The organism is Bradyrhizobium sp. HKCCYLR20261 (genome assembly GCF_051168435.1).
Taxonomy (GTDB): Bacteria; Pseudomonadota; Alphaproteobacteria; order Rhizobiales; family Xanthobacteraceae; genus Bradyrhizobium.
Map to the genome: position 1 here is coordinate 449,891 of NZ_JBNPUZ010000005.1, position 57,417 is coordinate 507,307.

48 protein-coding genes and 1 tRNA gene are annotated in these 57,417 nt (G+C 65.1%); 35 read left to right on the forward strand and 14 right to left on the reverse strand.

Going from position 1 to position 57,417, the window contains the following annotated elements:
- Positions 1-369 precede the first annotated feature (369 nt).
- From ACQR1L_RS14755 to ACQR1L_RS14765, 3 genes are all read left to right on the forward strand, one after another.
- Positions 370-741 (forward strand): tRNA-binding protein, encoded by a 372-nt coding sequence (locus tag ACQR1L_RS14755; RefSeq protein WP_434858668.1) that lies wholly within the window; start codon positions 370-372, stop codon positions 739-741.
- Positions 742-756: 15 nt separating this feature from the next.
- Positions 757-2,718 (forward strand): alpha amylase C-terminal domain-containing protein, encoded by a 1,962-nt coding sequence (locus ACQR1L_RS14760; RefSeq protein WP_434858669.1) that lies wholly within the window; start codon positions 757-759, stop codon positions 2,716-2,718.
- A gap of 91 nt (positions 2,719-2,809) precedes the next feature.
- A complete protein-coding gene (locus ACQR1L_RS14765; RefSeq protein WP_434858670.1) occupies positions 2,810-3,067 on the forward strand; it encodes a hypothetical protein in 258 nt (85 codons plus the stop codon).
- A gap of 41 nt (positions 3,068-3,108) precedes the next feature.
- On the opposite strand, the gene ACQR1L_RS14770 is transcribed toward ACQR1L_RS14765, so the two are convergent.
- Positions 3,109-4,038, reverse strand: a complete 930-nt coding sequence (locus ACQR1L_RS14770; RefSeq protein ID WP_434858671.1) for a sugar kinase — start codon at positions 4,036-4,038, stop codon at positions 3,109-3,111.
- Positions 4,025-5,062, reverse strand: a complete 1,038-nt coding sequence (locus ACQR1L_RS14775) for an SPFH domain-containing protein (protein ID WP_434858672.1) — start codon at positions 5,060-5,062, stop codon at positions 4,025-4,027. Before ACQR1L_RS14775 ends, ACQR1L_RS14770 begins: the two co-directional genes overlap by 14 nt.
- Positions 5,063-5,171: 109 nt before the next feature.
- On the opposite strand from ACQR1L_RS14775, the gene ACQR1L_RS14780 reads away from it, so the two are divergent.
- A complete protein-coding gene (locus ACQR1L_RS14780) occupies positions 5,172-5,924 on the forward strand; it encodes an NUDIX hydrolase (RefSeq protein ID WP_434858673.1) in 753 nt (250 codons plus the stop codon).
- A gap of 159 nt (positions 5,925-6,083) precedes the next feature.
- Here the strand turns inward: ACQR1L_RS14780 and ACQR1L_RS14785 are convergent, their stop codons facing one another.
- Positions 6,084-6,647: a hypothetical protein gene (locus ACQR1L_RS14785; RefSeq protein WP_434858674.1), complete on the reverse strand. Its 564-nt coding sequence runs from the start codon at positions 6,645-6,647 to the stop codon at positions 6,084-6,086.
- Between the two features lie 243 nt (positions 6,648-6,890).
- Here ACQR1L_RS14785 and ACQR1L_RS14790 point away from each other — a divergent pair, with 243 nt between their 5' ends.
- Both ACQR1L_RS14790 and ACQR1L_RS14795 read left to right on the forward strand, forming a co-directional pair.
- Positions 6,891-8,990: a methyl-accepting chemotaxis protein gene (locus ACQR1L_RS14790; protein ID WP_434858675.1), complete on the forward strand. Its 2,100-nt coding sequence runs from the start codon at positions 6,891-6,893 to the stop codon at positions 8,988-8,990.
- 319 nt (positions 8,991-9,309) lie between these two features.
- Positions 9,310-10,536, forward strand: a complete 1,227-nt coding sequence (locus tag ACQR1L_RS14795; protein WP_434858676.1) for a CaiB/BaiF CoA transferase family protein — start codon at positions 9,310-9,312, stop codon at positions 10,534-10,536.
- A 236-nt stretch (positions 10,537-10,772) separates the two neighbouring features.
- Here ACQR1L_RS14795 and ACQR1L_RS14800 read toward each other — a convergent pair whose 3' ends face one another.
- On the reverse strand, positions 10,773-11,012 hold the full coding sequence (locus ACQR1L_RS14800) for a hypothetical protein (protein WP_434858677.1): 240 nt from the start codon (positions 11,010-11,012) through the stop codon (positions 10,773-10,775).
- Between the two features lie 19 nt (positions 11,013-11,031).
- Positions 11,032-11,703, reverse strand: a complete 672-nt coding sequence (locus tag ACQR1L_RS14805) for a TetR/AcrR family transcriptional regulator (RefSeq protein WP_434858678.1) — start codon at positions 11,701-11,703, stop codon at positions 11,032-11,034.
- A 210-nt stretch (positions 11,704-11,913) separates the two neighbouring features.
- Here ACQR1L_RS14805 and ACQR1L_RS14810 point away from each other — a divergent pair, with 210 nt between their 5' ends.
- Together ACQR1L_RS14810 and ACQR1L_RS14815 are read left to right on the forward strand one after the other, a co-directional pair.
- Positions 11,914-13,149 (forward strand): acyl-CoA dehydrogenase family protein, encoded by a 1,236-nt coding sequence (locus tag ACQR1L_RS14810; protein WP_250174032.1) that lies wholly within the window; start codon positions 11,914-11,916, stop codon positions 13,147-13,149.
- 321 nt (positions 13,150-13,470) lie between these two features.
- Positions 13,471-14,529 (forward strand): phosphotransferase family protein, encoded by a 1,059-nt coding sequence (locus ACQR1L_RS14815; RefSeq protein ID WP_434858679.1) that lies wholly within the window; start codon positions 13,471-13,473, stop codon positions 14,527-14,529.
- Between the two features lie 250 nt (positions 14,530-14,779).
- Here the strand turns inward: ACQR1L_RS14815 and ACQR1L_RS14820 are convergent, their stop codons facing one another.
- A complete protein-coding gene (locus tag ACQR1L_RS14820; protein WP_434858680.1) occupies positions 14,780-15,070 on the reverse strand; it encodes a hypothetical protein in 291 nt (96 codons plus the stop codon).
- Between the two features lie 300 nt (positions 15,071-15,370).
- Here ACQR1L_RS14820 and ACQR1L_RS14825 point away from each other — a divergent pair, with 300 nt between their 5' ends.
- On the forward strand, positions 15,371-16,327 hold the full coding sequence (locus tag ACQR1L_RS14825) for a phosphotransferase family protein (protein ID WP_434858681.1): 957 nt from the start codon (positions 15,371-15,373) through the stop codon (positions 16,325-16,327).
- Here the strand turns inward: ACQR1L_RS14825 and ACQR1L_RS14830 are convergent.
- Positions 16,324-16,572 (reverse strand): hypothetical protein, encoded by a 249-nt coding sequence (locus tag ACQR1L_RS14830; RefSeq protein WP_434858682.1) that lies wholly within the window; start codon positions 16,570-16,572, stop codon positions 16,324-16,326. The genes ACQR1L_RS14825 and ACQR1L_RS14830 overlap by 4 nt on opposite strands.
- Positions 16,573-17,446: 874 nt before the next feature.
- Entirely contained in the window at positions 17,447-18,232 is a 786-nt protein-coding gene (locus ACQR1L_RS14835) for an SDR family NAD(P)-dependent oxidoreductase (RefSeq protein WP_172108031.1), read from the reverse strand.
- Between the two features lie 144 nt (positions 18,233-18,376).
- On the opposite strand from ACQR1L_RS14835, the gene ACQR1L_RS14840 reads away from it, so the two are divergent.
- On the forward strand, positions 18,377-19,084 hold the full coding sequence (locus tag ACQR1L_RS14840) for a histidine phosphatase family protein (RefSeq protein ID WP_434858683.1): 708 nt from the start codon (positions 18,377-18,379) through the stop codon (positions 19,082-19,084).
- Between the two features lie 248 nt (positions 19,085-19,332).
- Positions 19,333-20,100, forward strand: a complete 768-nt coding sequence (locus ACQR1L_RS14845; RefSeq protein WP_006611819.1) for an SDR family NAD(P)-dependent oxidoreductase — start codon at positions 19,333-19,335, stop codon at positions 20,098-20,100.
- A 201-nt stretch (positions 20,101-20,301) separates the two neighbouring features.
- Here ACQR1L_RS14845 and ACQR1L_RS14850 read toward each other — a convergent pair whose 3' ends face one another.
- On the reverse strand, positions 20,302-21,534 hold the full coding sequence (locus ACQR1L_RS14850; RefSeq protein WP_434858684.1) for a serine hydrolase domain-containing protein: 1,233 nt from the start codon (positions 21,532-21,534) through the stop codon (positions 20,302-20,304).
- Between the two features lie 165 nt (positions 21,535-21,699).
- Here ACQR1L_RS14850 and ACQR1L_RS14855 point away from each other — a divergent pair.
- Positions 21,700-21,775, forward strand: a tRNA-Trp gene (locus tag ACQR1L_RS14855).
- Between the two features lie 104 nt (positions 21,776-21,879).
- Here ACQR1L_RS14855 and ACQR1L_RS14860 read toward each other — a convergent pair.
- Complete coding sequence (locus tag ACQR1L_RS14860) at positions 21,880-23,112, reverse strand: ABC transporter substrate-binding protein (protein ID WP_434858685.1); 1,233 nt, start codon at positions 23,110-23,112, stop codon at positions 21,880-21,882.
- Here ACQR1L_RS14860 and ACQR1L_RS14865 point away from each other — a divergent pair.
- The 12 genes from ACQR1L_RS14865 (at position 23,111) to ACQR1L_RS14920 (ending at position 42,089) form a co-directional block, all read left to right on the forward strand.
- The gene (locus tag ACQR1L_RS14865; RefSeq protein ID WP_434858686.1) at positions 23,111-23,269 is read left to right on the forward strand and encodes a hypothetical protein; all 159 of its coding nucleotides are present in this window, start codon (positions 23,111-23,113) and stop codon (positions 23,267-23,269) included. The genes ACQR1L_RS14860 and ACQR1L_RS14865 overlap by 2 nt on opposite strands.
- 265 nt (positions 23,270-23,534) lie before the next feature.
- Positions 23,535-23,726, forward strand: coding sequence for a preprotein translocase subunit SecE (gene secE / locus ACQR1L_RS14870; RefSeq protein WP_006611822.1), 192 nt, complete (start codon positions 23,535-23,537; stop codon positions 23,724-23,726).
- Positions 23,726-24,283 carry a transcription termination/antitermination protein NusG gene (gene nusG, locus ACQR1L_RS14875; RefSeq protein WP_434858687.1) on the forward strand — a complete coding sequence of 186 codons (558 nt, stop codon included), beginning with the start codon at positions 23,726-23,728 and terminating at the stop codon, positions 24,281-24,283. The genes secE and nusG overlap by 1 nt, the downstream gene beginning before the upstream one ends.
- A gap of 404 nt (positions 24,284-24,687) precedes the next feature.
- Positions 24,688-25,116 (forward strand): 50S ribosomal protein L11, encoded by a 429-nt coding sequence (gene rplK / locus ACQR1L_RS14880; RefSeq protein ID WP_006611824.1) that lies wholly within the window; start codon positions 24,688-24,690, stop codon positions 25,114-25,116.
- A gap of 6 nt (positions 25,117-25,122) precedes the next feature.
- Entirely contained in the window at positions 25,123-25,815 is a 693-nt protein-coding gene (rplA, locus tag ACQR1L_RS14885) for a 50S ribosomal protein L1 (protein WP_434858688.1), read from the forward strand.
- 79 nt (positions 25,816-25,894) lie between these two features.
- A complete protein-coding gene (locus ACQR1L_RS14890) occupies positions 25,895-26,863 on the forward strand; it encodes a 2-hydroxyacid dehydrogenase (protein ID WP_434858689.1) in 969 nt (322 codons plus the stop codon).
- Between the two features lie 577 nt (positions 26,864-27,440).
- Complete coding sequence (gene rplJ, locus ACQR1L_RS14895) at positions 27,441-27,959, forward strand: 50S ribosomal protein L10 (RefSeq protein WP_434858690.1); 519 nt, start codon at positions 27,441-27,443, stop codon at positions 27,957-27,959.
- Positions 27,960-28,019: 60 nt separating this feature from the next.
- Positions 28,020-28,397, forward strand: a complete 378-nt coding sequence (gene rplL / locus ACQR1L_RS14900; RefSeq protein WP_008963453.1) for a 50S ribosomal protein L7/L12 — start codon at positions 28,020-28,022, stop codon at positions 28,395-28,397.
- 545 nt (positions 28,398-28,942) lie between these two features.
- Positions 28,943-33,061 carry a DNA-directed RNA polymerase subunit beta gene (gene rpoB, locus ACQR1L_RS14905; RefSeq protein WP_434858691.1) on the forward strand — a complete coding sequence of 1,373 codons (4,119 nt, stop codon included), beginning with the start codon at positions 28,943-28,945 and terminating at the stop codon, positions 33,059-33,061.
- A gap of 134 nt (positions 33,062-33,195) precedes the next feature.
- The gene (gene rpoC / locus ACQR1L_RS14910) at positions 33,196-37,395 is read left to right on the forward strand and encodes a DNA-directed RNA polymerase subunit beta' (protein WP_434858692.1); all 4,200 of its coding nucleotides are present in this window, start codon (positions 33,196-33,198) and stop codon (positions 37,393-37,395) included.
- Between the two features lie 339 nt (positions 37,396-37,734).
- Positions 37,735-39,798 (forward strand): FAD-dependent oxidoreductase, encoded by a 2,064-nt coding sequence (locus ACQR1L_RS14915; RefSeq protein WP_434858693.1) that lies wholly within the window; start codon positions 37,735-37,737, stop codon positions 39,796-39,798.
- 203 nt (positions 39,799-40,001) lie between these two features.
- Positions 40,002-42,089 (forward strand): ABC transporter ATP-binding protein, encoded by a 2,088-nt coding sequence (locus ACQR1L_RS14920; protein WP_434858694.1) that lies wholly within the window; start codon positions 40,002-40,004, stop codon positions 42,087-42,089.
- A 160-nt stretch (positions 42,090-42,249) separates the two neighbouring features.
- Here ACQR1L_RS14920 and ACQR1L_RS14925 read toward each other — a convergent pair whose 3' ends face one another.
- The 4 genes from ACQR1L_RS14925 to ACQR1L_RS14940 all read right to left on the reverse strand — a co-directional run bounded on the left by ACQR1L_RS14925 (position 42,250) and on the right by ACQR1L_RS14940 (position 48,728).
- Positions 42,250-45,600: a DUF4132 domain-containing protein gene (locus ACQR1L_RS14925; protein WP_434858695.1), complete on the reverse strand. Its 3,351-nt coding sequence runs from the start codon at positions 45,598-45,600 to the stop codon at positions 42,250-42,252.
- A gap of 213 nt (positions 45,601-45,813) precedes the next feature.
- Positions 45,814-46,938, reverse strand: coding sequence for a hypothetical protein (locus tag ACQR1L_RS14930; protein ID WP_434858696.1), 1,125 nt, complete (start codon positions 46,936-46,938; stop codon positions 45,814-45,816).
- Positions 46,928-47,392, reverse strand: a complete 465-nt coding sequence (locus ACQR1L_RS14935) for a hypothetical protein (RefSeq protein ID WP_434858697.1) — start codon at positions 47,390-47,392, stop codon at positions 46,928-46,930. The genes ACQR1L_RS14930 and ACQR1L_RS14935 overlap by 11 nt, the downstream gene beginning before the upstream one ends.
- Positions 47,393-47,534: 142 nt before the next feature.
- Positions 47,535-48,728, reverse strand: a complete 1,194-nt coding sequence (locus ACQR1L_RS14940) for an FAD-dependent monooxygenase (protein WP_434858790.1) — start codon at positions 48,726-48,728, stop codon at positions 47,535-47,537.
- 833 nt (positions 48,729-49,561) lie between these two features.
- Between ACQR1L_RS14940 and rpsL the strand changes: the two genes are divergently transcribed.
- The 11 genes from rpsL to rplV all read left to right on the forward strand — a co-directional run bounded on the left by rpsL (position 49,562) and on the right by rplV (position 57,400).
- Positions 49,562-49,933 carry a 30S ribosomal protein S12 gene (gene rpsL, locus ACQR1L_RS14945; RefSeq protein WP_006611834.1) on the forward strand — a complete coding sequence of 124 codons (372 nt, stop codon included), beginning with the start codon at positions 49,562-49,564 and terminating at the stop codon, positions 49,931-49,933.
- Positions 49,934-49,975: 42 nt separating this feature from the next.
- A complete protein-coding gene (gene rpsG, locus ACQR1L_RS14950) occupies positions 49,976-50,446 on the forward strand; it encodes a 30S ribosomal protein S7 (protein WP_006611835.1) in 471 nt (156 codons plus the stop codon).
- A 33-nt stretch (positions 50,447-50,479) separates the two neighbouring features.
- Positions 50,480-52,552: an elongation factor G gene (gene fusA / locus ACQR1L_RS14955; protein WP_434858698.1), complete on the forward strand. Its 2,073-nt coding sequence runs from the start codon at positions 50,480-50,482 to the stop codon at positions 52,550-52,552.
- Positions 52,553-52,591: 39 nt separating this feature from the next.
- Positions 52,592-53,782, forward strand: coding sequence for an elongation factor Tu (tuf, locus tag ACQR1L_RS14960; protein WP_434858699.1), 1,191 nt, complete (start codon positions 52,592-52,594; stop codon positions 53,780-53,782).
- Positions 53,783-53,869: 87 nt separating this feature from the next.
- On the forward strand, positions 53,870-54,178 hold the full coding sequence (gene rpsJ / locus ACQR1L_RS14965; RefSeq protein WP_002712302.1) for a 30S ribosomal protein S10: 309 nt from the start codon (positions 53,870-53,872) through the stop codon (positions 54,176-54,178).
- Positions 54,179-54,235: 57 nt separating this feature from the next.
- Positions 54,236-54,955, forward strand: coding sequence for a 50S ribosomal protein L3 (rplC, locus tag ACQR1L_RS14970; RefSeq protein ID WP_006611838.1), 720 nt, complete (start codon positions 54,236-54,238; stop codon positions 54,953-54,955).
- Complete coding sequence (gene rplD / locus ACQR1L_RS14975) at positions 54,956-55,576, forward strand: 50S ribosomal protein L4 (protein WP_006611839.1); 621 nt, start codon at positions 54,956-54,958, stop codon at positions 55,574-55,576.
- Positions 55,573-55,872, forward strand: coding sequence for a 50S ribosomal protein L23 (locus ACQR1L_RS14980; RefSeq protein ID WP_008963463.1), 300 nt, complete (start codon positions 55,573-55,575; stop codon positions 55,870-55,872). Before rplD ends, ACQR1L_RS14980 begins: the two co-directional genes overlap by 4 nt.
- A gap of 12 nt (positions 55,873-55,884) precedes the next feature.
- Positions 55,885-56,718 carry a 50S ribosomal protein L2 gene (rplB, locus tag ACQR1L_RS14985; RefSeq protein ID WP_434858700.1) on the forward strand — a complete coding sequence of 278 codons (834 nt, stop codon included), beginning with the start codon at positions 55,885-55,887 and terminating at the stop codon, positions 56,716-56,718.
- A 12-nt stretch (positions 56,719-56,730) separates the two neighbouring features.
- Positions 56,731-57,009: a 30S ribosomal protein S19 gene (gene rpsS / locus ACQR1L_RS14990; protein WP_008963465.1), complete on the forward strand. Its 279-nt coding sequence runs from the start codon at positions 56,731-56,733 to the stop codon at positions 57,007-57,009.
- A 10-nt stretch (positions 57,010-57,019) separates the two neighbouring features.
- Positions 57,020-57,400: a 50S ribosomal protein L22 gene (rplV, locus tag ACQR1L_RS14995; RefSeq protein ID WP_015667616.1), complete on the forward strand. Its 381-nt coding sequence runs from the start codon at positions 57,020-57,022 to the stop codon at positions 57,398-57,400.
- Positions 57,401-57,417: the final 17 nt, after the last annotated feature.

Consider the following 57,417-nt stretch of genomic DNA (forward strand, 5'->3'; position numbering starts at 1 on the left):
AAGCCGCGGCGGGCGCTGACCCGGGACCCATACTCCGTGACGGTCGTTGCCTTGCGCAAGTGGGGCCATCTCGTGTCGCGACATCATCCTGTGGTTATGGATCCCGGCGTGCGCCGGGATGACGGCGGAGGCTGTGGAGGCAGCGCGGCTTTGCCGAGGGCAGGGTCCGGGGTGCATGCCGTGCGTCCTGCGACCCATCCGCCACACCGAACCGGCCAACCGTCCCTGCCAGCGCGCCATCCCCAGGCCCATGCATTGTCACCGCCCGACCCGGCGACTAGAAATTGATCCGGTTCAGGAATCTCCAATTCGCGCCGCGCCGGGAACCACGATGCCCGCCGGCCTGTCCCGCGTTCGAAGAGGCCGCCCATGCATCTCGCCCATGATCCGACAGCACCCGCGGCGGCTCAGATCAGCTTCGACGAGTTCCTCGCCGTCGACATCCGCGTAGGCACCATCGTCGCCGCCGAGCCGTATCCGGAGGCGCGCAAGCCGTCGCTGAAGCTGACGATCGATTTCGGCCCCGCCATCGGCACCAGGCGCTCGAGCGCGCAGATCGCCTCGCTCTATGATCCGGCCACGCTGGTCGGCCGCCAGGTCGCGGGCGTCGTCAACTTCCCGCCGCGGCAGATCGGCAAGTTCATGTCGGAGGTGCTGACGCTCGGCTTCCCGGACGAGGCCGGCAACGTCGTGCTGTTCCAGCCGGACAAGACCGTTCCGAACGGCGCGCGGCTGTTCTGATCGGGAGCGGCTGACATGGATATGCTGCTGGAACCTGTTACGCTGCCGCCATTTCCCGAAGGCTTGAGGATTTCGCTGCGGCAGATGCATCTTCTCCAGGCTCCCATGGGTGGCACCCTGGTGACCGGCGGCGCCACTTTTCGCGTGTTCGCGCCGCATGCCAAGGCGGTCTACGTCTCCGGCCCGTTCAACGACTGGGCGCAGGATGCGAGCTGCCGTCTGGCGCCGATCGGCAATGGCCATTGGGCGATCTTCATCCCCGGCCTGACGGACGGCGACGCCTACATGTACTTCGTCGAGGGCGAGGGCAATTCCGGCTACAAGCGCGATCCGCATGCGCGGCTGCTCACCGTCGATCCGCCGTTCCCGCAGGCGCATTCGGTGCTGCGCAACCCGCAAGCCTTTCCCTGGCATGACACCGATTTCACGCCGCCCCCCAGCAACGAGCTCGTGATCTATCAGCTCCATGTCGGCACCTTCGACATGAAGGCCGGCAATCCCGACGGCTGCTTCTTCGACGTGATCGAGCGCGTGCCGCATCTGAAGAAGCTCGGCATCAATGCCATCGAGCTGCTGCCGGTGCAGGAATTCCCGTCGATGTTCAGCATGGGCTACAACGGCACCGACCTGTTCAGCCCGGAGACCGATTATGGCGAGCACGAGGAGGCGCATCTCGCGGCTTATTTCGCGCGCACCAACTCGATCCTCACGGCCGCCGGGGCCGCGCCTTACGCCGATATCGGCGTCCTCAGGCATTGCGACGACCAGCTGCGCGCGCTGATCGACGTCTGCCATGTCCATGGCATCGCCGTGTTGTTCGACGTCGTCTATAACCATGCCGGCGGCGGTTTTGACGAGGCCAGCATCTGGTTCTTCGACCGCCAGCCTTACGGCGATTCCAACCGCAGCCTGTACTTCACCGACCAGGGCTGGGCCGGCGGCCAGGTGTTTGCCTATTGGAACGCCGACGTGCGGCAGTACCTCGTCGACAATGCCATCATGTTCTATCGCGAGTATCACGCCGACGGCCTGCGCTTCGACGAGGTCAGCGTGATGGACCGGTTCGGCGGCTGGGCCACCTGCCAGCAGCTCACCGAGGCGCTGCGCGCCGAGAAGCCGGACGCGATCCAGATCGCGGAGTTCTGGCCGGTCAATCCGTGGGTGGTGAAGGACATCGCGCAAGGCGGCGCCGGCTTCGATGCGACCTGGAGCGATGGCCTGCGGCTCGCCGTGCGTGGCGCGATTGCCAGCGCGGCCGGCGGAGCAGGGGCTCAGGTCGCGATGCAGCCGATTGCCACTGCGATCGCCGATCTCGGCCTGGGCAACCGCTGGCGCGCGGTCAACTCGATCGAGAACCACGACATCGTCTATGCCGGCCGCGAGCCGCGCATCTCGCGCCTCGCCGATCCCGTCGACAGCCGCTGCTGGTACGCGCGCAGCCGCTGCCGCGTCGCCACCGGGCTGCTGCTGACCGCGCCGGGCATCCCCATGCTGTTCATGGGCCAGGAGCTGTTCGAGGACCGGCCCTGGAGCGATACGCCGAGCCCGGACACCACCATCCAATGGGCGCTGCTCGACGGCGAGGACAAGATCACCGCGGATGCGATGCGCTTCACATCCGAGCTGATCGCCATCCGCCGCACCCATCCGGCGCTGACGAGCGAAGGCTGCGCCATTGTCCACGTCCACGACGCCAACCGCGTCCTCGCCTTCCACCGCTGGGACGGAAAGGGCGACGACGTGATGGTGATCGTGAGCCTCAGCGAAACGCCGTGGCGCGACTATGCCATTGGCTTCCCTGCCGGCGGCACCTGGCACGAGGTGTTCAACAGCGACGTCTACGACTTCTGGGTCAATCCCGGCGTCGTCGGCAACAACGGCGCGGTGAATGCGAATGGCCCCGCGCTGCACGGCCAGCCGAATTCGGCTGACGTGACGATTCCCGCCAATGGCGTGCTGGTGTTTGCGCGGAGCTGATGCGCCGCCCGCGCTATCTCCGTCATTCCGGGACGCGTCGCGCAGCGGCGCGAGCCGGAATCCATAACCACAGGCTGGCGTGTGACGCGAGATGATCGTCGCGCCAATCTTCGACAAACAAGCGGTCGTGGTTATGGATTCCGGGCTCATCCGCGCTGCCTCAAAATGGCTTCGCCATTTTGCGCGCGAATGCCCCGGAATGACGTCGAGAGAGCGTGCAACCCTTGCGCAGAGCGATATGCGCGAGGAGACCCGGGCTATTGCCGCCGTCATTGCGAGCGCAGCGAAGCAATCCAGGGTGGTGGGCGGAACCCTGGATTGCTTCGCTGCGCTCGCAATGACGCGGTGAGAGCGGGGCGGGCCATCGGCGGAGCGACCTGCAGAGGCAGACTACACAATCAGCCGCCCCTGGCGTTCCGCAATCCCGATCACCGCCTCGGTGCCCGCATTGAAATCGAGATGATCCGCCTCGATGCCGTCGGAAAAAATCACGCCGTTCTCCGGCATCAGCGAGCGCAGCCGCAAGGTCTCCGCGCCATCGAGGCCGCCGCACACCAGCGTCGTCTGCGACGTCTTGCTCGGGAACGGCTCGCGCACGGCAAAGCGAAGCGCGCGGGCGTCCCAGGGGAGGGCGGTGTAGTCGCCGTCGCCATGGCTGCCATAGCTGCCGGCGATCGCCAGCGCGCCGGTGACGATGCTCTTGAACCAGGCGGTCGAGCCGAGCCCGGTCGCCACGATCAGTCCGCTCGACGATTGCCGCTCCTGGGCCTCGCGCGTCGCGATTTCGTAGCGCGCCGACACATGCGTACGGGCGCCGATGAAGAGGTCATTCACCGCGTAGAGCACCTGGCCGTCGGCAAGGCTCGCGCGCGCCATGGTGACGGCCTTGGCCGCGCGCTTGTCGGCGGCCACCTCCGGCAAGAGGCTCGCGAGGTTCTCCGGCGCGAACGGCAGCAGCACGCCGTCATGGCGGGCGGCATCCGGGTTGAGGCCGAGCAGCGGCTGGCCGTCGAGATATTTCATGGTGTTGGCGACCAGCCCGTCGGGGCCGAGCGCCGCGACGATGTCAGCCGGGCCGAAGATGAAGTTCGGCAGGAAGCCGCGGTCGACGATCTGGTAGCGCCCCCAGCGCTCCAGGGTCTGCGTCGCCGTGGCGCGCGCGGCCTGGTAGGCCGCGTGCTCGCGCTCGTAGTCGGAGAAGTCGGCGCCGAGATGCTCGACATAGAAGCGGGCCTGGTCCGCGGTGAGGAATCTTGCGACCAACTCCTCGAGCCGCGTTCTCCTGGTGACCAGCACCACCTTGCGGTCACTGCCGGACACGGGGAGCCTCCGCGGGCTTCTGCATCAGGCTGTTCAGCAGCTCCGGCGAGACGTTGAGCTGCCCGATCTTCTCGGCCTTCTCGGCCAACCCAGAGAACGCCTGCGCGATCAGCTGGCCCGGCTGCATGCCGGTCGCTGCCAGCGCCTGGATCACGCGGGTGTCGACGCCCTCGAAGATCTTCATCAGCGCCCCAACGCGGTAGGCTTCGGCGTCCGCCAGCGTGCGGGTGTTGGCCGCGTTCAGCGAGACAAAGTCGTTGCGCTTGGCCTCCAGGGCGATGTCGGCGACCATGCCGGCCTCGCGCAGCTCGTTCTTCTTCGCGGACACGCTGGCCTCCGCATCCATCTGCGTCTCGCGGATCGAGCGCTTCTTCTGTTCGACCGCGATCTCGGTGTCGAGCTCGCTCTCGCGGATGGCGCGCTCGCGTTCGACGGCAAAATTGCGCCGCGCGAAGATGGCCTCGTCCGCGGTCTTCAGGATCGCCTCGCGTGCCTCGGCCTCCAGCGCCTTGGCGGTTTCCGGCGTCGGCTTCACCGCGCGCACGGCGACGCCGAGGATTTCAAGACCCAGCGCATCGATGTCGGCCCGTTGCTTCAATCCGGCTGCGATCGCCTCGGCAATACGATCGGAGGCGCGCAGCGCTTCCCGGAGGGTCATGTCCTTGACCGCCTGCTGCGCCAGCACCTCGACCGCGCCGAGCACGCGCTGCGGCAGCTCTTCGGGGTCGTCGGACTCGTATGTCTTGCCGTCGCGCTTGAGGGTGAAGTTCAGCATCGCCGCCGCCTTCTTCGGCTCGCCGATGCGGTAGGTGACCTGGCCCTGGATCGTCAGCGTCTGAAAGTCGCGGGCGATCTGCTGGAAGATGAAGGCGGCGTCGCGGCTGCCGATCGGGATCGCGACCAGCGAGGTCGCGGGCCCGTAGTAGAAGGTGGAAAGCCCGGCGCCTTCCTCGACCACAGTGCCGGCGCGGTACTTGAGCAAATAGGTGGTGGGCTGGGCCTTGATGAAACGTAAGCCGAACATGGCGGTCTCCTGACGTTTGGCGGCATAAGTGTGTCACGCCAACTAAGTAAGTTGGACAGTACAACTAAGCGTGCTAGTGTCAAGGGGCAAAATCGGCGGGGGCAGCGGTATGGCGGGACGGCAGGGGCAGGGCGGGGGAGCAGGCGATCAGGCGGGGGCCAGAAGGGCCGGCCTGGATTTTCCGCGGCCGCTGACCACGGTCGACGTCGTCATCTTCACGATCCGACAGGAGGCGCTGCATGTGCTGCTGGTGCGCCGCGGCCATGCCGAGGGCGAGCCGTTTCCGGACACGTTTGCGCTGCCCGGCGGCTTTGTCGACGTGACCAAGGATGCCGATCTCGCCGCCTGCGCCCGGCGCAAGCTCGCCGAGAAGACCGGCGTGGTCAGTCCGTATCTGGAGCAGCTCGGCAGCTGGGGCAGCGCCACGCGCGATCCGCGCGGCTGGTCGGCGACGCATGCGTATTTCGCACTGATCCCGTCGTCAGCGGCGGAGGCCGCATTGGCGGCCGATGCGCAATGGTTTCCGCTTCACGGCACAGGCGTGAAGCCGAAGCTCGCCTTCGACCATGCCGAGATCCTGCAGGCCGCCGTGCAGCGGCTGCGCAACAAGGTCGAATACACCTCGCTGCCGGCCTATCTGATGCCGGAGGAGTTCACGCTCCCCGAGCTGCAGCGGACCTACGAGATCGTGCTCGATCGCGCGCTGGAGAAGAGCGCCTTCCGCACCCGCATGCTCTCAGCCGACCTGATCGAGCCGATCGACAAGATGCGCAAGGGCCCGAACCGGCCGGCGCAGCTCTACCGTCTGAGGAAGGCGGCCGCGCCGGTATACTTTGCGCGCACGTTCAACGCGCCGGAGTGACGGTGGTGTAGCCCGTCTGCCTCGCCACCGTCATTGCGAGCGTAGCGAAGCAATCCAGGGCCGAGCAAGGACTCTGGATTGCTTCGCTACGCTCGCAATGACTGGGATGAGAGGACAATGCGCCAAGCGACCGCACTGGCTGCGCGGCGCAAGGCTGGATCAGGCCGAAAAATCCACCACCAGCGATTTGCTGGTCGAGCTCGAGGAGCTGCTGCCGCTGGCGCTGTAGGACGACGTCGTGCTGCTGTTCGAGCTCTGCAGCGCCTCGAGCAGCTTCTTCAGCAGCTCCTCGATCTGGGACGAGGAATCCGACGACGTCGATGACGAGGTGCTCGACGTGGTGTCGGTGCTTGAGTCGTCGCTCGGCGGCGGGCCGGGCGGCGGGCCGCCGGCGCCGCCCGGACCGCCGGAGAAGGCGTTGGCGAACACGTTCTTCAGCTCGGTTGCCTGGTCCGAGGTGAGCTTGCCGCTGTCGACCTCGCTCTGGATCAGATCGTCGATCTTCGACTGCATCTCCTTGGGTGAGGGCGGCGTGGAGCTCGTCGACGCGGACGAGCTGCTGCTGCCGCTCGTCAGCGCCGAATCGATGTCGTCGAGCGCTGACGACAACGCGGTCTGGTCGGTCGAACTGACCTTGCCGGCCGAGACTTCCTTGGTGAGCTCCTGCTTGAGCAAATCGAGTGGCGAGAAGCCACTCATGGAGGAGGCAGAGATCGACGTCATGGCGTGCTCCGAAGGTTGCGACATCAAACCTGCCTCAAGCTGTCGACCGGGGCGCTTAACAGGGTCTTGTTCCGTATGTCCCGATGTGTCGGGCCGCGGGTTGCACACAAAACGAAGCAAGAAAGTCGACGATGTCCGTAATTTTGCGGAGCATTCGCAAGTGCGGCGGCGGACGGCGACCGACGAATTATTAACGACAACAGATGAAAGTAGTCCCGCAATACTTCGGGGTGGATTGATCAGATGCGATTGCTCGACGGCCTGACCATACGAACCGTTCTCGGCTTGATCATCGGCGCGCTGGCGCTGCTGTTGATCGGCAGCCTCGCCACCGGCCTGGTCGACGCGCTCGGCCGCTATCAGTCGGCGCAGCGGATCGCGCGGCTCGCCAGCGCCGACCAGCAGCTGTTCAACACCCTGATCGGCTTCCGGCTCGAGCGCGGCACCTTCCTGGCCACCCTGGCCGCGGAGGGGACGGCCGACCAGGCGGCGGAGACGCGCATCACGACCAACCGCCAGATATCCGAGACGGCCTACAAGCAGGTGCAGGAGGCGCTGTCCGGCGTGGCCGACGCCAAGATCGCGAGCCGTCTCAGCACGCTCGTCGCGACGCATGACCGGCTGGCCTCGCTGCGGCCCGACGCCGAGCGGGCCATCAGGCAGCCCAAGACGTCGCGCGACGGGCAAACCGCCGATGCCTTCCGCAAGGCCGCCCAGGACTATCTCGATGCGCTGCTCGTCATCGCCGCCGATCTCGAGGAGACGATGAAGCTTGCCGATCCCGCCGTGGACCAGATGGTCAACGTCAAGCAGTCGGCCTGGGCGGCGCGCAATTTCGGCGGCCAGTTCGCGATCAAGATCGAGAACGCGGCGGCTTCGGGTAAGCCGTGGAGCGTCGCCGAGATCGTTGCCGGCGCTGATGATTCCGGCCGGCAGGCGCAGGCCTGGAGCCAGGTGCAGACGGCCGCCGCGCGGCCCGACGCGCCTGCTGCGCTCGTCGATGCCGTCAACCGCTCCAAGCAGGCGGAGGCCACGGCCATGGCCGAGCAGCAGGCCGGGCTCGTCAAGGCGCTGCGCAACAACCAGAGCATCGACTTCAAGTTCGCCGAGCTGTCCAAGCTCAACACCGCGCTATTGTCCTACAGCGTCGACGCCGCCAATGCGGCGCTGGCGGAGATGGTCGCGGTCGCCGGCCGGCGCATCGGGGAGGCGCGCGAGAGTCTGATCATCAACCTCGTGATGATGGGCATCGCGCTCGCCGTGGCGCTCGTCGGCATGGTCGTGGTGCAGAGCCGCATCTCGGCGGCGATCCGCTCGCTGGCCGCGGCGATGCAGCGCCTGGCCGATCGCGACTACACGATCGAGCTCGCCGGGCTCGCCCGTCGCGACGAGATCGGCGAGATGTCGCGTACCGTCGCCGTATTCAAGGACAGCATGATCGCCGGCGACCAGCTTGCAAGCGAGAAGGAAGCGGCGCAGGCCCGGCGCGAGCAGCGTCAGGCCACCGTCGATGCGCTGATCCGGCAATTCGAGGCGACCGTGACCTCTTCGCTGAAGACGCTGACCTCGGCCTCGAGCGAGCTGAACGCAACCGCGCAGTCGATGTCGGCGACCGCCGACCAGGGCCGCCAGAAGGCGTCCTCCGTCGCCGACGTGTCGCAGCGCGCTTCGGGCAACGTCCAGATGGTGGCGGCGGCCACCGAGGAACTGTCGGCCTCGATCAGCGAGATCAGCCGCCAGGTCACCGAGTCCACCTCGATCGCCAGCGCTGCGGCGACGCAGGCGGAGAAGACCAATGACGAGGTGCGGGCACTGTCGGATGCAGCGCAGCGGATCGGCGACGTCGTCGCCCTGATCAGCGGTATCGCCGAGCAGACCAATCTGCTGGCGCTGAACGCGACCATCGAGGCCGCGCGCGCCGGCGAGGCCGGCAAGGGCTTTGCGGTGGTCGCGGCCGAGGTGAAGACACTCGCCAACCAGACCGCCAAGGCGACCGAGGAGATCACCTCGCAGGTCGCCGGCATTCAGAGCGCCACCAAGGCTTCGGTGGATGCCATCCAGGCGATCTCCTCCACCATCCATCGCGTCAACCAGATCGCCTCGGCGATCGCGGCAGCCGTCGAGCAGCAGGGTGCCGCGACGCGCGAGATCGCGCGCAACGTGCAGCAGGCATCCGAGGGAACCAACGCAGTGTCGCAGAACATCTCGACCGTGTCGGAGGCCACCGCCGCCACCGGCCAGGCTGCCGGCGGCGTGCTCGACTCCGTGCGCACGCTGTCGAAGCTGTCCGCCGATCTGCGCCACGACGTCGACCAGTTCGTGACCCAGCTGCGCGCGGCGTAGCGCCGTGATCGGCGGGAATCATCTGGGCGGAACGTGATCCCACCGCCCGTCGCCTCAGCACCGGTGTCATTCCGGGGCGCGCGCAGCGCGAGCCCGGAATCCATCGGGCGGCAGGCGATGCAGAGGGATGGATTCTGGGCTCGTGTTGCGCACGCCCCGGAATGACGGCTCCATGGTGGCAGACGGGCATGCGTCCCCAACGACATTGCGGCATGCCGAGAGCGCAGTGCTCGGGGCCGCGAAATGGTGTATCCGCGGGTGACTGGCGGCGCCTCACGGGGCATGTCCGCCACAAGGAATAAACTCCCGGAGGAACTCCATGTCGGCGCTGCCGCTATCTGGCATCAAGATTCTCGACCTCACCCGCGTGCTGGCCGGGCCGCTGTCCGCCCAGATGCTGGCGGATCTCGGCGCCGAGGTGATCAAGATCGAGCGGCCGGGCACCGGCGACGACGCGCGCGCCTTCGGGCCGCCTTACCTGAAAGACCCCGAGGGCAAGGCCAACAACAACAACTCGTTCTACATCTGCGCCAACCGCAACAAGAAGTCGGTCACGGTCAACATCGCCTGTCGGGAAGGGCAGGAGATCATCCGCGCGCTCGCCAAGGACTGCGACGTGTTCATGGAGAACTACAAGGTCGGCGATCTCAAGCGCTACGGTCTCGATTACGAGGCCATCAAGGCGGTCAATCCCGATGTGATCTACTGCTCGGTCACCGGCTTCGGCCAGACCGGGCCGTATTCGCCGCGCGCCGGCTATGACGCGATCTTCCAGGCGATGGGCGGGCTGATGAGCGTCACCGGCCACATGGACGGCGAGCCGGGGGCGGGGCCGATGAAGGTCGGACCGTCGATCGTCGACTACATGACCGGCATGAACACCTCGATCGGCATCCTCTCGGCGCTGTACCACCGCGACGTCAATGGCGGCGGCGGCCAGCACGTCGATGTCTGCCTGTTCGACACCGTGATCGCGTCGCTGTCGCATTACGCGCAGATCTTCCTGATCAACGGCAAGTCGCCGCCGCGGCGCGGCACCTGGGGCAATGGCGGCATGCCGGCCGGCGTGTTCCGCTGCACCGACGGCGAATTGATGCTCGTGGTCGGCAACGACGCGCAGTTCGCGCGCACCTGCGCGGTGCTCGGCGCGCCGGAGCTCGCGACCGATCCCAAATTCCTCAAGAACAACGACCGCGTCGTCAACGGCAAGGAGATCATGGCGATCTTCGCCGGCCTGTTCCTGAAGAACTCGGTCGCGCATTGGCTGGAGGAGCTGGAAAAGGCCGGTGTGCCCTGCGGCCCCGTCAACGACTTCGCCCATGTGTTCGCCGATCCGCATGTCCGCTCGCGCGGCATGGAGGTCAAGGTCGAACACAAGTTCGAGCCGCAGCTGTCGGTCATCCGCAACGCGCTGACCTTTTCGGGCACGCCGATCACCGACTATCGCGCCCCGCCACTGCTCGGCGAGCATACGCAGGACGTGCTGGCCGGGCTCGGCTACGACGCGGCGAAGATCGCGGCGCTGAAGCAGCAGGGTGTGGTGTAGCTCCTCCGAATCCCGGCTCTCTCCGTTCGTCATTCCGGGGCGCGCGTAAGCGCGAGCCCGGAATCCATAGCCACAAGCGGTCAAGGTAGAGCGAGCTGGACGTGGCCGCTGTCTCCGAACGACTGCTGTTCGTGGTGATGGATTCCGGGCTCATTCGCGCTGTTTCAAGATGGCTTCGCCATCTTGCGCGCGAATGCCCCGGAATGACAGCGGGCGTGGGTGGGGACTGCTCCCCGCTAACGTGTACGGTGATGCCTGTGCCGCTTCAGTTTCGGCCGGTGATAGCCCGGCTCTGCCACGTAGGGCGCAGGCGGCGGTGCGCCGAGTTGCTGCCGCGACTCCTGCAAGCGCCTTTGATAACCGGGGGAGTTCATGATGTTGGCGGCGGCACCACGCGCGAGCACCGGCTCGCAGGCCGAGACCATCACGAGCGCCGCGGCGGCGATGGCCATGATCAATCGCAGGCGCTGCGTCATCAGGCTTGCTCCATTCTCGTCAGCGCGCCTCGCGCGCCGCAACCTTCGGCGCTGACTTTGCCGCCGGCACGCGCGCGGTCAAGCCGAGCACGGCACCGCGCACCACGCGCGCGATCACATCCTCGACATCGTCGAGGTCGCATTGGCCGTCGGACAGTTTTGTCAGCCGCTCGCTCTCGCGGATGGTGTGATGCGCCATGGCGAGCGCGAAATGCAGGCCCCAGAACAGGTCGACCTCGGAACTGTCCGGCAGCGCGCGCGCCATCGCTGCGGCGAATTTTCGTAAGTGGTCGATTTCCTTGGTCTTGATGCGGCGGATCGGTGGCACCGATTCGATCGAGGCGCGGATCATGAACTGCGCCACCGGCGAGCGCTGGTTCTGTGGCCCCAGGCAGCCGCGCAGGATCGGGCCGACCAGGGCGCGCAGGATGGCGCCGATCTCGGCGCGGCCGCCGCCGGCATCCTCGGCTTCGCGCAGCTCGCGCAGGCGCTCGCGGTTCAGCGCGATCGAGCGCGTCACGAACAGCTCGGCGATCAGCTCGTCCTTGGAGCCGAAATGATAGTTCACCGCGGCGAGATTGACGTTCGCCGCCGCGACGATGTCGCGCAGGGTGACGTCGGAGAAGCCGCGCTCGGCATAGAGCCGCTCGGCGGCAACGAGGATCGCAGTCCGGGTCTGGTCGGTCGCCATAGGGTCCCCGTTGCGTTTCAAACAATTGTATGAAACTATTGTTTGAGACAGCCGGAATGTCAATCGCGGTGCTTCCGCGGGGCGAGATTTCGGCACCGCAGCGACGGTGTCCGCGAAACAGTGCCGCGCAAGATCACTCTTGCGCTGACGCGGCCGACGGATTGAAACTGCGCCCAAACAAGGTTCGAGGAAACACCCAAGGAGAGTCCCATGGACTTCACGATGTCGGCGAAGCAGCAGGAATGGCTGGAGCGCGTGCGCAGCTTCATGACCAAGCATGTCCGCCCGGCGGTGCCGATCTACAAGCAGCAGGACGCCGAGGGCGACCGCTGGAAGGTGATCCCGATCCTGGAGGACCTCAAGGCCAAGGCGAAAGCCGAGGGCCTGTGGAACATGTTCATGCCGCCGTCGCCGCACGAGGATGACGAGTTCCGCGGTGCCGGCCTGACCAATCTCGAATACGCGCTGCTGTCGGAGGAGATGGGCCGCATCTCCTGGGCCTCCGAGGTGTTCAACTGCTCCGCTCCGGACACCGGCAACATGGAGGTGTTCATCCGCTACGGCACCAAGGAGCAGAAGCGCAAATGGCTGCGCCCGCTGATGGACGGCGAGATCCGCTCGGCGTTCCTGATGACCGAGCCTGCGGTGGCGTCGTCGGACGCGACCAACATCGAGACCCGCATCGTACGCGACGGCGATCACTACGTCATCAACGGCCGCAAATGGTGGTCGTCGGGCGTCGGCGATCCCCGCTGCAAGATCGCGATCCTGATGGGCAAGACCGATCCGTCCGCCGCCAAGCATCAGCAGCAGAGCCAGATCCTGGTGCCGCTCGACACCCCCGGCATCAAGGTCGAGAAGATGCTGCCGGTGTTCGGCTTCGATGACGCCCCGCACGGCCACGCCCAGGTGCTGCTCGAGAACGTGCGCGTGCCCGCCGAGAACATCCTGCTCGGCGAGGGCCGCGGCTTCGAGATCGCGCAAGGGCGTCTCGGTCCGGGCCGCATCCATCACTGCATGCGCACCATCGGCAAGGCCGAGGAGTCGCTGGAGAAGATGGTGCGCCGGCTGATGACGCGCACCGCGTTCGGCAAGAAGATCATCGAACATTCGGTGTGGGAGCAGCGCATCGGCGAGGCGCGCACCAATATCGAGATGTGCCGGCTGCTCTGCCTCAAGGCTGCCGACATGATGGACAAGGTCGGCAACAAGACCGCGCAGGGCGAGATCGCGATGATCAAGGTCGCCGCTCCCAACATGGCGCTGAAGATCATCGACGACGCCATCCAGGCGTTCGGCGGCGCCGGCGTGTCCGATGATGCGGGTCTCGCCAAGGACTACGCCAACATCCGCACGCTGCGCCTGGCCGACGGCCCGGACGAGGTCCACAACCGCGCCATCGCCCGGCTCGAAATGAAGAAATACGCCAACGAGCCGCGCCACTGAGCGCGAACTTGTAGGGTGGGCAAAGCATCCGGCTGTGCGCGCAGCGCGCAGGCGGATGCGTGCCCACCATTCGCGTTTGAAGCAAGACGGTGGGCACGCTTCGCTTTGCCCATCCTACGTTTCTCGGCACGCTCGCAACCACGATCTCCGTCATTGCGAGCGTAGCGAAGCAATCCAGGGTTCCGCCGGGACGCTGGATTGCTTCGCTCGGCGGACGCGCTCCGCGCGCCCGCCGGCTCGCAATGACGGAGGGATCGAATGGCGCAGATGGCCGCCGCTCGATGGATGAGAGATCACACCAAGCGACCAAGGGAGTTCGTCGTGGCCGACGGCGTCAAGAAGGACGAAGAATTCTCCGGCACCAAGCCGGTCGAGGAGCGGCATCGTTTCGACGAGGCCAGGCTCGCGGCCTGGATGGCCGAGCATGTCGAGGGCTATGCCGGCCCGCTGACCGTGCTGCAATTCAAGGGCGGCCAGTCGAATCCGACCTACCGGCTCAACACGCCGTCGCGCTCCTACGTGCTCAGGCGAAAGCCGTTCGGCAAGCTGCTGCCGTCGGCGCATGCCGTCGATCGCGAATTCCGCGTCATCGCGGCCCTCGGCAAGCAGGGCTTCCCGGTCGCGCGCGCCTATGCGCTATGCAACGACGACAGCGTGATCGGCTCGGCCTTCTACATCATGTCGATGGAGGAGGGCCGGGTGTTCTGGGATCCGACCCTGCCGCATGTCGCGGCTCCCGAGCGCCGCGCGATCTTCACCAGCAAGATCGAGACCCTGGCGAAGCTGCACACCTACGATCCCTCCGCAATCGGGCTTGCCGATTTCGGCAAGCCCGGCAACTATTTTGCCCGCCAGGTCGACCGCTGGACCAAGCAATATCGCGCCTCGGAAACCGAGCATCTGCCGGAGATGGAGAAGCTGATCGAATGGCTGCCGCGCACCCTGCCGGTGCAGCAGCGTGTCTCGATCGTGCATGGCGACTACCGGCTCGACAACATGATCTTCCATGCCTCCGAGCCGCGCGTCATCGCGGTGCTCGACTGGGAGCTGTCGACGCTTGGCGATCCCATGGCCGATTTCACCTATCTGTTGATGCAGTGGATCATGCCCGGCCTCGCCGGCGTCGATCTCAAGGCGCTGAACATCCCGACGATGGAGGAGGCGGCTGCGATCTATCGCGGCGTCACCGGCACCGAGCTGCCCGACCTCAACTGGTACTTCGCCTATAACCTGTTCCGCCTCGCCGGCATTCTCCAGGGCATCATCGGCCGCATCCGCGACGGTACCGCCGCCAACGACAAGGCCATCGAGTCGGTCAAGCGCATGGTGCCGATGACCAAGCAGGCCTGGGAATACGCGCAGAAGGCCGGCGCGGTGTAGCTACGCAGATCCAAGCACCGTCGACGACATCGTTGAGTCAGGCACCGTCGACGGCGCGGACGCATGGCGGGTAGGGTGGTCAAAGCGGCCGCCAAAGGCGGCGGCGTGCCCACCGTCCATCCGCGAACTCATCAGCAAACTCATTGGCAAGGATGGTGGGCACGGCGCCACGACGATCTCGTATGTGGAGATTGCACGGCTGCGCCTTTGCCCACCCTACGAGCCGATCCGGCCGCCGCCTCGGTGTATGTTAGCGCCCGCCGCCACCGCCACCGCCACCGCCACCGCCGCCACCGCCACCGCCACCGGCCGCGGTCATCGCGCTGCTGTAGCGCGGGTCGGTCTGCTTCATGTAGATCGGCGACGTATCTCGATTGGGACGCCGCCCGGCCTGCTGCACCGGAACCTCAGTGCCGCACGCGGTCCAGGAGACGAGTTCACAGCCCGGCCACTGGGTCTCGCGCGCGTTCGCGCTCGTCATGGCCGCGCCTGCGGTGAGAGCGCCCAAAGTGATCAAGGCTAGCTTCGATAATCTCGACATGGTGTCCATCCTTCGTTTCGGCGAAGCCGGAATGGTCCGCTTGCGAGGTTCGACGGCGGCTTGCAGAGCTCGGTTCGAGGACTTCCGCGGAAAAAAACGCCATTCAGTGGGGTAGACATGCGTGAACCCGATCGGGGCTCGCGGCGACGTGATGGTCTCGCCGCAGCCTCCCTCGACACGGGAGGTCCGCCGACGCATGGACCTGCCTGCCGGGAGCTTGACCGCGACGGGCGCGCGCAGTTAGGCAAACGACGTCGCATGCCATCTCGCAGAATGTCCCGCGAGCGGAGCCTTGTCGCCATGTCGCCGCTTTCGATCGGGCCCAATCTCGTGGTCGATGACGCAACCGCCGATGCAATGCTGGCGCGCGCTGACATCGACGCGCGGGTTGCCTCGGTGTCGCTGCTGTATGGTGGCGAGATCAGTGCCGTATATGCGCTGGCTCTACGAGGCGACCAGCCGTCGCTGGTGCTGAAGATCTATCCCGACAGCATGAGCTGGAAGATGCGCAAGGAGGCGCGGCTGCTCGATCTGGTCCGGGATCGTCTGCCGGTGCCGGCGCCGCTGCTGCGCGCGGCGGACGCCTCGCGCGAGCTGATCGGTCTGGACTACGTCCTCATGAGCCGGCTCGACGGTGAACCGCTCGGTCCGCTCGAGGAGGCGTTGCCGGCCTCGGAGCGGCGTGCAGCGTTCGAGCAGGTTGGCCGGTTGTCGCGTGCGTTTCACGACATTGCGATGGATGCGTTCGGCTATATCGGCGCCGACGGCATCATGGCGGGCCGCGCCGACAATCGCAGCTATCTCAGCTCTCAGTTCGAACGGAAGCTGGCAGAGTTTCGCAATCGCGGCGGAGCGACTGATCTCGCCGCGCGCATCGCGAGCCGTGTGGCCGACGCGAGCGATCTGTTCGCGGCCTGCGGTGCGCCGGTGCTGTGCCACAACGATCTCCATCCTGGGAACGTGCTCGCGCGTGTCAACAGCGGCCGGGTCGAGCTCACCGGTGTCGTCGATTTCGAGGGCGCGCTGGCCGGCGATCCGCTCAAGGATGTCGCCAAAGCGATCTACTATCTCTCGCCCGCGCAGCGCGAGGCGTTTCTGGATGGCTATGGTCCGATGAGCCGAAGGGCGGCCGAGCCGACGCTCGCGATCTATCGTCTGCTGTTCTCGCTGGAGCTGTGGTGCTGGTATCGGCAGTTCGGGGCGGACGAGAAGCTTCCGCCGGTCATGGAGGATCTCGAACGCCTTGCGAGCGGCTAGGTCCGTTCGGTCGACGCGTGCTCGTCGGGCAAATCGGCATGTGTGAAACCGGCGCTGAAGGCCGTCGCGAAGGCCCTGGCCGTCACTGAAATCATCGCCGCCGATGAAGAAAGATCGCGAGCGCGGTCAATATGATCGTCTCGTTCAGCCCCGATGGCTGAAAAATTCAGCTTTCGTTTTTCCGAATAACATGATTTGATACGCGCATCCCGTCCCACCGAAGGGGCGTTGCGCGCGATCGTCACGACACGCGGGGCGGGGAGCGGTGGCCGCGATCCTGTCGCATCGTAGCCTGGCTACGCGGACGAACGGCAGGGCGCGGACGTGAAGTCGCAGCGTGCTGGCACCCCGATGCTGGTGCTACGTTCGTGACGGCGCATGCGCGCCGCGCGAGCCATGGTGGCCAACAAGCCCGGCGCACCAGGCAGACTGCGTATAAGCGTGAAGACCATCGCGCAGGGAAGGCCGGGTGTTGTCCGGCTGCACCTGTGGTACCTGCCGCCTGCATTTTTTCTCGCAGGCGGGCCGCAGGCGTCAGCCGACGCCTGGCCTTCCCTGCGCCCTTCGATTGCGAGGGGCGGTGACTATCAGGATCACTCGGGCGTGGATGCGCCGCGGGAACAAATCTGCATGATTTCACTCCGTCATTGCGAGCGCAGCGACTTGTCCGCCGTAGCTCGAAGAGCGAAGGCGGAAGCAATCCAGGGCTCAGGCGAAAACTCTGGATCGCGTCGCTGCGCTCGCGATGACGTTCACAACACACACCGTCATCCCGGCCAAGCACCGGCAGCGCGAACGCGCTGGCGGTGCGCAGAGCCGGGATCCATACGCCGCAGCAGAACTGTTGGGCAAAAAGCCAATGACCAGCCTGCCTCAAACCGCTCCCTGGGGGTATGGGTCCCGGCGTTCGCCGGGACGACAACCTTTGTTGCCGCGCGAGTGCTGCCCCCTGACCACCGCTGCGCGCCACAGCCTCCGCTGTCGTCCCCGCGGACGCGGGGACCCATACCGCGTGATCTATCGAGGGATGTCACTGTAGGTTGCCTGCCTCATTCCGGCCGGTGGCTATGGGTCCCGGCGTTCGCCGGGACGACGCTGGTGGACGGAGCGGTGGCTCAACTAGATCGGCTTCCCCGCATATGGCATCGAGGCCGTCAGGCCGCCGTCGACCGGGAACGCCTGGCCGTTGACGTAGGAGGCTTCGTCGCTGGCGAGGAACAGGGCCATGGCGGCGATCTCGTGCGGCTGGCCGGCGCGCTTCAAGGGATTGAGCTGGCCGATCTTGCCCTCGGTGCCGCGCTCCTTGGCGCCATCGAAGATCGGCTTGGTCATGCCGGTCTCGATCAGGCCGGGGCAGACCGCATTGATGCGCACGCCGGTGCCGGACAGCGAATAGGCCGTGGTCTGCACCAGGCTGATGACGCCGGCCTTGCTCGCCGCGTAGGGATGGCCCGAGGCGCCGGACTTCAGGCCGGCAACCGAGGCCGTGCAGACGATCGCGCCGCGCTGCTGCCGCACCATGTGCGGCATGGCGTATTTGACCGCCAGGAACGGGCCGATCAGATTGATGCGCAGGATTTCCTGCCAATGCTCGACGGTCTGCTCGGCGATCGGCTTCAGCCCGCCGGAGATGCCGGCATTGGCCCAGATCACGTCGAGCTTGCCGTAGGTCGCGACCGCGCGATCGATGAAGCCGGAGACATCGGCCTCGGAGCCGGCGTCGGCGAGCACGGCCTCGGCGATGCCGCCCTGCTGCTTGACCATCTCGACCGTCTCCTTGACGGCCTCGCTGCGATCGACCGCGATCAGCCGCGCGCCTTCCTTCGTGAACATCAGGGATGCCGCGCGGCCGATGCCGCTGCCGGCGCCGGTGATGATGACGGATTTGCCTTCGAGGCGGCCCATGTTTCCTCCTGTTGTCGTTGTGATCAGTTGCGTGCCGCGCAACGGAATTCAAACGCCGTTTCAAACGTGCCGGGATCGGCAAGCGGCTTGAGACGACTGATGCCTTCACGTACAGCGAGAGACCGGCAGAGGGAAGGGTGAGCGATGACGAGTGATGGAAGCAAGCCTTCTGTGGTCACCACGCGCTGGTGGTGGGTGCGCCACGCGCCGGTGCGCAGCGACGGCGGCAACATCTATGGCCAGTCGGACATCGCCTGCGACACGGGGGATCGCGAGGTGTTCGAGGCGGTCGCAAAAATCCTGCCGCGTAGCGCGGTGTGGTATGCGAGCAATCTGATGCGCACGCATCAGACCGCGGAGGCGATCTGGGCCGCCGGGTTTCCACAGCCCGATACGATGATCAAGGAAGCCGCCTTTGCCGAGCAGCATCTCGGCCAATGGCAGGGCATGAACCGCGCCGCGTTCCTGGCGAGCCGCCCGGCAGGCAGCCATTGGTTCGCCGCGATCGACGAGCCCGCGCCGGGCGGCGAGAGCTACATGGATCTGTACACGCGCGTCACGGCGGCGATCGGGCGGATCACGGTGGCCGAAGCCGGCCGCGACGTCATCGCGGTCGGCCATGGCGGCACGATCAAGGCCGCGGTCGGCCTGGCGCTTGGCGGCCTCGTCGAGAAGGGGCTGGCGTTCGACATCGACAATTGCTCGGTGACGAGGCTTGACCACATCGTCGCCGGCGACGTCAGCACGTGGCGCCTGCCGATGGTCAACCAGCAGCCCTGGATCGCCGATGCCGCACACAAGGCGATGCATCAGCCGGCCGGGCCGGAGGTCACGACGAGCAAGCTGGCGTGAGGAGACGCGTGGGTGTTCGACAGGTTGAATATGGGTGGTGAGCCTCTCAGTGCACCCGCACATTCAACTGTCATCGTCCGCGGAGGCGGACGATCCAGTACACGCCGGCCTCCCGGGTCTCATGACCGCCGCAGCGTACTGGATGCTCCGCCTGCGCGGAGCATGACGGCGGTGGGTGGAACGGCTTCCATCCGCCTCACGACAAATGTCGCCCCGATAACTACCTAACAACAACCAGGAGGACTCCCATGACCCTGTTCGACATGACCGGCAAGGTGGCCGTCATCACCGGATCGACCCGCGGCATCGGGCTCGCCATCGCCGAGCGTATGGCGGAGCACGGTGCCAAGGTGGTGATCTCGTCGCGCAAGGCCGACGTCTGCGATGCCGTCGCCAAGGAGATCAACGAGCGCTTCGGTGCAGGCACGGCGGCGGCGGTCGCCGCCAACATCTCCAGCAAGGAAAATTTGCAGAACCTCGTCGACGAGGCCAACCGCATCTACGGCCAGATCGACGTGCTGGTCTGTAACGCCGCATCAAATCCATACTACGGCCCGCTGGCCGGCATCTCCGACGATCAGTTCCGCAAGATCCTCGACAACAACATCGTCGCCAACAACTGGCTGATCAGCATGGTCGTGCCGCAGATGATCGCGCGCAAGGATGGCTCGATCATCATCGTCTCGTCGATCGGCGGCCTGAAGGGCTCAACCATCCTCGGCGCCTATGCGATCTCCAAGGCCGCTGACATGCAGCTCGCGCGAAATCTCGCCTGCGAATACGGCCCGCACAATGTGCGCGTAAACTGCATCGCGCCCGGCCTGATCAAGACCGACTTCGCCAAGGCGTTGTGGGACAATCCGGACAACCTGAAGGCCTCCACCGCCCGCTCGCCGCTCTTGCGCATCGGCATTCCCGACGAGATCGCGGGCGCCGCGGTGTTCCTGGGCTCGGCGGCGGGCAACTTCATGACCGGCCAGACCATGGTGATCGACGGCGGCGCGACGATCAGTTGAGGTCGGACGACGCGTTTGACCGGCGGTGCCGCCACACCCACCACTGTCGTCCCGGCGAACGCCGGGACCCATAACCCCCGGCTGTGGTGAGGCAGGTGATTGGCAGTGACATCCCTCGACAGATCACGCGGTATGGATCCCGGCGTTCGCCGGGATGACGATGGTGGGTGTCGCCAGATCCGGGCATACGACGTAGCCGCCTCACTCCACCGCCGCGTACACGACGTCGCGCACCAGCGTGCGCAGATAGTCGCGCTGCCCCGGGGCCTGGGCCATGAACACGCAGAACAGCTCCTCCTTCGGGTCGATCCAGAAGAACGTGCCGGCGATGCCGCTCCAGAAGAAGGTGCCGGGCGAACCGGGGAAGGGGGCGATGCCGGCGTTGCGACGGACGGCGAAGCCGAGGCCGAAGCCGTGACCAGGCGACAGCAGGGTGCCGACCGTCTTCACCTCGGGGCCGAGATGATCGGAAGCCATCAGCTCCAGCGTCTTGCGGCCGACCAGCCTGGTGCCGTCGAGGCTGCCCTTGTTGAGCAGCATCGCGCAGAACCGCGCGTAGTCCATGGTGGTCGCGACCAGGCCGCCGCCGCCGGATTCCATCACCGGCTGCTCGGTCATCTTGAACAGATTGACGGCCTCGCCGGTCCACGGGTCCTTGGCAAACGGCTCGGCCAGCCGGCCGGCATTGGCCTCGCTGGTGAAGAAGCCGGTCTCGTTCATGCCGAGCGGAGACAGAATGCGCCCGGAGAGGAATGCGCCGAGCGATTGGCCCGAAACGACCTCGATGATCCGGCCGAGAATGTCGGTCGAGCGGCTGTAATTGAACTCCGCGCCGGGCTGGCAGATCAGCGGCAGGCCGGCGACGATCGCGGCGTGCTCGGCGTTGCTGATCTTGCGGCTGCGCACCCGCGACTGCTGGTAGAGCTGGTGCACCGGCCCGGTGCCGGTGTGCTCATAGGCGAGACCCGAGGTGTGGCGCAGCAGGTCCTGCACCGTCATCGGCTGGGCGACAGGCACGAGCTCAAGCTTGCCGCCATTATCGATCCCGACCTTCTGGTCGCCGAACTCCGGGATGAATTTTGCAACGGGGTCGGACAGCAAGAGATCGCCGTCCTCGGCCAGCATCATGATCCCGAGCGAGACGATCGGCTTGGTCATCGAGAAGATGCGGAACAGCGAATCGGGCCGCATAGGCGTGTCCGCATCGGGCGCCTGCCGGCCGATGGCGTCGAACCAGCCGATCCGGCCGCGCCGGCCGACCAGCAGGGTGGCCCCGGGGATGGTTCCCTTGTCCGCCTCGCGCTTGAACGCATCCGACGCCCGCTGCAACCGCGCCGCGGAGAGGCCGAGCGCCTCCGGCCGGTCATCCGGCAGCGGCGGGCTCAGGGAGCGGAGCGCAGACAGCGGCATGCTGGGGGCGGGGGACGGGGTCATGGGCTCTCCCTTGGGCAGTGTTGTCTTGGGCAATGTTGTCGGTTTGCATCAAGTCTGGCGTGGAAGTTGTGGTCTGACCAGTCGATTTGCCCCAATGCACCCTTGCATTGGGGGGGAGGTCTATGCTTGAAAGCGCCCGAACCGGCGACACTGTCCCGGCTCGCTAGGAGTGTAGCTCAATTGGTAGAGCACCGGTCTCCAAAACCGGGGGTTGGGAGTTCGAGCCTCTCCACTCCTGCCAGCGAGGCAGCTGCCAGCGAGATCAAGCACTTAACACCAAAATCGACGAAGACAATTTGCCCGGGGCCCGCGATGCGCGAGCCCCGAATGCGTTTTGGCGGGTCCTTATTGTTTTACGTAAGGACAATTGCCGTCCTTCAGCGGCCGGAACGCCTGGTCGCCGGGCACCTCCGCCAGCACCTTGTAATAGTCCCACGGGCCCTTCGATTCCTCCGGCTTCTTGACCTCGAACAGGAACATCGAGTGCACCATGCGGCCGTCCTCGCGGACGATGCCGTTGTCGGTGAAGGCGTCGCGCACGGGGGTCTCGCGCATCTTGGCGAGCACCGGCTTGGTGTCGCGGGTACCGGCGGCCTTGACCGCGTTGAGGTAATGCAGCGTGGCGCTGTAGGTCGCCGCCTGGTTCATGGTCGGCATCCGCTTCATCTTGTCGAAGAACCTCTTGCCGAAGGCGCGGGTGCGGTCGTTGAGGTCCCAGTAGTAGGCCTCGGTGATGATCAGGCCCTGCGCCAGCTTCAGGCCGAGGCTGTGGATGTCCGAGATGAACATCACGATGCCCGCGAGGTTCTGGCCGCCGGCGACGATGCCGAACTCGGCCGCCTGCTTGATGGTGTTGATGGTGTCGCCGCCGCCATTGGCCATGCCGATGATCTTGGCCTTGCTGGCCTGCGCCTGCAGCAGGAAGGACGAGAAGTCCTGGTTGTTGAGGGGATGCCGGGCGCTGCCGACCACCCTGCCGCCGGCCGCGCGGACGACGTCGCCGGTGTCGCGCTCGATCGAGTGGCCGAACAGATAGTCCGCGGTGATGAAGAACCAGCTGTCGCCGCCATTCTTGACGATGGCCTGACCGACGGTGTGGGCGTTGCCGTAGGTGTCGTAGGTCCAGTGCAGGGTATAGGGCGAGCAGGATTTGCCGGTGATGTCGGAGCTCGCCGCGTCCGTCACGATCATGATCTTCTCGAACTGCTTCGACATCTCCATGCCGGCGAGCGCGGTCGCCGAGGTCGGCATGTCGATGATCATGTCGACGGCTTCGTTCTCGTACCATTTGCGCGAGATCGAGGCGGCGATGTCGGCCTTGTTCTGCGGATCGGCGCTGATCACCTCGATCGGCTTGCCGAACATGGTGCCGCCGAACTCCTCGACCGCAAGCTTGGTCGCCTCGAGATTGCCCTGGCCGCCGATGTCCGAATAGACCGACGAGAAGTCGCCGAGCACGCCGATCTTGAGCGGCGCCTGGGCGCGGGCAGGGACGGCGGTCAGGGTGAGGGCGGCAAGGCCGGCAACGAGACCGACGGCGGCAAGGCGCGTCCGTCCCTTGCCCGTGGCAAAGGTCATGGGTTTCCTCCTGATTGTTCTTGTGCCCGCGAGCATGAGCGGGCGTCGCAGGCGCGGCAAGGGCTGGAAACCTTCCATCCCGGGCATTTCGTCGCGGCACCTGCTCAACCTGCCGTGGTGCGGAAATGGCCTGCCGTGGCGCGAAAAACCGGCGTAAAGCGGAGCCGTCGAGGCTGTGCCGCTGATATGACCGGGGACACCCGGCCTGCCCATATCTTGACCTCGGGCCGGTCCGACAGTAGATATCGGAGACCTGCAGCCGGCCCGCGGACAGCGGATATCCGGCGCGGCTTTTCACTCCCCGAACAAGCGAGCCCGTGGTTTCCGGCTCATCTCTCCGACAAGAGGGTGGGCAGCGGTCGGCTGTTCGGTTTTCCCAGTCAACTCTTCAATCGTCCGATGACGGACGAGGACCCCTGACGATGGCTACAAGCCCGTTCAAATTCCTGCAGGAAGTGCGCTCGGAGACCGCCAAGGTCTCGTGGCCGAGCCGTCGCGAGGTCACCATCACCACGATCATGGTGTTCGTGATGGTGGCGCTGGCCTCGGTGTTCTTCTTTGCCGCCGATCAGATCATCCGTTATCTCATCACCCTCGTGCTGGGCATCCACTGATGGCAACCGCAACTCATTCGTCCGACAAGCGCTGGTACATCGTCCACGCCTATTCGAACTTCGAGAAGAAGGTCGCGGAGTCGATCCGCGAGCAGGCCAAGCAGCGCAATCTCGAAGAGCTGTTCGAGCAGGTGCTGGTGCCGATCGAGAACGTCACCGAGGTGCGCCGCGGCCGCAAGATCAACGCCGAGCGCAAGTTCTTCCCCGGCTACGTGCTGGTGAAGATGAAGCTGACCGACGAGGCGTTTCATCTGATCAAGAACACGCCCAAGGTGACCGGCTTCCTCGGCGCCGAGAACAAGCCGATGCCGATCTCCGAAGGCGAGGCGATGCGCATCCTGAACCAGATGCAGGAAGGCGTGGAGCGGCCGAAATCGTCGGTGTCGTTCGAGATCGGCGAGAACGTCCGCGTCGCCGACGGCCCGTTCGCCTCGTTCTCCGGCGTGGTCGAGGAAATCGACGAGGCCCGTTCGCGCGTGAAGGTCGCGGTGTCGATCTTCGGCCGCGCCACCCCGGTCGAACTGGAATTCAACCAGGTCGAGAAGGTGGTCGGCTAGGGCCGGCGATCCTCGGTCTCTCCGCCGTCATTCCGGGGCAGCCCGAAAGGGCTGAGCCCGGAATCCATAACCCCAGGCGGGTGTGGGACGGCGATCTGCCACTTCCTGGGTGCCTCAAATGGCATCCTGTGACTATGGATTCCGGGCTCGCCCTCGCGGGCGCCCCGGAATGACGGGAGGAGAGAGCTTCGGCTCGACCCTTTCCTTTTCGTCCGATCTCGTGTATCGGGCGCGCGTCGCTCCCCGAATGGGGGGCGATTTCGTTCGTGGGAGGCGCGGCCGGCTTTGCCAGCCGGAATAAAGCGCGCCGGACCACGGTCCCAAACCTCGCCCAAAGGGTTTTGTCGCCCGGAGGGCGGTGCGTTCGCATCAGGCAAAAAGCGCGAACGCGTTGGAGAATCACAATGGCAAAGAAAGTAACCGGTTACCTGAAGCTTCAGGTCCCGGCCGGCGCGGCGAACCCGTCGCCCCCGATCGGCCCCGCGCTCGGTCAGCGCGGTCTCAACATCATGGAGTTCTGCAAGGCGTTCAACGCGCAGACCCAGAAGGAAGAGAAGAACACCCCGATCCCGGTGGTCATCACCATTTACGCGGACCGGTCCTTCACCTTCGAGATGAAGACCCCGCCGATGTCCTTCTTCCTCAAGCAGGCCGCCAAGATCCAGTCGGGCTCCAAGGCCCCGGGTCGCGACAAGGCCGGCAAGGTGACCAAGGCGCAGGTGCGCGAGATCGCCGAGAAGAAGATGAAGGACCTGAATTGCGACTCGATCGAGTCGGCCATGAAGATGGTCGAGGGCTCTGCCCGCTCGATGGGTCTGGAAGTTGCGGGGTAAGCGGCCATGGCACTCGGAAAGCGTTTGAAGAAGGCCCGCGAGGGCGTCGACCGCACCAAGCTCTACCCGCTTGCTGATGCGATCAAGATGATCAAGGAGCGCGCCACCTCGAAGTTCGACGAGACCATCGAGGTCGCGATCAACCTCGGCGTCGATCCGCGTCACGCCGACCAGATGGTCCGTGGCGTCGTGATGCTGCCGAACGGCACCGGCCGTACCTTGCGCGTCGGCGTGTTCGCCCGCGGCGCCAAGGCCGAGGAGGCCAAGGCCGCCGGTGCGGACGTGGTCGGCGCGGAGGACCTGGTCGAGAAGGTGCAGAACGGCAACATCGACTTCGACCGTTGTATCGCCACCCCCGACATGATGCCGCTGGTCGGCCGTCTCGGTAAGGTGCTCGGTCCGCGCGGCATGATGCCGAACCCGAAGATCGGGACCGTGACCATGGACGTCGCCGGCGCCGTCAAGGGTGCCAAGGGCGGCTCGGTCGAGTTCCGCGTCGAGAAGGCCGGCATCATCCAGGCCGGCGTCGGCAAGGCCTCGTTCGCCGAGGACAAGCTGGTCGAGAACATCAAGGCGCTGGCGGACGCGGTCGTGAAGGCCAAGCCGGCGGGCGCCAAGGGCACCTACGTCCAGCGCGTTGCGGTGTCCTCGACGATGGGCCCGGGCGTCAAGGTCGAGCCGGGCACCGTGCTCGCGTAAGCGGCCTCGCATAGGTTAGACAGCAAGGGCGGGATCGTTGATCGATCCCGCCCTTCGCATTTTGGAGTCCGCAGCCGCGATGCCCGACAAGGTCCTGATCTATTCCCGCTTCCCCAAATCCCTCACCCAGCGCTTCGCCGACCGCTTCGACCTGCTCGACACCGGTGGCAGGCCGGCGGACGAGGTGTTTGCGGTGGAGGAGGTGGCGCAGGTCCGCGCGCTGCTCACGGCGGGCGCCACGCGGTTGGGGGCTGCCGAGATGGACCGGCTGCCGGCGCTGGGGGCGATCGTCTGCTACGGCACCGGCTATGACGGCGTCGACCTGGAGGCGGCGGCGGCGCGCAACATCGCGGTAGGGCACAGTCCCGGCGCCAATGCTGCGGCGGTCGCCGATGTCGCGGTCATGCTGATGCTCGCGAGCACGCGGCGGCTGATGGTCGCCGACGCTTACGTCCGCGACGGTGGCTGGGCCGGCGCCAAGCCGTCGCCGCTGATGAAGCCGCCGCCGAGCTTGGCCGGCTGCAAGGTCGGCATCTACGGCATGGGCGAGATCGGCCGCAAGATCGCCGCGCGTGTCGCGGCGTTCGAAAGCGACGTCGGCTACTTCAGCCGCACCCGCTACGACGGGCTGCCGTACACATACTTCCCGAGCCTCGGGGCGCTCGCCGAATGGTGCACCGTGCTGATGGTCGCGGTTCGCGCGAGTGCCGAGACGACCCACGTGGTCAATGCGGATCTGCTGAAGAAACTCGGCACGGATGGCCATGTCGTCAACATCTCGCGGGGCTCGGTCATCGACGAGCAGGCGCTGGTGGCCGCACTGAAGGACGGCACCATCGCCGGCGCCGGGCTCGACGTGTTCGAGACGGAACCTCATGCTCCGGATGAACTGACGGCGCTTCCGAACGTCGTAGTGACGCCCCATATCGGCGGTAACACCCGCGAGTCGCATGTGGCGATGCAGGCGTGCGTGGTGGCCAATCTCACGGCCTTCTTCGCCGGCGAGAAGCTGCCTTACGCGGTATCCGCGTCCTCGGCGGGCTCATAAACGACTTTAAGAGCTGCGCGCAGAGGTGCGTCCGCGCCCACAACTGGTGCGAATTTTGCCCTGGGGGTCTTGGCAAGTCGCCATCGACCCGTTAAAGAACCGTCTTCCAGGCGGGCCGGCTGTTGCTGGCGCGCCTGTGCGCGCATTCCGAAAGACCTGGAGAGAGCCAGCATTCCTTTTGAGGATATCCATTCGGATGACTCGAAAGGAAGAAGGAACTTTCTGCTTTCGAAGGCCGCAGGGGAGGTCGGTCCGCCGATCCCCTCGAATCCTGTCCGAGACTGCAGGCGCCGGCGCGGAAATCCAATTTCCTCAAGGGCTTAATCATTCAGCCTGCATAGACGGGTGAAGACCGGATTTCGGCATGTCCTCTGCGCTTTGTCGTGGTGGCATGCAGGTTTGGTTCGAACCTCGACACTCCCCGTGCCGCAAGGCGCGCGGAAGGGCAGGCTATTCATCGCCGTTTTGCCTTGCGTGTCCTCGGGGTCATCGGTCCAGAGGTCAGGTTTGGCGGGCGGCGGGTTTAACCCGGCGGTCCCGCTTTCGGGCGAAGGCCGCCAACCGGAGAGAGCTTGCTGTGGAACGAGCGGCAAAGAAAGAGGCGGTCGAAGAACTGCACGAGGTCTTCAAGACCACGGGCGTCGCGGTCGTCGCTCACTATTCCGGCCTCACCGTGGCCCAGATGCAGAAGCTGCGTTCGCAGATGAAGCAGGCTGGCGCGTCGGTGAAGGTCTCGAAGAACCGTCTCGCCAAAATTGCTCTTGAAGGCACGGACGTCGTCGGCATCGGTCCCCTGTTGAAGGGGCCGACCGTGATCGCAACTTCGAACGATCCAGTCGCGGCGCCCAAGGTTGCCATCGAATTCGCCAAGGCGAACGAAAAGTTCGTCATCCTCGGCGGCTCGATGGGCTCAACCGTCCTGAATGTCGACAGCGTGAAGGCTCTCGCCTCGCTGCCGTCGCTGGACGAACTGCGCGGCAAGCTCGTCGGCCTGATCCAGGCTCCGGCGACCAAGCTGGCCCAGCTCGCCAACGCTCCCGCGGCCAAGGTCGCGCGCGTCATTCAGGCTCATGCCTCAAAGGGCGAAGCGGCCTGACGCCCTTCGCAAACACTCACAACCTGGTTTCGAACCGAACCACACTAAGGGACTACATCAATGGCTGACCTGCAGAAGATCGTCGACGACCTCTCGGCCCTCACCGTTCTCGAGGCTGCTGAGCTCGCGAAGCTCCTGGAAGAGAAGTGGGGCGTGTCCGCCGCGGCCGCCGTGGCCGTCGCCGCTCCGGGCGCTGGTGGCGCCGCTGCCGCTCCGGCGGAAGAGAAGACCGAGTTCACCGTTGTCCTGGCTTCGGCCGGCGACAAGAAGATCGAGGTCATCAAGGAAGTCCGCGCCATCACCGGCCTGGGCCTGAAGGAAGCCAAGGACCTCGTCGAGGGTGCTCCGAAGCCGCTCAAGGAAGGCGTCAACAAGGAAGAGGCCGACAAGATCAAGGCTCAGCTCGAGAAGGCTGGCGCCAAGGTCGAGCTCAAGTAATCGGCAGCTCCTGATGGAGCGCCTCGCCGCCTGATGGCCGGGCGAGGCGCTTCCGAACGATTTCGGTGACCGGGTGGTAACATCGCCCGGTCATCATAAAGACAAAGACGTTTGCGGGGGTATCCGGAGCGGCCGGAATCGTTGCAAAAGGCGTGCAACGGAAACCTTCGCTGCGGGCCGAACACGGAAAAGTGTGGAGATTTGGGGACGTCGCTCTCGAATCTCGACTAATGTCAACCCATATTGGGTCGGCAGCACGAAAAGCCGGTTTTGACGATGGAGTGGCGTTTCCGTCGTAAGCCGTTGGGAGATAGGCAATTTCGGGCTTTTGCAGTCCGTGACGAGATGGTTCTGACGAGCGGGTGCGTCCTCGCGCCTCGCGCGTCGTTTTGCGTTTTGGCGGTGTGAAGAACAGATCTGGGACGTTTCCGTTCCGCGCTCTGTCCCTCAGACCTTCGAAATGGATCGAAATTCAACCCGGAAGGGCGGTGGCAGCCGCTGTTTCGGAAGGATCGCCCCTCCGGGCGACGACATGAGAGGCCACGATGGCGCAGCAGACATTCACCGGTCGCAAACGCGTTCGCAAGTTCTTTGGACACATCAAGGAAGTCGCGGAGATGCCGAACCTCATCGAGGTTCAGAAGGCGTCCTACGACCAGTTCCTGATGGTGGACGAGCCCACGGGCGGGCGGCCGGATGAGGGGCTGCAGGCGGTGTTCCGCTCGGTGTTCCCGATCTCCGACTTCTCGGGCACCTCGATGCTCGAGTTCGTCCGCTACGAGTTCGAGCCGCCGAAGTACGACGTCGACGAGTGCCGCCAGCGCGGCATGACCTTCGCTGCCCCGCTCAAGGTGACCTTGCGCCTCATCGTGTTCGATATCGATGAGGAAACCGGCGCCAAGTCGGTCAAGGACATCAAGGAGCAGGACGTGTACATGGGCGACATCCCGCTCATGACCATGAACGGCACCTTCATCGTCAACGGCACCGAGCGCGTCATCGTCTCGCAGATGCACCGCTCGCCGGGCGTGTTCTTCGACCACGACAAGGGCAAGACCCATTCGTCGGGCAAGCTCCTGTTCGCCGCCCGCGTCATCCCGTATCGCGGCTCCTGGCTCGACATCGAATTCGACGCCAAGGACATCGTGTTCGCGCGCATCGACCGTCGCCGCAAGCTGCCGGTGACGTCGCTGATGTTCGCGCTCGGCCTCGACGGCGAGCAGATCCTGGCGACCTTCTACAAGAAGCTGATCTACAAGCGCATCAAGGAAGGCTGGCGCGTTCCGTTCGACGCCAACCGTTTCCGCGGCTACTCGACCGTCAACGACCTGATCGACGCCGACACCGGCAAGGTCGTGCTCGAGGCCGGCAAGAAGCTCACCGTCCGTGCCGCCCGCCAGCTCCAGGAGAAGGGGCTGAAGGCGCTGCGCATGTCGGATGAGGAGCTGCTCGGCAACTACATCGCCGAGGATCTCGTCAACCCGAAGACCGGCGAGATCTACGCCGAGGCCGGCGAGGAGATCACCGACAAGCTGTTCAAGGTGCTGAACGAGCAGGGCTACAAGGACCTGCCGCTGCTCGACATCGACCACGTCAATGTCGGCCCCTACATCCGCAACACGCTGTCCGCCGACAAGAACATGACGCGTGAGGACGCGCTGTTCGACATCTACCGCGTGATGCGTCCGGGTGAGCCGCCGACGCTCGATTCCGCGCAGGCGATGTTCCAGTCGCTGTTCTTCGATGCCGAGCGCTACGACCTCTCCGCGGTCGGCCGCGTCAAGATGAACATGCGCCTCGAGCTCGATGCGCCGGACACCCAGCGCACGCTGCGCAAGGAAGACATCCTGGCGGTCATCAAGACCCTGGTCGACCTGCGCGACGGCAAGGGCGAGATCGACGACATCGACCATCTCGGCAACCGCCGTGTCCGCTCGGTCGGCGAGCTGATGGAGAACCAGTACCGCATCGGTCTGCTCCGCATGGAGCGCGCCATCAAGGAGCGCATGTCGAGCGTCGACATCGACACCGTGATGCCGCAGGACCTGATCAACGCGAAGCCCGCCGCGGCCGCGGTGCGCGAGTTCTTCGGCTCGTCGCAGCTGTCGCAGTTCATGGACCAGACCAACCCGCTGTCGGAGATCACCCACAAGCGCCGTCTGTCGGCGCTTGGACCGGGCGGTCTGACCCGCGAGCGCGCCGGCTTCGAGGTGCGCGACGTGCATCCGACGCATTACGGCCGCATCTGCCCGATCGAGACGCCGGAAGGTCCGAACATCGGCCTGATCAACTCGCTGGCGACCTTCGCCCGCGTCAACAAGTATGGCTTCGTCGAGACGCCGTACCGCAAGGTCAAGGACGGCCGCGTCACCGACGAGGTGGTTTATCTGTCCGCCATGGAGGAGGGGCGTTACCGCGTCGCGCAGGCCAACGTGCCGCTCGATGCCAAGGGCCGCTTCACCGAGGACCTCGTGGTCTGCCGTCATGCCGGCGAAGTCGTGCCGATGACGCCCGACAAGGTCGACTACATGGACGTGTCGCCGAAGCAGCTGGTTTCGGTCGCCGCGGCGCTGATCCCGTTCCTCGAGAACGACGACGCCAACCGCGCGCTGATGGGCTCGAACATGCAGCGCCAGGCGGTGCCGCTGGTTCGCGCCGAGGCGCCGTTCGTCGGCACCGGCATGGAAGGCGTGGTCGCCCGTGACTCCGGCGCTGCGATCGCGGCGCGCCGCTCGGGCGTGATCGACCAGATCGACGCGACCCGCGTCGTCATCCGCGCCACGGAAGATCTCGATCCGACCAAGTCGGGCGTCGACATCTACCGGCTGATGAAGTTCCAGCGCTCGAACCAGTCGACCTGCATCAACCAGCGTCCGCTGGTGAAGGTCGGCGACATCGTCAAGAAGGGCGACATCATCGCTGACGGTCCGTCGACCGATCTCGGCGAGCTCGCGCTCGGCCGCAACGTGCTGGTCGCGTTCATGCCGTGGAACGGCTACAACTTCGAAGACTCGATCCTGCTCTCCGAGCGGATCGTGAAGGAAGACGTCTTCACCTCGATCCACATCGAGGAGTTCGAGGTGATGGCCCGCGATACCAAACTGGGCCCTGAGGAAATCACGCGCGACATTCCGAACGTGTCGGAAGAGGCGCTGAAGAACCTCGACGAAGCCGGCATCGTCTACATCGGCGCGGAAGTGCGCGCCGGCGACATCCTGGTCGGCAAGATCACGCCGAAGGGCGAAAGCCCGATGACGCCGGAAGAGAAGCTGCTCCGCGCCATCTTCGGCGAGAAGGCCTCGGACGTTCGCGATACTTCCCTTCGTGTTCCTCCCGGTGTGCAGGGCACGATCGTCGAGGTCCGCGTGTTCAACCGCCACGGCGTCGACAAGGACGAGCGTGCGCTGGCGATCGAGCGGGAAGAGATCGAGCGTCTCGCCAAGGACCGTGACGACGAGCAGGCGATCCTGGACCGCAACGTCTACAGCCGTCTCGCCGACATGCTGGATGGCCGCCAGGGCATCTCCGGCCCGAAGGGCTTCAAGAAGGATACCAAGATCACCCGCGCGGTGCTCGACGAGTATCCGAAGTCGCAGTGGTGGCTGTTTGCCTCGGCCAACGACAAGCTGATGGCCGAGATCGAGGCCATGCGGAAGCAGTACGACGAGTCGAAGAAGGGGCTTGAACAGCGCTTCCTCGACAAGGTCGAGAAGCTGCAGCGTGGCGACGAACTGCCGCCGGGCGTGATGAAGATGGTCAAGGTCTTCGTCGCCGTGAAGCGCAAGATCCAGCCGGGCGACAAGATGGCCGGCCGTCACGGCAACAAGGGCGTCGTCTCCAAGATCGTGCCGATCGAGGATATGCCGTTCCTGGAGGACGGCACCCATGCGGACATCGTGCTGAACCCGCTGGGCGTGCCCTCGCGCATGAACGTCGGTCAGATCCTCGAGACGCATCTCGGCTGGGCCTGCGCCGGCCTCGGCAAGCGCATCGCCCAGACGGTCGATGCCTATCTGTCGAAGCAGGACGTCAAGCCGCTGAAGGAGACCTTGAAGCGCATCTACGGCGAGGACGAGACCATCAAGACGCTCAACGACAATGAGCTGCTTGAACTCGGTCACAATCTGAGCCGCGGCGTGCCGATCGCCACCCCGGTGTTCGACGGCGCCAAGGAGAGCGACATCGAGGAGATGCTGAAGCTTGCAGGCATGGACGCGTCCGGCCAGTCGACCGTCTATGACGGCCGCACCGGCGACCCGTTCGATCGCAAGGTCACCGTCGGCTACATCTACATGCTGAAGCTGCACCATCTGGTCGACGACAAGATCCACGCGCGTTCGATCGGCCCGTACTCGCTGGTCACCCAGCAGCCGCTGGGCGGCAAGGCCCAGTTCGGCGGCCAGCGCTTCGGCGAAATGGAGGTGTGGGCGCTCGAAGCCTATGGCGCGGCCTACACGCTGCAGGAGATGCTGACGGTGAAGTCGGACGACGTCGCCGGCCGCACCAAGGTCTACGAGGCGATCGTGCGCGGCGACGACACGTTCGAGGCCGGTATTCCGGAATCGTTCAACGTGCTGGTCAAGGAAATGCGCTCGCTCGGCCTCAACGTCGACCTGCACAACTCCAAGCTCGGACCGGCGCCGACGTCGGAAGCCGCCGAGTAGTTCAAGAGATATGGCTCGGCCGCCACGCGCGGCCGGGTGCCGGCGCCTTCCTCCCGCGGGTCGGGCAGGGCGCCGTCTCAAGAGAGATTTTCGAATTTGCGGCTGACCCCCGATCGGTCCGCGAGGAGAATACGATGAACCAAGAAATTATGAATCTCTTCAACCCGACGACGCCGGCTCAGGTCTTCGACCAGATCCGCATCTCGATCGCGTCGCCGGAAAAGATTCTGTCCTGGTCCTACGGCGAGATCAAGAAGCCGGAAACGATCAACTACCGCACCTTCAAGCCGGAGCGCGACGGCCTGTTCTGCGCCCGCATCTTCGGGCCGATCAAGGACTACGAGTGCTTGTGCGGCAAGTACAAGCGGATGAAGTACAAGGGCATCATCTGCGAGAAGTGCTCGGTCGAGGTGACCCTGTCGCGCGTCCGGCGCGAGCGCATGGGCCACATCGAGCTCGCCGCTCCCGTCGCGCACATCTGGTTCCTGAAGTCGCTGCCGTCGCGCATCGGCCTCTTGCTGGACATGACGCTGAAGGATCTCGAGCGGATCCTGTACTTCGAATATTACGTCGTCCTGGAGCCGGGTCTCACCGCGCTCAAGGACCGTCAGCTGCTGTCCGAGGACGAGTACCTCAAGGCGCAGGACGAATACGGCCAGGACAGCTTCACCGCCATGATCGGCGCCGAGGCCATCCGTGAGCTGCTGCGCGGCCTCGAGCTGGAGAAGCTCGAGCAGACGCTGCGTGCCGAGATGCAGGAGACCGACTCCGACATCAAGCACAAGAAGCTCGCCAAGCGCCTGAAGATCGTCGAGGCCTTCCGCCACTCCGGCAACAAGCCGGAATGGATGATCATGACCGTCGTGCCGGTGATCCCGCCGGACCTGCGTCCGCTGGTGCCGCTCGATGGCGGCCGCTTCGCGACCTCCGACCTCAACGACCTCTACCGCCGCGTCATCAACCGCAACAACCGCCTGAAGCGGCTGATGGAGCTGCGCGCGCCGGACATCATCATCCGCAACGAGAAGCGCATGCTTCAGGAGGCGGTGGATGCGCTGTTCGACAACGGCCGTCGCGGCCGCGTCATCACCGGCGCCAACAAGCGTCCGCTGAAGTCGCTCGCCGACATGCTGAAGGGCAAGCAGGGGCGCTTCCGCCAGAACCTGCTCGGCAAGCGCGTCGACTACTCCGGCCGTTCGGTCATCGTGGTCGGTCCCGAGCTGCGCCTGCATCAGTGCGGCCTGCCGAAGAAGATGGCGCTCGAGCTGTTCAAGCCGTTCATCTACTCGCGACTGGACGCCAAGGGCCTGTCGACCACCGTCAAGCAGGCCAAGAAGCTGGTCGAGAAGGAGCGCCCGGAGGTCTGGGACATCCTGGACGAGGTCATCCGCGAGCATCCGGTGCTCTTGAACCGCGCGCCGACGCTGCATCGCCTCGGCATTCAGGCGTTCGAGCCGGTGCTGATCGAGGGCAAGGCGATCCAGCTGCATCCGCTGGTCTGCTCGGCCTTCAACGCCGACTTCGACGGCGACCAGATGGCCGTGCACGTTCCGCTGTCGCTCGAAGCGCAGCTGGAAGCGCGCGTCCTGATGATGTCGACCAACAACATCCTGCATCCCGCGAACGGCCAGCCGATCATCGTGCCGTCGCAGGACATCGTGCTCGGCCTGTACTACGTCTCGATCATGCGCGAAGGCATGCCCGGCCAGGGCATGACGTTCGGCAACATGGCCGAGCTCGAGCATGCGCTGCACGCCAAGGCCATCCATCTCCACAGCAAGATCAAGTATCGCTGGGAGGGGATGAACGAGGAAGGCAAGATCGCCAAGCGCTGGATCGAAACCACCGCGGGCCGCGTCATGCTCGGCAACCTGCTGCCGAGGCACCCGCGCGTGACCTTCGAGATCATCAACAAGCTGATGACCAAGCGCGAGATCTCGGGCGTCATCGATCAGGTCTATCGTCACTGCGGCCAGAAGGAGACGGTGATCTTCTGCGACCGCATCATGGCGCTCGGCTTCTACAACGCCTTCAAGGCGGGCATCTCGTTCGGCAAGGACGACATGGTCGTGCCGGCGGGCAAGTGGAAGATCGTCGACACGACGCGTACGCTGGCGAAGGATTTCGAGCAGCAGTACAATGACGGCCTGATCACCCATGGCGAGAAGTACAACAAGGTCGTCGACGCCTGGTCGAAGGCCTCGGAAGAGATCGCCAAGGAGATGATGAAGGAGATCTCCGTCACCAAGAAGACGGCGACGGGCGCCGATGCCGACATCAACTCGATCTACATGATGTCGCACTCCGGTGCGCGTGGTTCGCCGGCCCAGATGCGTCAGCTCGCCGGCATGCGCGGGCTGATGGCCAAGCCGTCGGGTGAGATCATCGAGACGCCGATCATCTCGAACTTCAAGGAAGGCCTCTCGGTTCTCGAGTACTTCAACTCGACCCACGGCGCCCGCAAGGGTCTCGCGGACACCGCGTTGAAGACCGCGAACTCGGGTTACCTCACCCGTCGTCTGGTGGACGTCGCGCAGGACTGCATCATCACGCAGGACGATTGCGGCACCCATCTCGGCATCAAGATGCGTGCGATCGTCGACGCCGGCACGCTGGTGGCCTCGCTCGGCTCGCGCATCCTGGGTCGCGTGCCCTGCGACGACGTGCGCGATCCCGCCACCAATGCCGTGCTGGTCAAGGCCGGCACCCTGATGGAGGAGAGCCACATCGACGCCATCCAGCAGGCTGGCGTGCAGGAGGTGAAGATCCGTTCGGCGCTCACCTGTGAGCTCGTCAACGGCATCTGCAAGATGTGCTACGGCCGCGACCTCGCGCGCGGTACGCCGGTCAACCACGGTGAGGCTGTCGGCGTCATCGCCGCGCAGTCGATCGGTGAGCCCGGCACCCAGCTGACGATGCGCACCTTCCACATCGGCGGTGCGGCGCAGCTCAACGAGCAGTCCTTCGTGGAATCGAACTTCGAAGGCAAGGTGGTCATCCGCAACAAGGCGATCGCTCGCAACAGCGAAGGTCACCTGATCGCGATGGTCCGCAACATGGTCGTGACGATCGTCGACCCCGACGGCACCGAGCGTGCGACGCACCGTATCCAGTACGGCTCGCGCATGCATGTCGACGACGGCGACATGATCAAGCGCGGCCAGCGCATCGCCGAGTGGGATCCTTACACCCGCCCGATCCTCACGGAAGCGGAGGGCACGATCGGGTTCGAGGATCTGACCGAAGGTCTATCGATCTCGGAAACGCTCGACGAGTCCACCGGTATCGCCAAGCGCGTGGTCATCGACTGGCGTGGAACGCGCGGTGGCGCGGATCTGCGTCCGGCGATCGTGATCAAGGGCAAGGACGGCAAGGTGCTCAAGCTCGCCCGTGGCGGTGATGCCCGCTACATGCTGTCGGTCGACGCGATTCTGTCGGTCGACGTCGGGGCGACGGTGAAGCCGGGCGACATCCTGGCGCGTATCTCGACAGAGAGCGCCAAGACGCGCGACATCACCGGCGGTCTGCCGCGGGTGGCGGAGCTGTTCGAAGCGCGCAAGCCGAAGGATGCCGCGATCATCGCTGAGATCGCCGGCACCATCCGGTTCGGCCGCGACTACAAGAACAAGCGTCGCATCTCGATCGAGCCGGTCGACAAGACCGAGGAGCCGCGCGAGTACCTGATCCCGAAGGGCAAGCACATCCATCTGCAGGATGGCGACATCGTCGAGAAGGGTGACTTCATCGTCGAAGGCAACCCGGCGCCGCACGACATCCTGGCGATCAAGGGCATCGAGGAACTCGCGGCCTATCTGGTCAACGAGATCCAGGAGGTCTACCGGCTCCAGGGCGTGCTCATCAACGACAAGCACATCGAGGTGATTGTTCGTCAGATGCTGCAGAAGATCGAGGTCACCGACCAGGGCGACACCGACATGATCTCGGGCGAACAGGTCGACAAGATCGAGTTCGATCTGCTGAACGCGAAGGCGCAGGAGGAGGGCAAGAAGCCCGCCACCGGCAATCCGGTTCTGCTCGGCATCACCAAGGCGAGCCTGCAGACGCGGTCGTTCTTCTCGGCGGCGTCGTTCCAGGAGACCACCCGCGTCCTCACCGAGGCGGCGGTCAACGGCAAGATCGATCCGCTCGAGGGTCTCAAGGAGAACGTCATCGTCGGCCGCCTGATTCCGGCCGGCACCGGCGCCTCCATGGCCCGCATCCGCGAGGTCGCTCTCAAGCGCGACAAGCTGATTCTCGACGAGCGCGAGAAGCAGGCGGCGATCGTGCCGTCGCAGCCCGAGCCGCAGCCGCTGGCGCTGCCGCCCGCAGAGTAAACGGAACGTTGCGGCAGCCCCTGACGGTGTCAGGTGCTGCCGCTCGTTCATCGACCAGAGAAAAGGCCGGCGCTTGCCGGCCTTTTTTTGACAAGATCTTCTCCTGTTGCCGCGCTACTGCCCCGTTGTTCATCTTCCCTTCAGGCACAAAGGCGCTTCTGGGAGGCTCAGATCCGCTGAGCTGATGTCCGTCCACCGCGCGTGGCGATGCGCCGATTTGCTCGGGCGCAAACCCTGCGCGGGCCGGGTAGGCTATGGCCGATCGAGCCCCGAGGGTGGCAGGACCCGTGACACGGACGACCGGCGCTGCTGCAGACAGCCGGAGATGGCGGAACTTCGATGCTTGACCTTGCGATTGTTGGTGGCGGTCCGGGCGGCCTGATGAGCGCCTGGTATCTCAGGCGGAAGCTCGGCGATCTCTGCAAGGTGACGATCTTCGAGGCATCGGACCGGCTCGGCGGCAAGATCGTCACGCGCAAGTTCGACTCGGCGCCTGCGATGTACGAGGCCGGTGTCGCCGAGATCTACGACTACTCGATGACCGGCCCCGATCCGCTGCGCGAGCTGATCCAGCATTTCGGCCTGCAGACGATTCCGATGGATGCGTTGCAGGTGCAGCTCGACGGCGAGCTGCTCGATGACGTTCCCGGCCTGCGCCGCAAATACGGACCGAAGACCGCCGCTGCCGTCGAAGCGTTCCGCAAGCGCTGCTCGGAGGTGATGTCGCCGGTCGAATATTACGAGGGCGTCGGCGCCCACGACAACGAGCATCCCTGGGCCTACAAGACCTGCGAGGAACTGCTCGACGAGGAGGTCGAGGATCCCACCGCCAAGCGCTTCTTCAAGGTGATGTCGCGTTCCGACATCGCGACCGAGGCCCACAACACCAACGGCCTCAACGCGCTCAAGAACTTCGTGATGGATATCGACGACTACATCGGTCTGTATTCGATCCAGAACGGCAATGAGCAGCTGATCGAGTGCCTCCGCTCCGAGGTCGATGCCGACATCCAGCTCAATCACCGCGTGCTGCGCATCGGCAAGACCGAGCAGGGCCGCTACCGCCTCAACATGATGAACGGCAAGGGCCCGGAGACGCGCGAGTTCGATCTCGTGCTAGTCTGCCTGCCGCATTCCTGGCTGTCGACGGTCGGCTGGGACGGCGAGAAGCTGCGCCAGTCGATGGTCAAGCACGTCGCCTATTTCGATCGCCCCGCGCACTACCTGCGCGTCTCGATCCTGTTCGATTCCCCGTTCTGGGGCGACAAGATCCCGGGCTCCTGGTTCATGTCGGAAGCCTTCGGCGGCTGCTGCATCTACAACGAGGGCTCGCGCCACGACGTCGGCAAGCACGGCGTGTTGAACTGGCTGATCGCAGGTTCCGATGCGCTGGCGTTCGCCAATCTGTCCGACCAGGAACTGATCGATGCCGCGCTGAAGTCGCTGCCGGCGGCGCTCGGCGATTCCAGGGCGCATTTCATGGAAGGCAAGATCCATCGCTGGCTGTCGTCGGTCAACGCGCTGCCCGGCGGCCTGCCGGTGCGCGACGTCATGACCAATCACCGCCCCGAGCCGAAGGAGCATCCGGGGATCGTGGTCGTCGGCGACTATCTGTTCGATTCGACCCTCAACGGGCTGCTCGATTCCTCGGATGCCGCGACCGACATCATCCTGACCGAGATGATGCGGCTGCGCCGCGCCAGGTCGCAGGCCGAGAAGCCGCTGTCAGACAAGATCGACCGCGACTATTTCGACAATTATCGCGGGCAGGGGCCGTACAGCGAAGCGTGGTCGCAGTTCACCGATCCCGACTACCTGCTCAGCCTGATCAAGATCGTCTGGAACAAGAGCAAGGGCAAAGGCTACAAGCTGCTCGTCGCCGGCTCCGCGAGCGGCGAACTGGTCGGTGCGCTGCGCGACCGCGGCATCGATGCCTGGGGCATCGAGAACAACCGCTACATCCACGGCAAGACGCCGAAGGCGCTCAAGAAATACAACAAGCTCGGCTCGATCGCCGACCTGCCGTTCAAGCGCGGCGAGTTCGATTTCGTATTTGAGACCAGCCTCTGCCATCTCGGCGACAAGCAGGTCGCGCGCGCGATTCGCGAGCTCAACCGCGTGGTCAAGACCGGCCTGGTGTTCGGCTCGATCACCTCGGACATGGCGCCGGCGCTGGTCGACCGCTACGACCTGCTGCGCGGGGTGAAGAAGCTCGGCACCTGGTGGGAGTGGTCGGAGCTGTTTTTCGGCAACGGCTTCGATCTGGCGATGCACAGGCGCGACTGCACCGACGAGGTGTGGGCGGCGACCCTGGCCGCCAACAAGGGTCCCGGCCAGTGGTATGCCGACGCCGACAGCCTGCGCTACTCGTTCTTCGACAAGGTCGAGGACGACGAGGACTAGCACCGGCCGGCATGCCGTGGCCTGGCGCGTCGGCCGGGCTGAAAAGTCGCCGACTGTGCCGATTGCGCGACAGGGCCGGGCCGTGGTCGGCCAGGGTGCGGCGCCGTGTCGCGAGAATGCTGGCGGCCGACTTTCGCAGATGATAAAGCCGAGCCGCTTTCATCCGTTACGGTCATGCTGGCCGTGCAGGACCGGTTCGTTGAATGTCGCCCAAATCATCAGTGCCGGGAGATCCCAAGTCCAGGTCGGCAGCCGAACCTGCTGATGAGCTGGACAAGCGGGCCGCGGCCAAGGCCGGCTCTGCGGTTCCGAAAGCCGGAACGGCCAAGCCATTGGCGAGCGACAAGGCGCCGATCAACGACGAGGATGATGAGGACGAGGAGGACGGCGACGAGGCCGGCCTCGATCTCGACGACGATGACGACGACGAGGACCTGGTCGTCTATACGGCCCGCGAGGCCGCCGGCGCGCTCGCCACGATCTACGGTTTCGTCTCGCCGCTGCTCGGCAAATACAAGAAGATGCTGGCCTTCGTCACGATCGGCGTGCTGATCGAGACGCTGTTCAACGTCATCATGCCGCTCAGCCTCAAGTTCCTGATCGACGACGCGCTCGGCGAGGAGGATTTCGAGGCGCTCTACCGCATCCTCGGCGTGCTCGCGGTCGCCGGCATCTTCACCTCGATCGTCGCCGTGCTGTACGAGCGCTGGGACGCGCGGCTGGCGGCCTGCATCATCTCCGACGTCCGCAGCCGGCTGTTCGACCACGTGCAGAACCTGCCGGCGGCGTATTTCCAGCGCACCAAGCGCGGCGAGATCCTGTCGCGCTTCTCGGTCGACATGTCGGCGTTCGAGGGCGTGGTGAAGACCTTCGCCAACAGCGCCGCGCTGCCGCTGCTCGAGCTCATCGCCGGCATCATCCTGATGCTGTTCCTCAACTGGCAGCTCGCCGCGATTGCGCTGCTGGTGTTCCCGATCACCCTGATCGGCCCGCGCATCCTGACGCCCAAGGCGGTCCAGGCCAATTACGAGCAGAAGCTCAACGAGGCCTCGCTGCTCGGTGTCATCCAGGAGAACATCGCAGCGCAAGCGGTGATCAAGGCCTTCAGCCTGCATCGCAAGGTTTTCGGCTGGTTCACCTTCCGCAATGACGAGGCGCGGCGGAAGATCGCTGACGCGATGTTCCTCTCGACCATGGTCGAGCGCACCGTGACCATCGCGGTGCTGCTGCTGCATTTGGTGGTGCTCGCGATCGGCGCCTATCTCGCGACCAAGGGCCAGATCACGGTCGGCACCTTCGTCACCTTCGAGAGCGCGTTCTGGGAGGTGTCCTACAATATCGCCCATGTCATGCACTTCGTCCCGGTCTCGATCTCCTCCGCCGCCGCGATCCGTCACATGCAGGAGCTGCTGGACGAACCGACGCGTGGCGCCGACCGGCCGGGCGCGCCGGACCTGCCGCGCATCAGCCATGACATCACCTTCGAGCGCGTCAGCTTCCAGTACGAGGGCAGCCAGACCCCGGTACTGGACAATCTCAGCCTCAAGCTCGATGTCGGCAAGCGCATCGCCATCGTCGGCCCCTCCGGATCCGGCAAGAGCACGCTGCTGAACCTGATCCTGCGGCTCTACGTGCCGGACGAGGGCCGGGTCACCATCGACGGTGTCGACATTCGGAAGGTCACGCGCGATTCGCTCCGCGGCAGCATGGCCGTCGTGTTCCAGGAGAACATGCTGTTCAACATGTCGCTCCGCGAGAACATCCGGCTCGGCAAGGAGGGCGCGACCGACGAGGAGGTGGAAGAGGCGGCCAAGAAGGCCGAGATCCACCGCTACATCATGAGCCTGCCGCAGAAATACGACACCCTGGTCGGCGAGCGCGGCGACACCCTGTCGGGCGGCCAGCGCCAGCGCATCGCGATCGCCCGCGCCATCATCCGCAATCCGTCCGTGCTGCTGCTGGACGAAGCGACGTCGGCGCTCGACCAGACCACGGAAGCCGCGATCAACCGCACGCTGCTGAAGGTCTCCAAGGGCCGCACCATGATCTGGTCGACGCACCGCCTGACCTCGGTGGTCGAGATGGACGAGATCATCGTCATCTCCGGCGGCCGCGCCATCGAGCGCGGCAGCCACGCCGAGCTGCTCGCCAAGAACGGCACCTATCGCAAGCTCTGGGACGACCAGGGCCATCAGCCGAGCCGGCAGGACCAGGTCGACGACGATGGCGACGATGATGATGACGAGGACGACGACGACCTCGAGGAGGATGAGGACGAGGACGAGAACTAGTCCCGTCACCCGCGTGAGCGGGATTTGTCACCGGCCGGTCTCTCCACCGTCATTGCGAGCGCAGTCCTGCTACGCTTGCATTGACGCGGCGGGAGTTGGGGCCTCGATGCGAGGCGCGATGTGCAAGACGAGTGGCCCCGGGGGGCTGCGCACGCCCGGACTACGCGCCCGTTGCCACTCTGAGCTGGCTCAGGATCGTCGGATCGGAGATCTCATCGTCGGCCGCGAGCATGACGGCCTTCGACAGGATGACCGACAGCATGGAGTCGCCTTCGAACGGCAGCCGCAGATCGCTCGCTCCCGCAGAGGCCGGCACGATGCAAAGATAGTGATCGGTCGGCTCGATCAGGATGTTGGCCGAGCCGACATGGATCTTGTAGGCGTTCAGCCTGCCTTGCACATGCAGGTATTTGCCGTCGATGATCCGTGACACCTTGCCGACGGCAAGGCTCGGCAGCAGCGTCTCCAGCAACGCACGGCGCATCTCCGCCATCGCGCCGAGATCGCCGAAGGCCTGTCTCTGCCAATAGGCGGCGCCGGCCGTGCGACGCCATTGGCTGGGGTGTTCCGCGGCCCCGCCGCCGTCGGCCCAGGTCGGATCGTTCGCCACGGAGGCGACGCTGACGAACAGGTCGCAATGCCGCATCACCTCGGACAAAACCAGCGGGGGGACATCCGCGATGTCGACGGCGGCTCCCCTTTCCGGCCCGCGGGCGGACATGACGGCCTCGCCGGCAGGGGCCGCGACCCGGTAGAAGCGCAGCTGGTCGGTCGTGAGGTACAGGTAGGCCTGCCCGTCCGAGACCTCTGGATCGTCGCCGCCGGCACCCGCCGTCCAGAACTCGGCGACCAGGCCATGTCGCGGCAGCACGATGTGAGTCGGCTGGTCGTTCGGCGTGTCGGCCCAGATGCGATGCGTCACCATCCAGCCATTTAGGCGCGCCAGCGCCATCAGCTGGTGCTGCTTGACGATGTGTCCGGCAAAGCGGTTGGAATAGGTGGCCGTGCGCCGCTCGGCGTCGGTGACGAGATAGACCTCCCGATGCGCCTGCTTGAACGGCTGCGTGAGGTCGAGCGCGCCGAGTCGTGCCCGCCAGGCCATGACCTCCGCGACCGGGCAGCCGACCGGATGCCACAGGGTGATCTCGGCGCCGTCGATCGCAACCGGCGCGCCATCGACGTCGATCATGCGGCCGCCGGACCACAGCGCGGCCACGCGCTGGTCGCCGCGGTGCACGTTCCAGATCAGCCTGCGGCTCAGCGCGCCGAGCAGCGGATGCTCTGCATAGCGCTGCTGCCAGATCTCGGCGGTCCACCTGGCGTCATCGAGCCACAGCCGCTGCAGCCGTTGCGGCTGGATCGAGAGATCGGCCTCGATCTCCTTGACCAGCGCCTTGACCGCCTTGATCTCGTCCTTGTGCGGCTTGAGCGCGGCCGGGATCGATTTGGAGATCTTGCCGTTCGCCCCGCGCCAGGTGACCTCGACCGAGGCCGTGCCGGAGATCGCCAGCAGCGCCGCGCCGTCTCCGACGGCGATCTCGGCGCTGCCCTGCGCATCAAGGCCATGCGTCGGGACCGAGAGCTCGTCGAGCTCGCGGCGGGTCATCCCCGCGGCGGCGGCCGCCTCGTTCAACGCCGCCTCGATGCGCTTCTTCACCTTCGGATATTTGATCCGCGACAGCAGCCGGGCGAGATAGCGCACGCCGCCGCCGCTGGGCATGTGGATCAGGGCCCACAGGCAGGCGTTGCCGAGGCGCTCGTTGCGCATGCCCCAATTGGGAATGGTGTCGAAGCACTGAGTCAGGGCATGGCGCGTCAGGAGCGGGCCAACGGAGTCGGCCGCCCAGTCTGCGGAGACGTAGATCACGGCGCGGGCAAGATTGTCCGTTGGATATCCCTGCGCTGGCGTCAGGACGTCGAGTATCTCAATGAGTAAAGCGAGCCTCTGCTCCTCGCTCAAATGCGCTACCGACTCACGCGCGGCCTTCAGCCACTTGGCCGATGGCGCACTCTTGCCTTCCAGCTCGTAGGCGCAAGCGTGCAGCGCCTGCCAGGCCGCGAGATACTCCGCCGGAATTTGCGCGACCTTGCGCATGCGCTCCAAAAGCGGCGGCGGAAACAGGCGACTGTATCTGTGCCATCGACTAATGGCCCAACCTTCGTCGAACTCCTCCTGTGTCATTCCTTCTGTCGCCCGAAACGGCTTTTCCGGTTGCTTCGGCCCCTGGAGGTAGTGCTCGACGAAGGCGACGTCCTCATGCGTACATTTTCGCAGGTCGCTGATGTCGCTGTAGTACGTGATCAGCTCCTGTTCAAAGACCACCGAGTTGGCCCAGCCCTTCAGCACCGGGCGCGAGAGCAGTGGCGCCACGGCAGCATCATCGCGGCCAACCCGATCGAGTGCGGTCTTGAGACGATGTACGGCTTGGTCGTTGAAGGACTTGTCCTTGGCGAGCGACCAGCACGTATCCCTCTTCTCGAGCCACGCAAGGCATGCAAGCGCCGCTTTCGTGGTGAGGGGAGCGGATCCGGCCTTGATCGTTGCGATCGCGGTGTTGATGATCCGCAGGTCTACTAGGACCTTGATCGTCGGCATCGCATTGAGCATGGCGGCCGCCGCGGCGTCGCTGGCTACGAGCTTGGTCTTGACCAGCGCCCGAAGCAGATCCGCAAACGGGTGAGAGCCGCTTTCGGTCACGCTGCCGATCGATGCGTAGTTGGTATATTCGCCAAACACAGGAAAGCCCGCGATGCGTCCTGTTTTGAGTGCCTCCTGCCGGCGGTTCGCCTCGACCATCATGCAGAGGGTCTCCGCTCTTTCCGCCGGGGATGAGGCCAATATCTGTGCGGGAAACGCGTTTCGCATCGTCAGCGTCGCGTCATCACGAGGCAGCTGGCAAAGCGCCTCGATCCACTCCTTGAGCGGTGGACGGACGTCCTGACAAATATGAGCGACTGCAAGCTGCGCCCTCTGCTTCGCCCGCTCTCGGCGCGCGTGCAGAGCGCTGTCGGAAAACGGGCGTCCCAGCCGATGATACACGGGCTCCAGCGCGCGGATGGCGTTGGCATAGTCCCGCGATCCCCAGGCAAAGCGATCGATGAGGTCGGCAACATCTTCCAGCGCCGCTCGCTGCGCGGCGCTCATGGGATCGGGCAGGCCGGCCAGCAGGACGCCGGCCAAGTTGAAGGGATGACTGCTCTTGTGCGTCGGGAATGGTGCGCTGATGCGCGCGGCGCGCGCCAGGATGGCAGCCGTCTGGTCGTCGAGCCGAGGCGGCTTGCGCTCGAGCGAGTAAAAGGCAGACCCCAGCAGGTGGAGCCATGCACGAACCTTGCTCTGCTCAATCGCATCGGGCCATGTCAGCTCGATGAATCCGACGGCCGCAGCGACCTCCGACAGGCGCCCCAGCAGGCGCAGCCTGTCGGCCTCGGACAGCAGGTCGGCGATTCGTCCGGCCCGTTGGTAGTCGAAAACGAACGGCACGCGCTCGCCGTCGAGCGCCTCGGCCATCACGCCGTCGAGCGCCGCCACGCCCGTCGGCCTGAGATCGGCGAGCAGAGCGTCGATGTCGATCGCCTCGCGCGGAAGCTCGGGGGACCAGTCGGCCAGGGTCCGCACCTTCGGCTTCAATGTCTCGAGCAGCGTCATGGGAGAATCCTTCTCCAATCGGATGATACGGCGGCCGCGACCGAGTGTGCAACGCCAGGAGGCCGCCCGCCGCGGCTAGCAGAAGAACAGACCTGTCAGTATTCGATACTCGTCGCGAGAGATGCGGTTGGTCGCGATCAGGTCGCGCACGCGCCGGGCATACGCCTCGGACACCATCAGCTTCACGTCCTGCGGCAGCTGCGCGGCCCAGGCCTCTTCGCCGACGTAGATCGACATCGGAATCTCGGCATAGCGGAGGCCGGTGGAGTCATGCGTGTTGGCGGCGCGGGCTTCCAGCTCAGCCAGGCTATTCCAGTTCGCGATCCGCTCTGCCACGCGGCTGTCAAAGTCGGCGCGCGCCTTGAGCCGAAGCTCCTCGTCGGTGTGGGTGCGCCAGCCCAATTCGGCCATGATCGCGTGGAGCTCAAGGGAGTGACGATGGATGTCGGCTTGCGAAATCCCGCGGATATCTACGCCGAACTTGTAGTCCGTATAGATCTCACCGCGATCGCGGAGACCCGCGATCATGTCTGCCGTGCTTCCGCTCGAGGGCGGCAGCTCATCGGGCTCCCTGACGTTGAACCATTCGAGCTGGGTCAGCATCAGGAAAGCGACGGCGGCAAAATCGCGGTCGGCGACCGCCGCCCGAAACCGCGGCGACGTCGCGAGCAGCTTCTCGAGCCGGGTCGCTTCGGGGTCGGCGTCGGGATTGTAGGTCGGCTTTCTCGTGGCGTCGTCGATCAGGACGACATCGTCCGCCGTGATCTCGAAGCGTCCCCAGATCCAGCCGTCGCCTGAGGGATCCGGTCGTCGGGGGTAGGGAGTTTCGATGCGCCGGCCGGTTTTGGTGAGAACCTGCCGTGCCCGGGAGAAGTCGCACGTCAGGCGCGTTCGATCGATCCGCCACTCGATGGCCGCGGGGCCGTGACGTGTTCGGCAATAACTCACGCTATCGGAAACGCCGGTGAGCACCGGCTGTCCGCTCACGGGATCGAAGCGGACCAGGGGCTCATACCGGTTGCGGTTCCACCAGCCCCACAGGCGATATTTGAGGCTCGTCCATTTGGTCTGAATTCTCGCTGCGGGCCATGCGCGCCGCGCGAGTGCGACGAAGCCCTTCTCTGGCGGGAAGGACAGGAAGCGGTCGTACGGATAATGCGGCATTCGGATTGTCGCTCCTGCTGTGGGCTCAGCCGCCAACCAGGGGGACGAGGCGCAGGAACGTCACTGCGCTGTCCGGCTCGACGGTCAGCACCTCGTCGAGATCCTCGATCTGCCGGCCGTCGAAGATCATGAAGAAGCCGCTGCGCGCGAACGCGGCGAGCGCGGTAGCAACCAGTGGCTCGCTCCTGACCACGACCGGCGACTTGCGAGCCGGAACGCCGGGACCATAGGCGCCGCGCGGGCCGTTCAAGGTCTGCTCGACCTCGCCCGGCTTGACCAGCCAGGCGCTGGCAAAGTCGTCATCGGCGGCAGCGATCCGCGCCTCGATACGCGCGCTTTCAGCGGTATTGTGCAGGGCGACGTCCGCTTCGATGCGGCAGCGGATCAGGTCGCGGGCCGTGATCCGCTGCCTCGGCAGGGCGAGCCGGTGGCGCAGCTCGCGCTCGGCGCCTGGCCGCTGTGCGTCATAAACTCCCAGCACTGTAGTCATGCGCCTTCCCCGGCTGCTGTACCCCGCAGAATGACGGGGAGACGTTAAGCAACCTGAAATGGAACCGTGTCGATGCGGTGTGATTCGCGGTGGATCATGTCGCGCCCGTATGGGCCGACTGCTCGTGCTCGGCCGCCTTTGCTCAGGCTGACGAGGACAGCGAGGCTGACGAAGCGGCCGCTTGAGGCGCGCTTTTGCTGCCGATCCGGTGCCGCACGCCACGGCCCAGTGAGACTGCAAACCGCGCCCAGCGCTGCGCCAGCCAATACGGGCCGGTGCCGATCGAAACTTCGCGGAAGCGCCAGGCCTTGTCGAGCGACCACGCATCGCAGGCGATCTTGACCGGATCGTCGTAGAACGCGGCGATCTTGCCTTCGCTCATCCCGTCGGTGGCTAGCCAGCGCGGGATGTGCACGTTGCACAGGCGCTCGACATCCGTGAATACCTTGTCGGAGCCCGTACCCGTCACCGGGCAGGTGGTGCAAAAGGCGTCTCCGACCAGCACCACGCCCGGCATCCGGATGCCGCTATTGACAGTCAGATCGGCCGGCCGGACCTTGACCTCGCCGCTGACGGCGTAATCGCCGGTGATCCGCCGGAGGCCGGGCAGGGCGGCCGCCAGGATCTCTGCCGGGTTGCGCCGGACCGCCCGCAGCCAGGGATCGTCGATCGGGCGATAGGCGAAGAGATTCGCTCGCATGCGGTCGCCGATCGGAAACAGGGTGACGTAGGGGACGCGGGCGCTCGCCCGTTCCTGGAAATAGGTCATGGCGGGGAAAGGGAAGGCGGCACGGCCGACCGGCTCCAGGTCGAAACCGACCGAGATCGAATGGGCGACGCTCGTGATCGTCCGGGTGATTCCCAGCTGATGCCGCAGGCCGACGTTCAGCCCATTGGCGAGCACGACCAGCCGGGCGGAGATCGTCTCGCCGTTGGAGAGCACGACCGATTGGCGATCGTCGCTCGGCGTGATCGCCACGGCCTTGGCCACGATTCGCAGGACCGACGCCGGGATCTCCTCGCGCACGGCCGCCACCAGCGCATCGTACAGGATGCCGTATTGATGGACCGGCGCCTTGTCGAGGACGTAGCCGAATCGGGCGATCCAGTTCTCGGCCGCCAGGGTCGCCCGGTGCAGCGCCTTGTCCGCGGCTCCCGTGCGCCGGAACCGTCCGATCTGCTCGGCGCCGGAGATCTTCTCGATTCGGAAGTCCGGCGGGTAAACCTCGTGGGGATCGACGAGAATCGCCGCAATGCCGGCGCGTCCGAGCATGGCCGCCGTGAGCGAGCCGGCCAGCCCGCCGCCGATGATCGCGATGTCGGTATAGTGGGTCACCTTGGCGCCTCGTCGAAGCGCCATCCTTCGCTCCGAAAGCCGAACAAAGCCTTAGCCGCGATGTTTCAGATTGTTGCGGAGGGTGAACGGGGGGAGATTCGTGGGGAGTGGTAGGGTGAGCAAAGGCGATGCCGTGCTGAATCCCGCCCCCGTGATGGTCGTGGCGCCGTGCCCACCATCGGGCGTCATGCTCTGCGGTGAGATGGTGGGCACGCTGCCGCCTCCGGCCGCCGCTTTGCCCAGCCTACGGCACCATAATCTCCAATAACGTCAGGGGCTTGACCTGCCCATTTGAGTGAATAGGTAAGCTGTGCCGGTTCCGGCGGCCGCGCGCCGGCCCTGGGGGGCCGGCATCGACATAGAAACGGCTGGTTTGCGCGTCCTGCGGCGTCGTTTTGCTTGACTTGGGTATTTACCGCTTATAAAAGGCGCGCACTCAACGACAGGCGGTGAGCTTCGCCAGCGTCGGTACGGATCACCCGGACCGCCCCTTACAGGGCAGAATGGGCACCAACCTCGACGAATGCCGCTCAAACGCTGTCGATCATAGCTAGGCAATGCCAGAACGATTTTAGATCTCTCGAGCTCGTTCTCTTGAGACCAATTTCGGATGCATGACCTCGGTAGGCCGCCGCCAGCGCAAGCTGGAGGAGGGTGATCGCGGTCCTCTGTGGCGTGAAGCGCTTTCCGTTCAGCGATGAATGGTTGGCGCGATTTCGTTTTGCGCGGATTTTCGTCGCGCTGGGCGGCCCGGTGAGGCGGGGAACCTCGAACAGAATTTGCGGAAATCCCTGGTGGTTTCCGTGCGAACGTTGAGAAGGGTGAAGGCCAAGATGCCGACGATCAACCAGCTGATCGCAAATCCGCGCGAAGTGCAGAAGTCGCGCAAGAAGGTGCCGGCGCTGCAGCAGTCGCCGCAGAAGCGTGGTGTTTGCACGCGCGTCTACACCACGACCCCGAAGAAGCCGAACTCGGCGCTTCGTAAGGTTGCCAAGGTGCGCCTGACCAACGGCTTCGAGGTGATCGGCTACATCCCGGGTGAAGGCCATAACCTCCAGGAGCACTCGGTGGTCATGATCCGCGGTGGCCGCGTCAAGGACTTGCCGGGCGTGCGCTACCACATCCTCCGCGGCGTGCTGGATACCCAGGGCGTCAAGAACCGTAAGCAGCGTCGTTCGAAGTACGGCGCGAAGCGGCCCAAGTAAGTCGCTTAACTAAGACGTTCGAGAGAAGCGGGAACAGATCAGATGTCGCGTCGCCATTCAGCCGAAAAGCGTGAAGTGCTTCCGGATCCGAAGTTCGGGAACATCATCGTCACCAAGTTCATGAACTCGGTGATGTACGCCGGCAAGAAGTCGGTCGCCGAAGGAATCGTCTACGGTGCGTTCGGCATCATCGAGGCCAAGACGAAGCAGAGCCCGCTGACGGTGTTCGAGCAGGCGCTGGAAAACGTGATGCCGACGATCGAAGTGCGTTCGCGCCGCGTCGGTGGTGCGACCTACCAGGTGCCCGTCGAAGTCCGCTCGACCCGCCGTCAGGCGCTGGGCATCCGCTGGCTGATCTCGGCCGCTCGCGACCGCAACGAGAAGACCATGACCGAGCGGCTTTCGGCGGAACTGCTCGATGCCTCGAACAACCGGGGTAACGCCGTGAAGAAGCGTGAAGACGTGCACCGGATGGCGGAAGCCAACCGCGCCTTCTCGCACTACCGCTGGTAACAGCGGCCCGAACGGAAATCAGGGAACAGATCCATGCCCCGCCAACACGCCATCGAAGACTATCGTAACTTCGGTATCATGGCGCATATCGACGCCGGTAAGACGACGACGACCGAGCGCATCCTGTATTACACCGGCAAGAGCCACAAGATCGGCGAAGTGCACGAAGGTGCCGCGACGATGGACTGGATGGAGCAGGAGCAGGAGCGTGGCATCACGATCACTTCCGCTGCCACCACCGCGTTCTGGAACGGCAAGCGCCTGAACATCATCGACACCCCCGGCCACGTCGACTTCACCATCGAGGTCGAGCGTTCGCTCCGCGTGCTCGACGGCGCCGTGTGCGTGCTCGACTCCAACCAGGGCGTCGAGCCGCAGACCGAGACCGTCTGGCGCCAGGGCGACAAGTACAAGGTGCCGCGCATCGTCTTCGCCAACAAGATGGACAAGACCGGTGCCGACTTCTTCAAGTGCCTGGCCGACATCGTCGACCGCCTGGGCGCGAAGCCGGTTGCGATCCAGCTGCCGATCGGCGCCGAGAACAACTTCAAGGGCTGCGTCGACCTCGTGACCATGAAGGCGATCGTCTGGAACGACGAGTCGCTCGGCGCGAAGTTCGACTATGTCGAGATCCCCGCTGACCTCGCCGACCAGGCCAAGGAATATCGCGAGAAGCTGGTGGAAGCCGCCGTCGAGCTCGACGACGACGCCATGTCGGCCTATCTCGAAGGCACCGAGCCGGACGAGGCGACCCTCAAGCGTCTCATCCGCAAGGCCGTGCTCTCGGGCGCGTTCTATCCGGTGCTGTGCGGCTCGGCGTTCAAGAACAAGGGCGTGCAGCCGCTGCTCGACGCCGTCGTCGACTATCTGCCGTCGCCGCTCGACGTTCCCGCGATCAAGGGCACCGACGACAAGGGCAACGAGGTCGTGCGCAAGGCGGACGACAAGGAGCCGCTGTCGCTGCTGGCGTTCAAGATCATGGACGACCCGTTCGTCGGCACCATCACCTTCTGCCGCATCTATTCGGGCATCCTGACCTCGGGCACCGGCGTCGTGAACTCGACCCGCGAGAAGAAGGAGCGCATCGGCCGCATGCTGCTGATGCATGCGAACAACCGCGAGGACATCAAGGAAGCCTATGCGGGCGACATCGTCGCTCTCGCCGGCCTCAAGGAAGCCCGCACCGGTGACACGCTGTGCGACCCGAACAACCAGGTGATCCTGGAAAAGATGGAATTCCCGGAGCCGGTCATCGAGATCGCTATCGAGCCGAAGTCGAAGGCCGACCAGGAGAAGCTAGGCATCGCGCTAGCGAAGCTCGCCGCGGAGGATCCGTCCTTCCGCGTGTCGACCGATCACGAGTCGGGCCAGACCATCCTCAAGGGCATGGGCGAGCTCCATCTCGACATCAAGGTCGACATCCTGAAGCGCACCTACAAGGTCGATGCGAACATCGGCGCGCCGCAGGTGGCGTTCCGTGAGCGCATCACCAAGCCGGCCAATGTGGACTACACCCACAAGAAGCAGACCGGCGGCACCGGCCAGTTCGCGGCCGTGAGCCTCGTGGTCGAGCCGAACGAGCCGGGCGGCGGCTACGTGTTCGAGTCCAAGATCGTCGGTGGTGCGGTTCCGAAGGAATACATCCCGGGCGTCGAAAAGGGCATCGAGAGCGTGCTCGGCGCAGGCGTGGTCGCTGGCTTCCCCGTGGTCGACGTCAAGGTGGCGCTGGTCGACGGCAAGTATCACGACGTCGACTCGTCGGCACTGGCCTTCGAAATCGCCTCCCGCGCGGCTTTCCGCGAGGCGCTGCAGAAGGGCAAGTCGGTTCTGCTCGAGCCGATCATGAAGGTCGAAGTCGTGACCCCGGAAGACTACACCGGCTCGGTCATCGGCGACCTCAACTCGCGTCGTGGCCAGATCCAGGGCCAGGACATGCGCGGCAACGCCAACGTCATCAACGCGATGGTGCCGCTCATGAACATGTTCGGTTACGTGAATAACCTGCGCTCGATGAGCCAGGGTCGCGCGACCTTCACGATGCAGTTCTCGCACTACGCTGAAGCGCCGGCCAACGTGTCGGCTGAAGTCCAGAAGAAGTTTGCCTGATTGTCGCGAGCTCAAGTTAGCGACTGAACGGAGAGTCAAATGGCCAAAGCTAAGTTTGAACGTAACAAGCCCCACTGCAACATCGGCACCATCGGTCACGTCGACCACGGCAAGACCTCGCTGACCGCTGCAATCACCAAGATCCTGGCCGAGACGGGCGGTGCGACGTTCACTGCCTACGACCAGATCGACAAGGCGCCGGAAGAGAAGGCCCGCGGCATCACCATCTCGACCGCGCACGTCGAGTACGAGACCAAGAACCGCCACTACGCGCACGTCGACTGCCCCGGCCACGCCGACTACGTGAAGAACATGATCACCGGCGCTGCGCAGATGGACGGCGCGATTCTGGTCGTGTCGGCCGCTGACGGCCCGATGCCGCAGACCCGCGAGCACATCCTGCTCGCCCGCCAGGTCGGCGTTCCCGCGCTGGTCGTGTTCCTCAACAAGTGCGACATGGTCGACGATCCGGAGCTGCTCGAGCTGGTCGAGCTCGAGGTTCGCGAGCTGCTCTCGAAGTACGAATTCCCGGGCGACAAGATCCCGATCATCAAGGGCTCGGCGCTCGCCGCTCTCGAAGATTCGGACAAGAAGCTCGGCCACGACGCCATCCTCGAGCTGATGCGCAATGTCGACGAGTACATTCCGCAGCCGGAGCGTCCGATCGACCAGCCCTTCCTGATGCCGGTCGAAGACGTGTTCTCGATCTCGGGCCGCGGCACCGTGGTGACCGGTCGTGTCGAGCGCGGCATCATCAAGGTCGGTGAGGAAATCGAGATCGTCGGTATCCGCGCCACCCAGAAGACCACCGTCACCGGCGTCGAAATGTTCCGCAAGCTGCTCGATCAGGGCCAGGCTGGCGACAACATCGGTGCGCTGCTCCGCGGCACCAAGCGTGAGGACGTCGAGCGCGGCCAGGTTCTCTGCAAGCCGGGTTCGGTCAAGCCGCACACCAAGTTCAAGGCTGAGGCGTACATCCTCACCAAGGAGGAGGGCGGCCGTCACACCCCGTTCTTCACCAACTATCGTCCGCAGTTCTACTTCCGCACGACCGACGTGACCGGCGTCGTTCACCTGCCGGAAGGCACCGAGATGGTGATGCCGGGCGACAACATCGCGATGGAAGTGCACCTGATCGTGCCGATCGCGATGGAAGAGAAGCTGCGCTTCGCCATCCGTGAAGGCGGCCGCACCGTCGGCGCCGGCGTCGTCGCCTCGATCATCGAGTAACAACACGAATAGGGAATGGCGGGTGGCGAATGGTGATCCATTCGCCGTTCGCTACTCGCCACTCACTACTCACAGAAAGATACGGCAATGAACGGCCAAAATATCCGCATCCGTCTCAAGGCGTTTGACCATCGCATCCTCGATACGTCGACGCGCGAGATCGTCAACACGGCGAAGCGGACCGGCGCGCAGGTTCGCGGACCCATTCCGCTGCCGACCCGCATCGAGAAGTTCACCGTCAACCGTTCGCCGCACGTTGACAAGAAGAGCCGCGAGCAGTTCGAGATGCGCACCCACAAGCGCCTCCTCGACATCGTCGATCCGACCCCGCAGACCGTCGATGCTCTCATGAAGCTCGATCTGGCCGCAGGCGTCGACGTCGAGATCAAGCTCTAAGTTTTTGGATTCACGTTCGCCTTTTCGCGGACATAGAGAAGAACAGGAAGCACGCCGATGCGCTCCGGAGTGATCGCACAAAAGGTCGGGATGACGCGGGTCTTCACGGAGACCGGCGAACATATCCCCGTGACCGTGCTGAAGCTCGGCAATTGCCAGGTGGTCGGTCACCGTACCACCGAGAAGAACGGCTACGTCGCGCTGCAGCTCGGCAGCGGCAGCCGCAAGACGGTCTACATGCCGAAGGCGGAGCGCGGCCAGTTCGCGGTCGCCAAGGTCGAGCCGAAGCGCAAGCTCGCCGAATTCCGTGTCAGCGAGGACTCGCTGATCCCGGTCGGCGCCGAGATCCAGGCCGACCACTTCGTCGTCGGCCAGTTCGTCGACGTCACCGGCACCTCGGTCGGTAAGGGCTTCGCCGGCGGCATGAAGCGCTGGAACTTCGGCGGTCTGCGCGCCACGCACGGTGTGTCGATCTCGCATCGTTCGATCGGTTCGACCGGTGGCCGTCAGGACCCCGGCAAGACCTGGAAGAACAAGAAGATGCCCGGTCACATGGGTGTCGACCGCATCACCACGCTGAACCTGCGTGTGGTGCAGACGGACGTCGAGCGCGGCCTGATCCTGGTCGAAGGCGCGGTGCCCGGCTCCAAGGGTGGCTGGATCTCGGTGCGCGACGCCGTGAAGAAGCCGCTGCCGAAGGAAGCGCCGAAGCCCGGCAAGTTCAAGGTCGCGGGTGAGCAGGCTGCCGAAGCGCCGGCCGTGCAGGAGGGCGCATAAATGGAACTGAAAGTCACCACGCTCGAGGGCAAGGAAGCGGGCTCCGTCCAGCTGTCCGACGCCATCTTCGGTCTGGAGCCGCGCGCTGACATCATCCAGCGCTGCGTCCAGTGGCAGCTCAACAAGCGCCAGGCCGGCACCCACAAGGCCAAGGGCCGCGCCGAGATCTGGCGCACCGGCAAGAAGATGTACAAGCAGAAGGGCACCGGCGGTGCTCGTCACGGCTCGGCCCGCGTGCCGCAGTTCCGTGGCGGTGGCCGCGCCTTCGGTCCGGTCGTGCGCTCGCATGCGACCGACCTGCCGAAGAAGGTCCGTGCGCTGGCGCTGAAGCATGCGCTGTCGGCCAAGGCCAAGGACGGTGATCTGGTCGTCTTGGAGAACGCCACCCTCGAGGCGGCGAAGACCAAGGCGCTGATCGGTCACTTCTCCGGTCTCGGCCTGACCAACGCGCTGATCATCGATGGTGCCGAGCTGCACAACGGCTTCGCCGCGGCGGCCCGCAACATCCCGAACCTGGACGTGCTGCCGATCCAGGGCATCAACGTCTACGACATCCTGCGCCGTCAGAAGCTCGTGCTGACCAAGGCGGCGATCGATGCGCTGGAGGCGCGCTTCAAATGAAGACCATCGATCCGCGCCACTACGACATCATCATCGCGCCTGTCGTGACCGAGAAGGCGACCTTTGCCTCGGAGCAGAACAAGGTTCTGTTCAAGGTGGCCGCCAAGGCGACCAAGCCGCAGATCAAGGAAGCGATCGAGAAGCTGTTCGACGTCAAGGTCCGGAGCGTGAATACGCTCGTCCGCAAGGGCAAGACCAAGGTGTTCCGCGGCAATTTCGGTTCGCAATCGGACAGCAAGCGCGCGATCGTGACCCTCGAAGAGGGCCACCGCATCGACGTGACCACCGGACTGTAAGGCTGAGCTGCCATGGCACTGAAGACATTCAACCCCACGACGCCGGGCCAGCGCCAGCTGGTGATGGTCGATCGTTCGGCCCTGTACAAGGGCAAGCCGGTCAAGGCGCTGACCGAAGGCAAGCAGTCGAGCGGCGGTCGTAACAACACCGGCCGCATCACCGTCCGCTTCCTCGGCGGCGGCCACAAGCAGTCGTACCGCACGGTCGACTTCAAGCGCGACAAGGTCGACGTTCCCGCGACCGTCGAGCGCCTGGAGTACGATCCGAACCGCACGGCCTTCATCGCCCTGGTCAAGTATCAGGACGGCGAGCTCGCCTACATCCTGGCGCCGCAGCGCCTGGCCGTCGGCGACACCATCGTCGCCGGCAACTATGTCGACGTGAAGCCGGGCAACGTCATGCCGCTCGGCAACATGCCGGTCGGCACGATCATCCACAACATCGAGGTCAAGATCGGGAAGGGCGGCCAGCTCGCACGTTCGGCCGGCACCTACGCCCAGATCGTCGGCCGCGACCAGGACTACGTGATCGTCCGCCTGAACTCGGGCGAACAGCGCCTGGTGCATGGCCGTTGCCGCGGCACCATCGGTGCGGTGTCCAACCCGGACCACATGAACACCTCGATCGGCAAGGCCGGCCGCAAGCGTTGGATGGGCCGCCGCCCGCACAACCGCGGTGTCGCGATGAACCCGATCGACCATCCGCACGGCGGCGGCGAAGGCCGTACCTCGGGCGGTCGTCACCCGGTCACTCCGTGGGGCAAGCCCACCAAGGGCAAGAAGACCCGCACCAACAAGTCGACCGACAAATTCATTCTCTTGAGCCGCCACAAGCGGAAGAAGTAAGGAACGACGGACATGGTTCGTTCAGTCTGGAAAGGCCCGTTCGTCGAGGCGTCGCTGCTCAAGAAGGCAGATGCGGCGCGCGCGTCCGGCCGTCACGACGTCATCAAGATCTGGAGCCGCCGCTCGACCATCCTGCCGCAGTTCGTCGGCCTGACGTTCGGCGTCTACAACGGCCAGAAGCACGTGCCGGTCGCGGTCAACGAGGAAATGGTTGGCCACAAGTTCGGCGAGTTCTCGCCGACCCGCACTTTCCACGGCCATTCGGGCGATAAGAAAGCCAAGAAGGCTTGAGGATTAAGCGATGAGCAAACCAAAGCGCGAACGGAGCCTCCCCGACAACGAGGCCAAGGCTGTGGCCCGGATGCTTCGGGTGAGCCCGCAGAAGCTGAACCTGGTGGCGCAGATGATCCGCGGCCGCAAGGCGTCGGCAGCCCTCGCCGACCTGCAGTTCTCGCGCAAGCGGATTGCGGTCGACGTCAAGAAGTGCCTGGAATCGGCGATCGCCAACGCCGAGAACAACCACGAGCTCGAGGTCGACGATCTGGTCGTCACCCAGGCTTTCGTCGGCAAGGGAATCGTGATGAAGCGTTTCTCGCCGCGCGGCCGTGGCCGTTCGGGCCGAGTTTTCAAACCGTTCTCGCAGCTGACGATCATTGTTCGTCAGGTCGAGGCGAGCGCGTAAAGTCGGGCGCTGGGAGA

Coding starts and splice junctions, on each gene's coding strand:
- rplB (WP_434858700.1), top strand. CDS start 55,885: ATGGCACTGAAGACATTCAACCCCACGACGCCGGGCCAGCGCCAGCTG.
- rpsG (WP_006611835.1), top strand. CDS start 49,976: ATGTCGCGTCGCCATTCAGCCGAAAAGCGTGAAGTGCTTCCGGATCCG.
- ACQR1L_RS14845 (WP_006611819.1), top strand. CDS start 19,333: ATGACCCTGTTCGACATGACCGGCAAGGTGGCCGTCATCACCGGATCG.
- ACQR1L_RS14795 (WP_434858676.1), top strand. CDS start 9,310: ATGTCGGCGCTGCCGCTATCTGGCATCAAGATTCTCGACCTCACCCGC.
- ACQR1L_RS14780 (WP_434858673.1), top strand. CDS start 5,172: ATGGCGGGACGGCAGGGGCAGGGCGGGGGAGCAGGCGATCAGGCGGGG.
- ACQR1L_RS14980 (WP_008963463.1), top strand. CDS start 55,573: ATGAAGACCATCGATCCGCGCCACTACGACATCATCATCGCGCCTGTC.
- tuf (WP_434858699.1), top strand. CDS start 52,592: ATGGCCAAAGCTAAGTTTGAACGTAACAAGCCCCACTGCAACATCGGC.
- rpsL (WP_006611834.1), top strand. CDS start 49,562: ATGCCGACGATCAACCAGCTGATCGCAAATCCGCGCGAAGTGCAGAAG.
- ACQR1L_RS14850 (WP_434858684.1), bottom strand. CDS start 21,534: ATGACCCCGTCCCCCGCCCCCAGCATGCCGCTGTCTGCGCTCCGCTCC.
- ACQR1L_RS14915 (WP_434858693.1), top strand. CDS start 37,735: ATGCTTGACCTTGCGATTGTTGGTGGCGGTCCGGGCGGCCTGATGAGC.
- ACQR1L_RS14860 (WP_434858685.1), bottom strand. CDS start 23,112: ATGACCTTTGCCACGGGCAAGGGACGGACGCGCCTTGCCGCCGTCGGT.
- nusG (WP_434858687.1), top strand. CDS start 23,726: ATGGCAACCGCAACTCATTCGTCCGACAAGCGCTGGTACATCGTCCAC.
- ACQR1L_RS14935 (WP_434858697.1), bottom strand. CDS start 47,392: ATGACTACAGTGCTGGGAGTTTATGACGCACAGCGGCCAGGCGCCGAG.
- ACQR1L_RS14820 (WP_434858680.1), bottom strand. CDS start 15,070: ATGTCGAGATTATCGAAGCTAGCCTTGATCACTTTGGGCGCTCTCACC.
- rplA (WP_434858688.1), top strand. CDS start 25,123: ATGGCACTCGGAAAGCGTTTGAAGAAGGCCCGCGAGGGCGTCGACCGC.
- rpsJ (WP_002712302.1), top strand. CDS start 53,870: ATGAACGGCCAAAATATCCGCATCCGTCTCAAGGCGTTTGACCATCGC.
- ACQR1L_RS14805 (WP_434858678.1), bottom strand. CDS start 11,703: ATGGCGACCGACCAGACCCGGACTGCGATCCTCGTTGCCGCCGAGCGG.
- ACQR1L_RS14790 (WP_434858675.1), top strand. CDS start 6,891: ATGCGATTGCTCGACGGCCTGACCATACGAACCGTTCTCGGCTTGATC.
- ACQR1L_RS14865 (WP_434858686.1), top strand. CDS start 23,111: ATGGGTTTCCTCCTGATTGTTCTTGTGCCCGCGAGCATGAGCGGGCGT.
- rplC (WP_006611838.1), top strand. CDS start 54,236: ATGCGCTCCGGAGTGATCGCACAAAAGGTCGGGATGACGCGGGTCTTC.
- ACQR1L_RS14755 (WP_434858668.1), top strand. CDS start 370: ATGCATCTCGCCCATGATCCGACAGCACCCGCGGCGGCTCAGATCAGC.
- ACQR1L_RS14810 (WP_250174032.1), top strand. CDS start 11,914: ATGGACTTCACGATGTCGGCGAAGCAGCAGGAATGGCTGGAGCGCGTG.
- ACQR1L_RS14925 (WP_434858695.1), bottom strand. CDS start 45,600: ATGGCCGAGGCGCTCGACGGCGAGCGCGTGCCGTTCGTTTTCGACTAC.
- ACQR1L_RS14840 (WP_434858683.1), top strand. CDS start 18,377: ATGACGAGTGATGGAAGCAAGCCTTCTGTGGTCACCACGCGCTGGTGG.
- ACQR1L_RS14800 (WP_434858677.1), bottom strand. CDS start 11,012: ATGACGCAGCGCCTGCGATTGATCATGGCCATCGCCGCCGCGGCGCTC.
- ACQR1L_RS14835 (WP_172108031.1), bottom strand. CDS start 18,232: ATGGGCCGCCTCGAAGGCAAATCCGTCATCATCACCGGCGCCGGCAGC.
- rpoB (WP_434858691.1), top strand. CDS start 28,943: ATGGCGCAGCAGACATTCACCGGTCGCAAACGCGTTCGCAAGTTCTTT.
- ACQR1L_RS14775 (WP_434858672.1), bottom strand. CDS start 5,062: ATGTTCGGCTTACGTTTCATCAAGGCCCAGCCCACCACCTATTTGCTC.
- ACQR1L_RS14890 (WP_434858689.1), top strand. CDS start 25,895: ATGCCCGACAAGGTCCTGATCTATTCCCGCTTCCCCAAATCCCTCACC.
- ACQR1L_RS14825 (WP_434858681.1), top strand. CDS start 15,371: ATGTCGCCGCTTTCGATCGGGCCCAATCTCGTGGTCGATGACGCAACC.
- ACQR1L_RS14760 (WP_434858669.1), top strand. CDS start 757: ATGGATATGCTGCTGGAACCTGTTACGCTGCCGCCATTTCCCGAAGGC.
- rplD (WP_006611839.1), top strand. CDS start 54,956: ATGGAACTGAAAGTCACCACGCTCGAGGGCAAGGAAGCGGGCTCCGTC.
- rpsS (WP_008963465.1), top strand. CDS start 56,731: ATGGTTCGTTCAGTCTGGAAAGGCCCGTTCGTCGAGGCGTCGCTGCTC.
- fusA (WP_434858698.1), top strand. CDS start 50,480: ATGCCCCGCCAACACGCCATCGAAGACTATCGTAACTTCGGTATCATG.
- rpoC (WP_434858692.1), top strand. CDS start 33,196: ATGAACCAAGAAATTATGAATCTCTTCAACCCGACGACGCCGGCTCAG.
- rplL (WP_008963453.1), top strand. CDS start 28,020: ATGGCTGACCTGCAGAAGATCGTCGACGACCTCTCGGCCCTCACCGTT.
- ACQR1L_RS14785 (WP_434858674.1), bottom strand. CDS start 6,647: ATGACGTCGATCTCTGCCTCCTCCATGAGTGGCTTCTCGCCACTCGAT.
- rplK (WP_006611824.1), top strand. CDS start 24,688: ATGGCAAAGAAAGTAACCGGTTACCTGAAGCTTCAGGTCCCGGCCGGC.
- ACQR1L_RS14920 (WP_434858694.1), top strand. CDS start 40,002: ATGTCGCCCAAATCATCAGTGCCGGGAGATCCCAAGTCCAGGTCGGCA.
- rplV (WP_015667616.1), top strand. CDS start 57,020: ATGAGCAAACCAAAGCGCGAACGGAGCCTCCCCGACAACGAGGCCAAG.
- ACQR1L_RS14765 (WP_434858670.1), top strand. CDS start 2,810: ATGATCGTCGCGCCAATCTTCGACAAACAAGCGGTCGTGGTTATGGAT.
- secE (WP_006611822.1), top strand. CDS start 23,535: ATGGCTACAAGCCCGTTCAAATTCCTGCAGGAAGTGCGCTCGGAGACC.